56 protein-coding genes (2 of these 56 cut by a window edge) are annotated in these 57,671 nt (G+C 50.7%); 26 read left to right on the top strand and 30 right to left on the bottom strand.

All coding sequences use genetic code 11. The features are described from left to right. The 3 genes in view from SFW65_00440 to SFW65_00450 are tightly spaced (at most 29 nt apart) and all read right to left on the bottom strand, a layout consistent with a single transcriptional unit that may run on beyond the window. Window positions 1-167, bottom strand: the beginning of a protein-coding gene (locus tag SFW65_00440; protein ID MDX1921581.1) for an RnfABCDGE type electron transport complex subunit D. Its footprint begins 649 nt before the window's first position; the window shows 167 of its 816 coding nt (coding positions 1-167); its start codon is at window positions 165-167; its stop codon lies off the left edge, out of view. Between the two features lie 28 nt (window positions 168-195). Next, complete coding sequence (leuS, locus tag SFW65_00445; GenBank protein MDX1921582.1) at window positions 196-2,787, bottom strand: leucine--tRNA ligase; 2,592 nt, start codon at window positions 2,785-2,787, stop codon at window positions 196-198. A 29-nt stretch (window positions 2,788-2,816) separates the two neighbouring features. Beyond that, complete coding sequence (locus tag SFW65_00450) at window positions 2,817-3,323, bottom strand: DUF3576 domain-containing protein (protein ID MDX1921583.1); 507 nt, start codon at window positions 3,321-3,323, stop codon at window positions 2,817-2,819. Between the two features lie 383 nt (window positions 3,324-3,706). On the opposite strand from SFW65_00450, the gene SFW65_00455 reads away from it, so the two are divergent. Together SFW65_00455 and SFW65_00460 are read left to right on the top strand one after the other, a co-directional pair. Then, entirely contained in the window at window positions 3,707-4,897 is a 1,191-nt protein-coding gene (locus SFW65_00455) for a porin (GenBank protein MDX1921584.1), read from the top strand. A 177-nt stretch (window positions 4,898-5,074) separates the two neighbouring features. Beyond that, window positions 5,075-5,758 (top strand): YggS family pyridoxal phosphate-dependent enzyme, encoded by a 684-nt coding sequence (locus SFW65_00460; GenBank protein MDX1921585.1) that lies wholly within the window; start codon window positions 5,075-5,077, stop codon window positions 5,756-5,758. Here the strand turns inward: SFW65_00460 and SFW65_00465 are convergent. Then, a complete protein-coding gene (locus tag SFW65_00465) occupies window positions 5,714-7,222 on the bottom strand; it encodes a hypothetical protein (protein ID MDX1921586.1) in 1,509 nt (502 codons plus the stop codon). The genes SFW65_00460 and SFW65_00465 overlap by 45 nt on opposite strands. An 83-nt stretch (window positions 7,223-7,305) precedes the next feature. Between SFW65_00465 and SFW65_00470 the strand changes: the two genes are divergently transcribed. After that, window positions 7,306-8,142 (top strand): polysaccharide deacetylase family protein, encoded by an 837-nt coding sequence (locus SFW65_00470; GenBank protein ID MDX1921587.1) that lies wholly within the window; start codon window positions 7,306-7,308, stop codon window positions 8,140-8,142. On the opposite strand, the gene SFW65_00475 is transcribed toward SFW65_00470, so the two are convergent. Continuing rightward, window positions 8,137-8,592: a hypothetical protein gene (locus SFW65_00475; GenBank protein MDX1921588.1), complete on the bottom strand. Its 456-nt coding sequence runs from the start codon at window positions 8,590-8,592 to the stop codon at window positions 8,137-8,139. The two genes, SFW65_00470 and SFW65_00475, sit on opposite strands and share 6 nt — an antisense overlap. 231 nt (window positions 8,593-8,823) lie before the next feature. Between SFW65_00475 and SFW65_00480 the strand changes: the two genes are divergently transcribed. After that, window positions 8,824-9,351 (top strand): peptidoglycan-binding domain-containing protein, encoded by a 528-nt coding sequence (locus SFW65_00480; protein MDX1921589.1) that lies wholly within the window; start codon window positions 8,824-8,826, stop codon window positions 9,349-9,351. 71 nt (window positions 9,352-9,422) lie between these two features. Here the strand turns inward: SFW65_00480 and SFW65_00485 are convergent, their stop codons facing one another. Next, complete coding sequence (locus tag SFW65_00485; protein ID MDX1921590.1) at window positions 9,423-9,965, bottom strand: N-acetyltransferase; 543 nt, start codon at window positions 9,963-9,965, stop codon at window positions 9,423-9,425. Between the two features lie 113 nt (window positions 9,966-10,078). On the opposite strand from SFW65_00485, the gene apaG reads away from it, so the two are divergent. After that, window positions 10,079-10,474: a Co2+/Mg2+ efflux protein ApaG gene (gene apaG / locus SFW65_00490; GenBank protein MDX1921591.1), complete on the top strand. Its 396-nt coding sequence runs from the start codon at window positions 10,079-10,081 to the stop codon at window positions 10,472-10,474. 206 nt (window positions 10,475-10,680) lie between these two features. Further along, window positions 10,681-10,980 (top strand): hypothetical protein, encoded by a 300-nt coding sequence (locus SFW65_00495; GenBank protein MDX1921592.1) that lies wholly within the window; start codon window positions 10,681-10,683, stop codon window positions 10,978-10,980. On the opposite strand, the gene SFW65_00500 is transcribed toward SFW65_00495, so the two are convergent. Next, window positions 10,981-12,420, bottom strand: coding sequence for a hypothetical protein (locus SFW65_00500; protein ID MDX1921593.1), 1,440 nt, complete (start codon window positions 12,418-12,420; stop codon window positions 10,981-10,983). A gap of 159 nt (window positions 12,421-12,579) precedes the next feature. Between SFW65_00500 and SFW65_00505 the strand changes: the two genes are divergently transcribed. From SFW65_00505 to SFW65_00515, 3 genes are all read left to right on the top strand, one after another. Continuing rightward, window positions 12,580-13,215: a winged helix-turn-helix domain-containing protein gene (locus SFW65_00505; GenBank protein ID MDX1921594.1), complete on the top strand. Its 636-nt coding sequence runs from the start codon at window positions 12,580-12,582 to the stop codon at window positions 13,213-13,215. A gap of 107 nt (window positions 13,216-13,322) precedes the next feature. Beyond that, window positions 13,323-14,327, top strand: a complete 1,005-nt coding sequence (locus SFW65_00510) for a DUF882 domain-containing protein (protein MDX1921595.1) — start codon at window positions 13,323-13,325, stop codon at window positions 14,325-14,327. A gap of 117 nt (window positions 14,328-14,444) precedes the next feature. Beyond that, a complete protein-coding gene (locus tag SFW65_00515) occupies window positions 14,445-15,026 on the top strand; it encodes a type 4 pilus major pilin (GenBank protein ID MDX1921596.1) in 582 nt (193 codons plus the stop codon). 24 nt (window positions 15,027-15,050) lie between these two features. Here the strand turns inward: SFW65_00515 and tgt are convergent, their stop codons facing one another. Both tgt and rpmB read right to left on the bottom strand, forming a co-directional pair. Beyond that, window positions 15,051-16,259 carry a tRNA guanosine(34) transglycosylase Tgt gene (gene tgt, locus SFW65_00520; protein MDX1921597.1) on the bottom strand — a complete coding sequence of 403 codons (1,209 nt, stop codon included), beginning with the start codon at window positions 16,257-16,259 and terminating at the stop codon, window positions 15,051-15,053. Between the two features lie 32 nt (window positions 16,260-16,291). After that, the gene (rpmB, locus tag SFW65_00525; GenBank protein ID MDX1921598.1) at window positions 16,292-16,594 is read right to left on the bottom strand and encodes a 50S ribosomal protein L28; all 303 of its coding nucleotides are present in this window, start codon (window positions 16,592-16,594) and stop codon (window positions 16,292-16,294) included. Window positions 16,595-16,734: 140 nt separating this feature from the next. On the opposite strand from rpmB, the gene SFW65_00530 reads away from it, so the two are divergent. Further along, complete coding sequence (locus SFW65_00530) at window positions 16,735-17,580, top strand: FkbM family methyltransferase (protein ID MDX1921599.1); 846 nt, start codon at window positions 16,735-16,737, stop codon at window positions 17,578-17,580. A gap of 13 nt (window positions 17,581-17,593) precedes the next feature. Next, window positions 17,594-18,823, top strand: a complete 1,230-nt coding sequence (locus SFW65_00535) for an MFS transporter (GenBank protein ID MDX1921600.1) — start codon at window positions 17,594-17,596, stop codon at window positions 18,821-18,823. Here SFW65_00535 and SFW65_00540 read toward each other — a convergent pair whose 3' ends face one another. From SFW65_00540 to groES, 6 genes are all read right to left on the bottom strand, one after another. Further along, window positions 18,824-19,492: a hypothetical protein gene (locus tag SFW65_00540; GenBank protein MDX1921601.1), complete on the bottom strand. Its 669-nt coding sequence runs from the start codon at window positions 19,490-19,492 to the stop codon at window positions 18,824-18,826. Window positions 19,493-19,504: 12 nt separating this feature from the next. Continuing rightward, complete coding sequence (locus SFW65_00545; protein MDX1921602.1) at window positions 19,505-19,870, bottom strand: hypothetical protein; 366 nt, start codon at window positions 19,868-19,870, stop codon at window positions 19,505-19,507. Between the two features lie 204 nt (window positions 19,871-20,074). Next, window positions 20,075-21,322: a hypothetical protein gene (locus SFW65_00550; protein MDX1921603.1), complete on the bottom strand. Its 1,248-nt coding sequence runs from the start codon at window positions 21,320-21,322 to the stop codon at window positions 20,075-20,077. 41 nt (window positions 21,323-21,363) lie between these two features. Next, window positions 21,364-21,582 (bottom strand): hypothetical protein, encoded by a 219-nt coding sequence (locus SFW65_00555; GenBank protein ID MDX1921604.1) that lies wholly within the window; start codon window positions 21,580-21,582, stop codon window positions 21,364-21,366. Window positions 21,583-22,077: 495 nt separating this feature from the next. Continuing rightward, window positions 22,078-23,715 (bottom strand): chaperonin GroEL, encoded by a 1,638-nt coding sequence (gene groL / locus SFW65_00560; protein MDX1921605.1) that lies wholly within the window; start codon window positions 23,713-23,715, stop codon window positions 22,078-22,080. 29 nt (window positions 23,716-23,744) lie between these two features. Beyond that, window positions 23,745-24,059, bottom strand: a complete 315-nt coding sequence (gene groES / locus SFW65_00565) for a co-chaperone GroES (GenBank protein MDX1921606.1) — start codon at window positions 24,057-24,059, stop codon at window positions 23,745-23,747. A 464-nt stretch (window positions 24,060-24,523) separates the two neighbouring features. Between groES and SFW65_00570 the strand changes: the two genes are divergently transcribed. Next, entirely contained in the window at window positions 24,524-25,069 is a 546-nt protein-coding gene (locus SFW65_00570) for a hypothetical protein (GenBank protein MDX1921607.1), read from the top strand. A gap of 18 nt (window positions 25,070-25,087) precedes the next feature. Here SFW65_00570 and SFW65_00575 read toward each other — a convergent pair whose 3' ends face one another. Together SFW65_00575 and SFW65_00580 are read right to left on the bottom strand one after the other, a co-directional pair. Then, window positions 25,088-26,746, bottom strand: a complete 1,659-nt coding sequence (locus SFW65_00575; GenBank protein ID MDX1921608.1) for a tetratricopeptide repeat protein — start codon at window positions 26,744-26,746, stop codon at window positions 25,088-25,090. Window positions 26,747-26,988: 242 nt separating this feature from the next. Then, complete coding sequence (locus SFW65_00580) at window positions 26,989-29,337, bottom strand: S8 family peptidase (protein ID MDX1921609.1); 2,349 nt, start codon at window positions 29,335-29,337, stop codon at window positions 26,989-26,991. A 506-nt stretch (window positions 29,338-29,843) separates the two neighbouring features. Here SFW65_00580 and SFW65_00585 point away from each other — a divergent pair. The 4 genes from SFW65_00585 to SFW65_00600 all read left to right on the top strand — a co-directional run bounded on the left by SFW65_00585 (window position 29,844) and on the right by SFW65_00600 (window position 32,240). After that, window positions 29,844-30,428 (top strand): hypothetical protein, encoded by a 585-nt coding sequence (locus SFW65_00585; GenBank protein MDX1921610.1) that lies wholly within the window; start codon window positions 29,844-29,846, stop codon window positions 30,426-30,428. Between the two features lie 30 nt (window positions 30,429-30,458). After that, entirely contained in the window at window positions 30,459-31,166 is a 708-nt protein-coding gene (locus SFW65_00590) for a hypothetical protein (protein MDX1921611.1), read from the top strand. A 94-nt stretch (window positions 31,167-31,260) separates the two neighbouring features. Beyond that, the gene (locus SFW65_00595) at window positions 31,261-31,767 is read left to right on the top strand and encodes a DUF1993 domain-containing protein (protein MDX1921612.1); all 507 of its coding nucleotides are present in this window, start codon (window positions 31,261-31,263) and stop codon (window positions 31,765-31,767) included. A gap of 179 nt (window positions 31,768-31,946) precedes the next feature. Continuing rightward, window positions 31,947-32,240, top strand: coding sequence for a Usg family protein (locus SFW65_00600; protein MDX1921613.1), 294 nt, complete (start codon window positions 31,947-31,949; stop codon window positions 32,238-32,240). 11 nt (window positions 32,241-32,251) lie between these two features. Here SFW65_00600 and SFW65_00605 read toward each other — a convergent pair whose 3' ends face one another. The 5 genes from SFW65_00605 to ftsE form a co-directional block, all read right to left on the bottom strand. After that, a complete protein-coding gene (locus tag SFW65_00605; GenBank protein ID MDX1921614.1) occupies window positions 32,252-32,977 on the bottom strand; it encodes a lysophospholipid acyltransferase family protein in 726 nt (241 codons plus the stop codon). 2 nt (window positions 32,978-32,979) lie between these two features. Then, window positions 32,980-33,594 carry a YdcF family protein gene (locus SFW65_00610; protein MDX1921615.1) on the bottom strand — a complete coding sequence of 205 codons (615 nt, stop codon included), beginning with the start codon at window positions 33,592-33,594 and terminating at the stop codon, window positions 32,980-32,982. Window positions 33,595-33,603: 9 nt separating this feature from the next. After that, window positions 33,604-34,638 (bottom strand): hypothetical protein, encoded by a 1,035-nt coding sequence (locus SFW65_00615; protein ID MDX1921616.1) that lies wholly within the window; start codon window positions 34,636-34,638, stop codon window positions 33,604-33,606. Between the two features lie 60 nt (window positions 34,639-34,698). After that, window positions 34,699-36,075, bottom strand: coding sequence for a hypothetical protein (locus tag SFW65_00620; GenBank protein ID MDX1921617.1), 1,377 nt, complete (start codon window positions 36,073-36,075; stop codon window positions 34,699-34,701). A 149-nt stretch (window positions 36,076-36,224) separates the two neighbouring features. Then, window positions 36,225-36,899 (bottom strand): cell division ATP-binding protein FtsE, encoded by a 675-nt coding sequence (gene ftsE, locus SFW65_00625; GenBank protein ID MDX1921618.1) that lies wholly within the window; start codon window positions 36,897-36,899, stop codon window positions 36,225-36,227. A 149-nt stretch (window positions 36,900-37,048) separates the two neighbouring features. Here ftsE and SFW65_00630 point away from each other — a divergent pair, with 149 nt between their 5' ends. The 3 genes from SFW65_00630 to galU all read left to right on the top strand — a co-directional run bounded on the left by SFW65_00630 (window position 37,049) and on the right by galU (window position 39,218). After that, entirely contained in the window at window positions 37,049-37,810 is a 762-nt protein-coding gene (locus SFW65_00630) for a zinc-ribbon domain-containing protein (protein ID MDX1921619.1), read from the top strand. Between the two features lie 149 nt (window positions 37,811-37,959). Further along, window positions 37,960-38,340, top strand: a complete 381-nt coding sequence (locus SFW65_00635; protein ID MDX1921620.1) for a response regulator — start codon at window positions 37,960-37,962, stop codon at window positions 38,338-38,340. Continuing rightward, window positions 38,340-39,218 (top strand): UTP--glucose-1-phosphate uridylyltransferase GalU, encoded by an 879-nt coding sequence (galU, locus tag SFW65_00640; protein ID MDX1921621.1) that lies wholly within the window; start codon window positions 38,340-38,342, stop codon window positions 39,216-39,218. The genes SFW65_00635 and galU overlap by 1 nt, the downstream gene beginning before the upstream one ends. Here galU and SFW65_00645 read toward each other — a convergent pair whose 3' ends face one another. The 3 genes from SFW65_00645 to SFW65_00655 all read right to left on the bottom strand — a co-directional run bounded on the left by SFW65_00645 (window position 39,219) and on the right by SFW65_00655 (window position 41,770). Continuing rightward, the gene (locus SFW65_00645) at window positions 39,219-40,805 is read right to left on the bottom strand and encodes a hypothetical protein (protein MDX1921622.1); all 1,587 of its coding nucleotides are present in this window, start codon (window positions 40,803-40,805) and stop codon (window positions 39,219-39,221) included. A gap of 93 nt (window positions 40,806-40,898) precedes the next feature. Beyond that, window positions 40,899-41,294 carry a hypothetical protein gene (locus SFW65_00650; GenBank protein ID MDX1921623.1) on the bottom strand — a complete coding sequence of 132 codons (396 nt, stop codon included), beginning with the start codon at window positions 41,292-41,294 and terminating at the stop codon, window positions 40,899-40,901. After that, window positions 41,294-41,770, bottom strand: a complete 477-nt coding sequence (locus SFW65_00655; GenBank protein MDX1921624.1) for a hypothetical protein — start codon at window positions 41,768-41,770, stop codon at window positions 41,294-41,296. Before SFW65_00655 ends, SFW65_00650 begins: the two co-directional genes overlap by 1 nt. A gap of 179 nt (window positions 41,771-41,949) precedes the next feature. On the opposite strand from SFW65_00655, the gene SFW65_00660 reads away from it, so the two are divergent. After that, window positions 41,950-43,368: a UDP-glucose/GDP-mannose dehydrogenase family protein gene (locus SFW65_00660; protein MDX1921625.1), complete on the top strand. Its 1,419-nt coding sequence runs from the start codon at window positions 41,950-41,952 to the stop codon at window positions 43,366-43,368. A gap of 73 nt (window positions 43,369-43,441) precedes the next feature. Further along, the gene (locus SFW65_00665) at window positions 43,442-43,750 is read left to right on the top strand and encodes a hypothetical protein (protein MDX1921626.1); all 309 of its coding nucleotides are present in this window, start codon (window positions 43,442-43,444) and stop codon (window positions 43,748-43,750) included. Here SFW65_00665 and SFW65_00670 read toward each other — a convergent pair. After that, complete coding sequence (locus SFW65_00670) at window positions 43,734-44,906, bottom strand: glycosyltransferase family 4 protein (protein ID MDX1921627.1); 1,173 nt, start codon at window positions 44,904-44,906, stop codon at window positions 43,734-43,736. The genes SFW65_00665 and SFW65_00670 overlap by 17 nt on opposite strands. Before the next feature lie 156 nt (window positions 44,907-45,062). Here SFW65_00670 and atpH point away from each other — a divergent pair, with 156 nt between their 5' ends. Together atpH and atpA are read left to right on the top strand one after the other, a co-directional pair. Beyond that, entirely contained in the window at window positions 45,063-45,662 is a 600-nt protein-coding gene (gene atpH, locus SFW65_00675) for an ATP synthase F1 subunit delta (protein ID MDX1921628.1), read from the top strand. Between the two features lie 29 nt (window positions 45,663-45,691). After that, window positions 45,692-47,230 (top strand): F0F1 ATP synthase subunit alpha, encoded by a 1,539-nt coding sequence (atpA, locus tag SFW65_00680; GenBank protein ID MDX1921629.1) that lies wholly within the window; start codon window positions 45,692-45,694, stop codon window positions 47,228-47,230. Window positions 47,231-47,380: 150 nt separating this feature from the next. Here atpA and SFW65_00685 read toward each other — a convergent pair whose 3' ends face one another. Together SFW65_00685 and SFW65_00690 are read right to left on the bottom strand one after the other, a co-directional pair. After that, window positions 47,381-48,124 (bottom strand): N-formylglutamate amidohydrolase, encoded by a 744-nt coding sequence (locus SFW65_00685; protein ID MDX1921630.1) that lies wholly within the window; start codon window positions 48,122-48,124, stop codon window positions 47,381-47,383. A 115-nt stretch (window positions 48,125-48,239) separates the two neighbouring features. Next, window positions 48,240-49,031, bottom strand: coding sequence for a hypothetical protein (locus tag SFW65_00690; protein ID MDX1921631.1), 792 nt, complete (start codon window positions 49,029-49,031; stop codon window positions 48,240-48,242). A gap of 146 nt (window positions 49,032-49,177) precedes the next feature. Between SFW65_00690 and SFW65_00695 the strand changes: the two genes are divergently transcribed. Further along, a complete protein-coding gene (locus SFW65_00695) occupies window positions 49,178-50,698 on the top strand; it encodes an aldehyde dehydrogenase family protein (GenBank protein MDX1921632.1) in 1,521 nt (506 codons plus the stop codon). On the opposite strand, the gene SFW65_00700 is transcribed toward SFW65_00695, so the two are convergent. Further along, window positions 50,695-51,207, bottom strand: a complete 513-nt coding sequence (locus SFW65_00700) for a DUF1178 family protein (GenBank protein MDX1921633.1) — start codon at window positions 51,205-51,207, stop codon at window positions 50,695-50,697. The two genes, SFW65_00695 and SFW65_00700, sit on opposite strands and share 4 nt — an antisense overlap. A gap of 126 nt (window positions 51,208-51,333) precedes the next feature. On the opposite strand from SFW65_00700, the gene SFW65_00705 reads away from it, so the two are divergent. Further along, the gene (locus SFW65_00705; GenBank protein MDX1921634.1) at window positions 51,334-53,685 is read left to right on the top strand and encodes a penicillin acylase family protein; all 2,352 of its coding nucleotides are present in this window, start codon (window positions 51,334-51,336) and stop codon (window positions 53,683-53,685) included. Here SFW65_00705 and SFW65_00710 read toward each other — a convergent pair. Next, entirely contained in the window at window positions 53,675-54,175 is a 501-nt protein-coding gene (locus SFW65_00710; GenBank protein ID MDX1921635.1) for a flavin reductase family protein, read from the bottom strand. The two genes, SFW65_00705 and SFW65_00710, sit on opposite strands and share 11 nt — an antisense overlap. 213 nt (window positions 54,176-54,388) lie before the next feature. On the opposite strand from SFW65_00710, the gene SFW65_00715 reads away from it, so the two are divergent. After that, window positions 54,389-57,671 carry the 5' portion of a hypothetical protein gene (locus SFW65_00715; protein MDX1921636.1) on the top strand. It continues 827 nt past the right edge of the window, so 3,283 of the gene's 4,110 nt are visible here — the first part of the coding sequence; the start codon lies at window positions 54,389-54,391; its stop codon lies beyond the right edge, outside the window.

The raw sequence follows: 57,671 nt of genomic DNA on the forward strand, positions 1-57,671 counted from the left end.
ATTCTGAAACACGCATATTGCGTGAGCAAGGTTGCGGATAGCGCAATGAAGAGCTGATAAGGCTCTGGCCCGAAATCGAGCCAAGCCGCGCCCAGCACCATAAGCAGTGACAGGGTTACGATTTGCGCATGGCGCGGGTCTTTGGAAAAGGTCGCGGCAAGGGTCATGCCGCATATTTAAATGCAGTTTCAAACTTTACGCCACAACATTCACGATTTTATTGGGCACAATAATCACTTTTTTCGGCGCATTGCCATTGAGTGCCCGTTTGACCGCATCTTGCGAAAGGGCGATTTCCTCGGCCTTATCCTTGGCGCAATCGCGCGGCAGGGTGATGGTGGCACGAAGTTTCCCGTTCACCTGTACGGCAATCGTCACTTCGTTATCAATCAATAATGCAGGGTCGGGGGTGGGCCATGCTTCATCCACCAATGCAGTTGTGTGACCCAGTTTTTCCCACATCTCCGAAGCAATATGCGGCAGCATGGGGGACAATAACCGCGTGAGGGCCTCCACGGCCTCGCGATAGACGGTGCCATTGGCATCTGCGCTGCTGGCATATTCTTCCATCGCGTTGGTCAGCTTGCGGCACGCGGCAACGGCGGAATTGAAGGCAAAGCGTTGCAGATGGTCAGTGACTTCCGCGATGGTTTTATGAATGGATTTGCGTAGCAACGTATCTGACGCAGTCACGGTTGCGCCACTTGGCGCAGAGTAGTCGCGTGATAATAAAGGTTCTTCATCCACCAAACGCCACAGACGGTTGATATAACGCCATGCGCCATCAATGCCGCTTTCGGTCCATTCCAGATCCCGTTCTGGCGGGCTGTCGGACAACATGAACAACCGCGCGGTATCTGCGCCATAGGCATCGATGATGCGGCCGGGATCGACCACGTTCTTTTTCGATTTGCTCATGACTTCGACGCGGCCCACCGTGACCGGACGCCCCGTTTTTACATGCACGGCAGTGCCATCGGGGCGTTTTTCCATTTCTTCCGGATAGAGCCATTTGCCGTTTTCGTCTTTGTAGGACTCATGGCAAATCATCCCTTGGGTGAACAAACCCGCAAACGGTTCTTTCAAACCCACATGTCCTGTTTCTTGCATCGCTCTTGTGAAGAAACGCGAATAGAGCAAATGCAAAATGGCATGTTCCACACCGCCCACATATTGATCCACCGGCAACCAGTAATCGGTTGCGGATTTGGTGATCGGCGCTGCATCATTTTTGGGTGAGCAGAACCGCGCGTAATACCAGCTGCTATCGACAAAGGTATCGCAGGTATCGGTCTCGCGTTGCGCATCAGCGTTACAGCTTGGGCATTTCACATGCTTCCATGTGGGGTGGTTATCGAGTGGATTGCCGCCTTTTTTAAAATCGGCATCTGCTGGCAATTCGACCGGCAATTGGTTTTCCGGCACGGGCACCACGCCGCAGGTTTTGCAATGAATGATGGGTATCGGGCAGCCCCAATAGCGTTGGCGCGAAACACCCCAATCACGCAGACGGAATTGCGTCACGCCTTCGCCGATGCCCATGGACTTCAATTTCTCAATGGCGGTCTTCTTGGCGGTTGCGACATCCAGCCCGTTTAAAAATTCGGAATTCTTCAAAACGCCATCGCCGGTATAGGGCAGAGGCTCCGCGCCATCTTTCTGCGCGATCACTTCAATGATGCTCAATTTATATTTGGTGGCGAAATCGAAATCGCGTTGGTCATGCGCAGGGCAACCGAAGATCGCGCCTGTGCCGTAATCCATCAACACGAAATTGGCGACATAGATAGGCAATGTTTTACCCGCAATGAACGGATGCGCGACGGTAAGCCCTGTATCGAAGCCCATTTTTTCTGCAGTTTCGATAGCGGCAGCAGTGGTGCCGATGCGATTGCATTCGGTGACAAAATTCGCAAGTTTTTGGTTGGTCTTTGCCAATTCGGCAGTGATGGGATGACCAGGGGACAATGCAATAAAGGACGCACCGAATAATGTGTCAGGCCGCGTGGTAAATACCTCGATGGTTTGAGGGAGATTATGTGTCGTTTTGAAGAAAACCCTCGCTCCCTCACTCTTACCGATCCAGTTCTCCTGCATCAGGCGAACCTTGTCTGGCCACCGATCTAAGGTGGATAGCGACTGGAGCAGGTCTTCTGCGTAAGCGGTGATCTTGAAGAACCATTGGTTCAGTTCGCGCTTTTCAACGAGCGCGCCGGAGCGCCAACCGCGGCCATCGATCACCTGTTCATTCGCCAATACCGTTTCATCAACAGGATCCCAGTTCACAAAAGATTTGCGGCGGTAAGCGAGACCTTTTTTATAAAAATCAAGAAACAGTTTTTGCTGTTGCTTGTAATAGCTGACGTCGCATGTTGCGAATTGGCGTGACCAGTCGATGGAAAGACCGATGCGTTTCAATTCGCCGCGCATGGTCGCGATATTATCGTACGTCCAATCCTTTGGGGAAATGCCGCGTTCACGCGCCGCATTCTCTGCGGGTAATCCGAACGCATCCCAGCCCATAGGATGCAGCACATTAAAGCCCTGTGCGCGTTTTAAACGCGCAACCACATCGCCCAAGGTATAATTGCGCACATGGCCCATATGGATGCGCCCCGATGGATAAGGGAACATGGAAAGGACGTAATATTTAGGACGCGACTGCTCTGCGCCCAAAGAAGAATTGGGCGCAACCGCGACTGCGTCAGGCTCTTTCGCTTCGAAACTTTTTTTATTGTTCCAAAATTCCTGCCATTTTTTTTCAGTTGCGCCGTGATTGTAATTCATAATCAAAAACCATTTTATTTTTAAAAAAATTATTCCCGCTTACCATCATCACCCAATTGTTTGACACGCATTTGCCGTGCGCGCGTCAAGATGCTGTCTTCCATCGTGCCTGCGGTTGCGACATTCGTATTCACATCAACCCAAGCCCCGGTTGTATCGCGTTGCTGGCGGAATACGGAAACGCGCACCGCATCGGCGCGAAGTTCGCGCGATAAAATAAATACATTCAACTTGATGCGTTCATAAGGAGAAGATGGCGGCGAATACCAATCGGTAATAATCGTGCCGCCAAACGGATCAGCCGATGCAAGCGGCATGAATGAAAGTGTATCGAGCGCAGCACGCCATAAATACGCATTTACGCCAACGCCGCCAGCACCTGACGCTTTTTTATCTTCACGGCCACCCAACAAAGATATGCCGCCCTTTTCCGAAGCAACACTGCCATTGGCGTAGCGGGCGTTGCGGTCTTTGTCTGTATTATAGGTGTCCTCGCGTTCAACCCCGCCGCAACCCGCCAAAAGTACAGAAAACATAATCAAAACAAATAGATAATTCATGGGTGTTTTGTTTTTATAAGGGGTTATGGGCAATAAAACGGGGTCGTGGGCGACAGAGACGCTATTAAATAGGTTGAAGCGATAAAAGCAAGAAATTATGGACGGGATAAGGCCAAAACTGCCTTATTCTTCCCCTTACCTGCATGCATGAACGCTAACGGTTTAGTGCATAATCGCTAAGAATGTTGCCCTAAACGTTAATTTTCGTGTTGTTTGTGCCACACTCACCTAGCAAGGTTCAAAATCAGCCATTTTAAACTTGCTTGGGCAGCCTCTTTGAACAACATTGTCGGCATCGGACGGGTTTCAATCTCGTCTTTTTCTCTATCAATATCTACCACCTTTTGGGGGAACAAAACATGCGTAAACTTTTACTCGCGACCACCGCTCTTGCTGGTGCTGCTCTTTGCGGCGCAGCTGAAGCGAACATGGAAGTGACGGTTGGCGGTTACAACGATTTCCGTGCCGGCTTCACTGGACAAGATCTATCTGCAGGCCCAGGTACTGGCCGTCGCAGCAACGATTTCCAAAACGAATTCCAATTGGAAGTTGAAGCCAAGAACAAGACCAGCAATGGCTTGGAATATGGCGCAGTTGCTACTCTTTGGAACGGCTCTCAGCTTAATAAAAGGCCGATACAACAAGCTAACAACGTGAGCTTTCACCAGACCTATGGTTACGTGAACGGTTCATGGGGTCAAGTACGTGCCGGTGACGAACATGGCGCTTCTGATTTCGAAGTACACGCTCCAATGACCTATGATTTCGGCGCCCAAGTTGATGGCAACTACACCGAATTCCTTCGTCCACAAGACGTGTTCGCGATCACTCCTAGCTTCATCGATGATGATGAAAACTCAACCAAGATCAGCTACCTGACACCAAAACTCGGTATGGGTGCTCATAAGGTTCAGTTGGGCGTAAGCTATGCTCCAAACTTTTATGATCAAGGTGTAAACACAACTTTCGTAACAACTGGTACAGGTCCTGTTTATAAGAACCTTGTAAAAGTAGGCGGCCAATATAACGGCAGCTTCATGGACAAGGTGAACGCAAGCTTGGGCTTCGTAGTTCAAACGGCTGAATCAACCGGTCGCGGCGTTGGCGTAACCACGGGTTCCGCTCGTGACTTCACGTCATGGAATGTAGGCGCTCAGTTGGGTTATGCTGGCTTCACCGTTGGCGGTAACTACACCGACGCAGGTCGCTTCAACACCACCACCGCACAAAATGCTGATCAACATGTTTGGTCAGTTGGTGCGACCTACAAGTTCGACCGCGCATCTGTTGGCGGTAGCTACTTGCAAGGTAAAGGCTACAACAACGCTGGCGTAGTTGCTGGTTCAACCGGTTTCGCGACCGTTGCTCCTGCAGTTGCAACAGACAACTATGTTGACAGCTACTCTGTATGGGGTATCGGCGCAGGTTATTCCTTGTTTGAAGGCATGACCACCAGCGTTGACACCGCGTTCTTCAAGCAAGAACGTCCAGCAGGTGTTGGCAACAGCGAAGGTCACGTTGTTATCCTCTCCAACCGCGTTGCTTTCTAAGTTAAAGCAACTCTGTTAAAGAGTTAAAAAATTGGAAGGGGCGGTTCGAAAGAGCCGCCCTTTCTTTTTGTGTTTATGCGGTATGCCCCATCGCAAGATGGGGCCTAGTTTGATAATACTGGACACCAGCTTTCGCTGGTGCATGCACAGTATCAACAACCATAGCGTATGAGTTCAATGTCCATATCCGAAAACCTTCAAACCATCCGCGCCAAAATCCCTGCCTCCGTCACATTGGTGGCGGTCAGCAAAACGGTGGATGAACCGCGCTTGCGCGAAGCATTAGCGGCCGGGCATAGGGTGTATGGCGAGAATTATGTGCAGGAAGCCAAATCGAAATGGACGAATTTAAAAAGCGAATTTCCGGATACAAAACTCCATTTGATTGGCCATTTGCAAAGCAATAAGGCGGATGATGCGGTGGCGCTATTTGACCGCATCGACACGCTTGACCGTGTAAGCCTTGCCTCGGCACTTGCCAAATCCATGGCCAAGCAAGGGCGCAAGGTACCCTGTTTGATCGAGGTAAATATTGGCGATGAACCGCAAAAGAGCGGCTGCGCAGTGGCGGAACTGCCCGCGCTGATTGATGTTGCGCGCGGGCTTGGAATTGAGATTGAAGGGCTGATGTGCATCCCGCCCATTAATATGAATGCCATTCGCTCTGTTCCATCTGACGATGGAACAACCGCTCGGGCGGAAACGATAGACCCCGCGACCTATTTCGAAAAACTGGCGCAATTGGCAAAAGCCAATCAACTAAAAACCATCAGCATGGGTATGAGCGCGGATTACGAAACGGCGATTGAATGCGGTTCAACCGAAATTCGCGTGGGTACGGGGATCTTTGGCAGAAGGTAGAAGATCATTGCGCGCAAGGTCGCGCCGTGTGAATGCGGCTTCAATCTGCGGCAATGCTTCGGATTTATGGAAAAACCCAAGTACGGCGGGTTTATCAAACCCGTAATGTTCAAATACGCCAACATCATTGGTGTAGCTGTAAGCCATCATCGCAAAATAATAGGGCAGGGCCTGTTTGATAAAAAATTCGGGTGCGCCTTTTGGAAACGCCGCAACCAGCGCGCTGTTTACTTCGGCAAGCGCGATGCAATATTTGCCATTGATCTTGGAGCGTTCCCATACAACATAGTTGTCATCGCTGCGGTCGTTGGCGGCTTTATCTGGGTTTTTCAGATCATCGAGTCCGCCCAATGCGACCCCCAGCTTGTTCAGCGCAGGCAGAATTTCGGCGCTGCTTTGCGGGAATGACCCAAAACCCGCGCGCAAAAATACCTTATCCAGCTTGGCCATGAACTCGCGGTCATCCCACAAATAGACAAATTTTTTCCATGCGGCATCAAGCGGGCCAAACTTTCCGGCGTTTTGTTTATCCCGCAGATCGGCCAGCGATGTGCGCAGGATGCCGGCAAAGAATTTTCCAAATGGCAAGGGCGGCTTATTGAGTGCATCGGGCATGGATTTGCGTTCGCGCAAGACGCGCGCACGCTCGGCGCGCATGGCATGGCGCATGTAATCATGGGGAACGCCCAAAGCTTCTTGTACAGCGTGATAGGATTCTTCGCGCGTCGCATATTTTTTCTTGCGCACGACATCGGCGGGTTTGCGAATAAAATCGCGGTAGATGAACAAGGCGATGCGCTGATCGCGGCTGAGCACGATGCCGTTATGTTCAACTACTTCGCGCGCGGCGATCTTTTGCAGTGCGGCAATAGTGCGGATTTTTGGACCGATAAACGCAGTATATTTGGATTTAAGCCGTTTGGCCCGCAGCTCGCGCTTGATGCTGGCTGTTAATCCTTCCACCAATGGTTCTTCGGGCGGGGTGGGCAGCAACGGCGTTTCAATGGTTTGTTCTGTGGTTTGTTCTGTGATTTGTTCTGTGGTTGGTGCCGGTGTTGGTTTGTCGCGCATCATGCGCGCGATATTGAAATAGATGAACTGATGCTTACCTGAAGGCGCGCGCAATTTACGTCGTTCCAGATCGCTTTGCGACATGCGAATAGCGCGCGTTGTTGTATCATCCTTGCTATAGGCGCCCATGTAAACTTGGGTCTCTTTAAGCACCGAAAGATCGGACGCAGGCGTGACCATCAACGAACCACCCGTTGCCTGCCAAACCGACAACAAGTCGGATTGCACAAAGGTCACGCCTTCGGTAGCGGGTTTTTCGGGAAGATTAGGGTTGTGTTGCGTTAGGGTTTGCAAAAGCCATGTCGGAAATTTTTTCGCCGGCAAGGGCGGCGAAATGCTTTCCAGATCAATCGTCTTTGATGGCGTTGTGACCGTCATGAACCTATTTTTCATCAAAAATGCGAAAGTAATGAATCAAATAGGCTTTTCAACAAAATTAGTTGTTGCAGTGCAGCGGAAACCCTAAGCTTGGTGCTATGAACGATGCAGCAATCACCCACAGCCCCGTTACCTTTACCATCGACCTTGAAGACCATCTGGGCGTGTATGCGGGCGATGGGCGCTGGCTGCGCAATACACAAACAATTCTGGATTTTTGCGCACAAAAACACATCCGCGCCACGTTCTTCACGGTGGGCAAGGTGGCGGCGCATCCTGAATTATTGAAACGGATTGTAAATGATGGCCACGAGCTGGCGTTACATTCGTATGACCACATCGCGCTTACACAAGAAAACCCCGCAACCTATGCGGCGCATTTGCTCGATGCCAAAAAAGCATTTGAAGATATTGCGGGCAATGCGGTTGAAGGATTTCGCGCGCCGATTTTTTCACTCACGCCCAAATCAGTATGGGCGGTGGATGTATTAAAGGAATTGGGATTTATTTATTCATCCAGCGTGATTGCTGGTAAGGGCGCGGTGAACGGTTTTCCGGGCGTGCCCAATAAGCCGTTCAAATGGAAGAACGGTTTAATCGAATTGCCGGTGCCGATGGTGAATTTAGGTGTGCTGGCCCTGCCGTTTTTGGGCGGGGTGTATTTGCGCTATTTGCCGTTGCCGGTTGTGCAGATGTTGAAAAAAACGGTTTATGCTGATGCACTGCTATGGACCTATACGCATCCTTATGATGTTGATGCCAGCGAAGGCTATGTGCGCCTTGATGATGGCACGCCGCTATGGATGAATGTGCTGCTTATGAATAATCGCAAGCATTTCCTGAACAAGCTGGATGCAGTGCTGAATGGCGATGCGGGTGCGCCATTGATTGAGCGTGCGCGCAGCTTGAACCATTTGCCGCAATTCGATTTATAGGGATGGCGCGAATCCGCCTTTTTTAAAATCAGGCTTGGCGATTTCAATCGCTGCGGCGGCGCTTAAGGCACGCATTTCAGGGCGATGTGCTTGCGAACGCAGCATCACGCGCGAGCCTTGAATACGATCAATCAGCTCGTCATTCGCCTGTTCGGTATAAGCAACCGCTGCACGGTAAATCGTCGCGATATCCAGCATGTCGATATTAATTTGGCCCATGCTGGAGCCGGTATCATTTGAAATGCGTTCCCACGCGGCAATCATGGCGGGAGGTGAGCCGTAACGATCAATCACAGCTGCATAATCACCAAGCCGCCGGGCGATGGTTTGGATGAGCGCGGGGCTTGGCGCTAAAAACGATTCACGCCCTCGTTCGTTCATCAGGCAAATCGCACGCGCTTCCATGAATAAAAGGGTATCCGGTGAAATGGATGCAGGTTTGGACGGCATGAAAATTTCTTTAAAAAAGCATTAAAAATATGCCGCGAGATAATCATATCCGGCGGGTGGAAGCAAGCGAAACAATGCCGACGTTAAATAAAAAACCGCGCGTTATATTGGGAAAACGCACAAAAATTGTGCCCGCCATGCTGGTCATTAAACATGTTGTAAGTTTTGGATGATAGGGTTGCCCCTATTCAGAAGGTTTGATTTTTTATTCTATTTTTCAGGAGACACCCCGTGAAAGCATTTTCATGCAAGACATTATTGTCTGTTGCCGCGCTTGTTCTTTCGATTGCATCCGCCGCCCCAGCCCATGCTACTTATATCAGTTATCGCAGCCATGATGCCGGCGTTGAAGCAGCGCAAATGCGCTTGAAACAGCTTGGCTATTTCGTTGGCAAGGTGGACGGCATTAATGGCCCACGCACCAGCAATGCGCTTGCTGCATTCCAGCGCAATAATGGCTTGATGGTCACCGGCAATTACGATTACTACACCCAAGCCGCATTGTTCCCCGTGTATCAAACACCGTATTACACATCGAATGTCGTCGTGCCAACCATGGCGTATCCGGTTGCCTATACCGTTCCGTTGAATGAATACCGTGCTGGCGCTGTGTATGCACAACCCATCGCGTATGCTGCGCAATTACCAACCCAGCGCCCGATTGCGCAAACCTACGCTATCTCGGAAGCGGTGCGTTATGGTAATTGGTACACACCAGCAGGCAGCCAGATCACCACGGTGGTTCCACGCCCTTGGTAAGATAATTTCTGGTATATTGAACGATGGCCCGCGAGCAATTGCGGGCCATTTTTATTTCCGGAACAGGTGGTTTAAAAAACCTGCTGCGGCCATTTGCCGAGCATACCTTTTTGTTCCGATAAAACACCCGGAACAATTTCCAAACCCAGAAAACGGCTTTCATCCACCCAGCCGGGCAGGGTGATGCCCAGCATCACTTCGCGCACAAAGCCAAAACGGTTGTAATACGGCGCATCGCCCACAAGGATGATGGAGGCGTAATGCAGCCCGCGCGCTTTGGCCAAGGAATAATTCATCAGCTCAATGCCAATGCCATCGCTTTGCCGCGCGGGTTCAACCGCGATGGGGCCCAGCAATAAACTGGGCGTGCCATCGGGCAGCACCACCGGCCAATAGCGGATGGTGCCAACCAGCTGTTTGGTGTCTTTGTCTTCAACCACAAAACTAAGCGCTGCAATCGGCGCCACATCTTCACGAAAACGGTAGGCGGTTTTTTTATGGCGGTCGGGTCCAAAGCAGACATCGAGCAGCGCTTCGATGGATGCGGCGTCGCTTTCGCGTTCAGGGCGCACCAGCGTTTTATCGGTAAGGGGCTGCGGGGTTGAATGAGGCATATCAGCTTTTTAAAAATTGTGACCGTTTCATGTAGTAGTAATGGCTTTTTTGTTGGAACAAAATAAATAAATTTGCCCTTTATTTTCAAAACCAGATTGCTTAAATGATGGGTATGTACACAGCCATTACCCGCGATATAAAAGTCTCTGTTAATCCCGTTTATCTGGAAGGGCAATCCACGCCCGATGATCGTCATTTTGTGTGGGCGTATCAGGTCAAGATTGAAAACCAGAGCAAGGCAACGGTGCAGCTGATTAACCGTTATTGGCGCATCACCGATGCGCTTGGCCGCGTGCAGGAAGTGCGCGGCGAAGGCGTGGTGGGCGAACAGCCGATTTTAAAACCCGGGCAATCGTTTGAATATACCAGCGGCACACCCTTGCCCACACCATCCGGCATTATGCTGGGCCGCTATGAAATGGTGGGCGAGGGCGGCGAACGCTTCGAGATTGATGTTCCGGCCTTCTCGCTCGATGTGCCCAGCGCCGGAAAGCCATTACTCAATTAGCGATATGCATCCGTTGCGCAAGCGGGGCCCCGTTTTATTCTAAACCGGATGTCGACTTTTGCCGAGATATGCGGTCATCAACCTTGATAATTCCGCCCAACTTAGTTAATAACGCCCGCATTAACTAGGTAACCAATGAAGAAAGTAATTTCACATCCTGAATTCGTTTTTCCAAATGGTAGTCTTGGATTAAGGGGAAAACAGCTATGAGCGATAAAATTAAAAATCCTGAAGATAAAAAATATCCAACTGCCAGCCATATGGAAGAGTTGGGTTCATCCACCGCCGAAGCCATTTGTGCAGGCATGAAGGCTGCGAATGATGATGCGCCTTCCTTTGGCCCATCGCGCCTTGGCACATCAATCACCGGACTTTCAGGACTTGATGCCGATACGCTGGCCAGCGCATTGAACCAGTTGAAAGCGCACGTCAACCCGAAGCCATTTTACAAAGCCAAGTTCATGCAAAAATTCAAATTGATTTTGGGCAAGGACGATAAGAAGTAATTAGCCGTTGATATCAAGGCTGGCACCACGTGATGTGCCGCCCTTCATATCCTGATATTTCTGCATATTCATCAGCATCATATCCTGAATAAGCTGCGCCGGAATGGGGTTGCCGCCGGTTGTCACATTGCTGTTGGCTGCTGGCATTTGCAGTGGCGCGGTAAAGCCGGGATCTGGAAGGCGCGTTGCAGGAATATCAAATTCATTGGCTGGCGCAGCGGCAATCGCTGCGGAAGGTTGCGTAAGGCCAAGTAATCCGGCGCCATCTTTCATACTGCCCATTTGTGGAGCAGCCGATGCCGATTTTGCAATTTCCTTACCATAGGTTTTTAAGCGTACATCCGGCACATCGCGTGCGGGCATGTGGGTGGCAATGCTGGGGTGGCGGGCAACACCGGCCAGCGAATACATTTTATGACCATCGGCTTCAACCGGGCCGTGGGGTAGGGGTGATTTAACCTGCTGCGCGCCTGCAATCTTGCGTGCGGTTGCTTCATCGACAGCGCCCATATCCGCATCATCATGTGCTGTATTATTGGCAACATCAACCGGTGTTTCATTGCCCATCACGCCGCCAAAGGGCTGTTTAGCCGGCGCAGCCTTGGCAGCAACCCGGTGTGTATTGGCAGCCTTAATCGCAATGTTTTCTTCCGGCGCTGCGCTGGCCAGCATGGTTTCTTGCGCTTTGATTTGGTTGCTTGGAAGTTTATGCGCATTGGGGGTATCCACACCCAGCAAGCCTGCGATAACCGTTTGGCCAACATCGCCGCCTTTTTCCTGTTCGAACATCGCGTCAATCGCGCCAGTAACCACGCCCATAGGGCCCCAATACAGAGCGCTGCCCATTACTTTGGCATGGCCGCTAATCTCATCGCCCGAAACATGACGGTAAATCATATTGACGACGGGGATTTGTTGCAGCGGGTTGATGGTATCGATGAAATCTTCAAAGGAGTAATCAACCGTATCAACATCGGGCCCGACGGTTTTTTTGTTGGCACCGCTATGGTTGAACGCATTCATCTTTACGCCGTCATTTTTATTGCGTTCAGGATAAAGCGAACCATCTTGCGAAATTTCGCTGGGCTGCGGCGCTGCATCCTCGTCGGATGTTTCCTGCGGTTTAACGTCGCTACGCGCGGATGGCTGGGATGATTTGTTTAATTGTTCGGTAATCGCTTCAGCCTTGGCATAGCGGCTGGCTTTTTTATGTGCGCCATGGGCATCTTTGGCGGCTTTGTAAGCGGCATCATGGGCATCCACAGCGGCTGCGAAGTCAGAGTTTGTTTGGCGCGCTGCCTCTGCGCCTTTATTCGCCATTCGCTCTGCGCTATCGCGCAACCGCTCGGGCGAAGTTGGCGCAACCGCGACTGCACTTGCCCAATCTGGCTTGTGTAATGCGAGCTGTCCGCGACCTTTTAAAACATAATCTGAATTCATAAATACTCTTTATTGTCTTGCCCTTTCATTAACCATTGCAAGCGCCATGCCAAGCCAAACAATAAAAAAATTGTTTACAAACAATGACTTAGTATAATAAAACACATTTGAAGGAAAATATGACCCCGCACCGGTGCCCTTGAGATAGCCTAGGCCTTAATGAGCGAAAAAATCCAGATCACCCTGATTGGCAAAGATGATGTGCTGGCCGCCGTGCTGGCCGAGCAAGCCAAGGGGCAAATGGGCGGTGTCCGCGATTTTGATTTTATGGTGGCAGTAAGCGTGAGTGAAGCTTCGCCCGCTAGCGATGTCTGGGTGTTGCCGCGCGCGATGCCGGTGCCGGCGCTGGAACAGATGCCATTGTGCATTCGTATTGCCAACGCAGATGAAGCGCCCCAGCCAAGCGATGACATTGTATTCATAAAACCATTCCGCCTTGCGCAGCTTCTGGACGTTATGTTAAGCGGCGCAAAGTTGCGGCGCAGAAAGCAGCCGCGTGCGCTTGGCGATGCACATGTGTTTCATCCTTTTGCGCGGTTGGTTGAAGCGACGGCTTCCGGTCAAAACGTATCCTTGACTGAAAAGGAAGCATCGTTTTTATGCGCTGTGCTGGATGCCGGGCAAAATGGCTTGTCGCGCAAGGATGCCATGACCGAATTATGGGGCTATCACCCCGATGCCGAAAGCCATGCGGTTGATACAACCTTGTACCGCCTTCGCCAGAAATTGCAGGAATTAGGCAGTTTTGATGCGCATCTGGTCAATGAAGGCGGCGTTTACAAATGGTGTGACTAGATACGCGTGATGCGCAAATGAACTGCAAATCAGGGCAGATAAAGGGTTGACGAAACACCCGACTTCTACAAAGCTTTTGCGATCCATAACGAAAAGCAAATTACCTGATGAACAAACCATTTTTGAATTGCGCGCTGATTGCGCTGCTTGCCCTTGTTGTTTCCTGCGCACCTACCCGCGATTTATCGGTTGCGCCCAAAGGCGATCAAAGCATTGTGATATGGCACCGCCTAAGCGGCGAGCGTATTGATGTAACCACGCGTCGCAACGGCCAGTACAACAAAGAAGCCTTCGACCAGATTGATCATATTTTCCGTGACCGTCATACGGGCGAAGAATATCCCATCGACCCAAAGCTGATTGATGTGATTACCGATTTGCGTGACAAGCTGTTGATGTCGCCGAGCGATCCGATTGAATTATTGTCCGGTTTCCGCTCGCCCGAGAGCAACCGGAATTTGGCAAAGACCAATAAATATGTGGCCAAAAACAGCTATCACATGAAGGGACAGGCGGCCGATATCCGCATTCCGGAAATGAACAGCAGCGCGCTGGAAGCGGTTGCCAAAACCATGCAAAGGGGCGGTGTTGCACTTTATCCCGATAGCGGCCATGTGCATGTGGATACAGGACCTGTGCGCGGCTGGTCGGTCATTCGCGGTAAGGAAGCAGGGCTGAATGACCGCATCAGAAAGCCTGGCGAGTCTGCACCGATGCCAACGGTGCGCGGACGTGTACCGGTACAACCCCGTGCCACGAATTTGAAAGTGAAGCCGATAACATCACCCATCAATTCATATGATGATCTGCCGGAGCCCGCAGCGCCTGATCACGCAAAAATTCTGCCAGCGGTTACGCCAAAGCATGCGCCCAAAATCATTGGCGGCGCGACCGTAACCACCAAGCAAGGTGTGCCCGTGCGCACGGCGCCAAAAGCCATTGGGTCAAAAGCAGCTGCCAAACCAGCCGCGCCACAAAAGAAAACCGTTGAAGACGCCAAGAAGCAGTGGGTTAAAACGCCTTATCATGGTGGTGTTCAGGGGGGCGTGAAAACCCCTGCAAAAGCGCCAGCCAAGAAGCCAGTGGCCAAAAAACCCGCCAAAAAAGAATGAGTAATGCAAGCCCTTTAAAATAAGACTTTCTCAAATGTTCACGCATCAGTAATACTTATCGGATAGACCATACTAACGCCCTTTTCCAAGACCCCATTTTTGAATACGAGGTTGAATATGATCAAGCAGCGCTTTACGCAAAATGCCGGTATGACCTTGGTGGAAGCAACGATTGTGTTAGCGGTTGCCTCGGTGATTATCGCTGCCGTGTGGATGGTATCAGCGGTTGTATATGAAAATGCGCGCCAATATCAGGCGAACCGCCAATTGCAAACGATTGTACAAAATGTCCGCCAGCTTTATGCGCGTGTGAATGCGTTGACCAATATTGCCGATGTGACCTGTACGCTGGATGCGCAAGCTGCATTTCCGGTTGAAATGCGCGTCGCGCAGGGAACGCCGTGTTCTACAACGCCAGCGCTTAATCATCCATGGTCATCAGCAACGGCGGGTACGGTGCGCGTTTTCAATAGAACGTCAACCACATTTGGCATTGTGTTTTCAGGATTGCCCAAGAAAGCCTGCGTGGGTCTTGCGACAAAGCTGACCGGCGGCGATATCACAAACCTTACAGCCGTTATCATTAACAGCGGCACGCCGATTACAGGAACAAGCTTGCCCATCACGATTGTGACGTCAAACGCAGCCTGCAATGTTACTTCGAATACGCTTGAATGGCAGTTTGATATTCGGGCTTAATCTACCCAACCGCCGTTTTTATAGTTAGGTTCCGTACATTTTTTGCGTATCACTAGCGCAGCTATGGGCGAGCCATTTGGCTTCGACCGCTTCCAGCGTATCAGTGCGGATACCGTTGCGGATTTCGCGCATCAACCGGTTCATCACCGCCACATTATGCTCGGTCAGAATTTGCATGCCGAGCATTTCCTCGGCCTTCACCAGATGATGCAGATAGGCGCGCGTGTAGTGCGAGGTATGTTCGTGATGATGCTCGGGATCGAGCGGTGTTTTATCATCGCGAAAACGCGCATTGCGCAAATTGAGCCGCGCGCCGGGTTCCGATGGCATTAGTGCAACCCCGTGGCGGCCAAGGCGCGTGGGTTGCACGCAGTCAAAGGTATCAATGCCATGTTTGATGCCGACAAAAATATCGGCAATATCACCCACACCCAATAAATGCACAGGCCGTTCGGGTTTATGCAATGGCGCGGTCCAACGAAGTATAGAATACAAATCGTCTTTGCTCTTGCCAAAGGAACCGCCAACCGCCGTGCCAAAATAGGGAAGCTGTGTGACGTCGTTCATGGCGCTGATCCGCAAATCCTGATAATGCGCGCCTTGCACTATGCCGTACAAGGCTTGCTTGCCGTCACTATTTTGTTTGGTGAAGGCTTCGAGTGAACGCACCCCCCAGCGGTTGGAGCGTGCCAAAGCCTGAATTTGATATTCTTTTGAATGATGGAATGCCGTGCATTCATCAAACGCCATGATGAGATCGGCGCCCAGCTGGCGCTGCATCTGCATCGACGTTTCAGCGGTGAGCAGAATTTTTTTGCCATCCAGATAGGATTGAAACGTCACGCCTTCTTCGGTGATGTCGATGACGGTATTGGGACGCGCGGCCTTGTTGCGGCCTTTGACCTCATCCGATATGCCGCCGAATTGCATCGCAAAGACCTGATACCCGCCGCTATCGGTCAGCATTGGGCCTTGCCAGCGCATGAAATCATGCAGGCCGCCCTGACGTTCAATGACATCGGGCCCTGGTTGCAGCATCAGGTGATAGAGATTGGAAAGAATAATATCGCTGCCTGCGCGCTTCATCACATCGGGCGCAAGGCCCTTAATCGCAGCTTTGGTGCCGCAGAAAATGAAATTGGGTGTTTCCAAAACGCCATGCGGCGTGGTTAAGCAGCCAAGGCGTGCCTTGGTCGTGGGACAGATTTTTTCAACTGTAAAATTGTGCTTCATGCGACATCACATATCATGCCGCTTTTAAAAGCTTACGCAGCTTTCTTTTCTTTGCGGGCTTTTGCTGCAACAACGCGGCGTTGTTGAACGAGCAATTTTGCATCCAATTCGGACTTTTTAGCTTTGAGCAAATAGGCATCAATACCGCCACGCTTTTCAACGGTGCGGATGCCATTCGGGGTCAAGCGCAGGGTGATGGAACGGCCCAAGAGTTCGCTTGGGAATGAGCAAACCTGCACATTCGCTTCGAAACGGGTGCGGGTCTTGCGGTTGGAGTGGCTTACCATGTTGCCAAACAAAACCTTCTTACCTGTAACTGCGCATACTCTAGCCATAACCGTAATCCTTCGTAATTTAATTGAGGCCGTGTTTTAGGGGAAAACTATCCACAAGGTCAAGCAAAATGCTGCTTGTTTAACACTTTAAAAGGGCTGACACTGCAAGTGTTAAAGCTAAGGATTCCCAAGGAATATCAATGGATAGATGGCAAGACAGGCTGGACGCCATACGGCAAAGCGGCTGGCAGGCAGGGGATGATGATTATTTAAGGCTTATTGCGCCCTTGTTTAAGTTGCGCCGTGGGTGTTCGGGCGTGGATGTGGGGGCTTTGGTTGGGCTTTATGCCAGCAAAATGGCCGAGAATGCCGCCCATACGCTGTGCTTTGAACCGTTGCCGGATGCCCGTGCTGTTTTAACGCAAAACCTTGAAAGCTATAAGGGTAGGGTGACGATACGCGATTGCGCACTCGCTGATAAAGAAACGGTGGCCGACAAACGCGGCGAAGCGCAATTGTCATTTCCGATTTGCGGGCAGACTGCCGTGAAGCAATGGGCAAGCATTGAAAAAGATTTTGCAAAACTGGCCAGCGATTATCCCGGGAAAATTGACGGCATTGCCAGCATGACGGTGCCATTGCGCACGCTTGATGAAGAGCTGATTGAATTGCAATTGCCGCCGCCCGCATATGTTAAAATTGATGCCGAAGGCGCGGAAGAAGCGATATTACGCGGCGCGCAAAAAACATTGCACAAGCATCGGCCATTTGTCGTGTGCGAATTGGAAGAACGCCATGTACCCGGTTGCACGCTGCGCACGCCGCAATTTTTAGATACACTTAACTACGATATGTATTTTATTTTGGGTCATGCAATTTATCCGATTGCTGCATTTGATGCAGGCGTTTTGCAATTTGGCCCGCCGGTGCCGCAATTTGCAATGCCCGAGGCAAATTTTTCTAAACCCTACATCCAGATGTTTATGGGCTTGCCACGCGAAGACAAGGCTATGCTAGATTGCGTGAAGCATACATTGGCGCAATGAAGTGATTAAAAAAATGTTTGATAAACTGTTCAATAATCCCAATTCCCCGTTTCACTATCGTGATTTCTGTCTTTTAAGCTTGTCGCGTTTTATTGGCACGCTGGGCTGGCAAATGTTGGGTGTTGCGATTGGCTGGCAGATTTATGAAATCACCCATGATCCCTTTGCCATCGGCCTTGTGGGATTATCGCAATTTTTGCCCAGCATCATTTTGGTGCTGTTTGCCGGGCAGCTCGCTGACCAGATGGACCGCAAGCTGATTATGGCGGTTACGCATTTCATTGCGGCTTTTGCCGGTGCGATGCTCATGCTGGGCGTCAATTTTGATTTTATGTCGCCTGCGTTGATTTATATCTTGTCGGCATTGCTGGGCGCGGTGCGTATTTTCGGCGCGCCTGCGATGCAGGCGCTGCTCCCTAATTCTGTGCCGCCTGAACAGTTCAGCAAGGCGGTCGCACTCAATTCCAGCATGTTTCAGATTGGCACGATTATGGGCCCCGCGATTGGCGGCGCGCTGTTCTTCTTTGGGGTATCAACGGTCTATACGGTTGCGGGAATTCTGTTATTGCTGGCGGGTATTTTAAATATGCAAATGCGCGTCAAAACCGCGATTGTGAAACGCCCGCTCACGCTTGAGAATTTATTCGCCGGTATTTTATTCATCAAGGAACGCCCGATTTTATTGGGCGCCATTTCACTGGATTTGTTCGCGGTATTATTCGCAAGCGTGATTGCGCTGCTGCCGGTTTATGCCAAAGACATTCTGCATGTCGGCCCGCAAGGGTTAGGGTTATTGCGCTGTGCGCCCGCGATTGGCGCGGTTATCATGTCGCTATGGCTGGCCAAGCATGGCCTTAAAGCAAATGCCGGACGCAATCTGTTTTTAAGCATCGTCGTATTTGCAATAGTGACGATTATTTTCGGTCTTTCGACTAATGCGTATCTATCGTTTGTAATGCTGATGGTGTTGGGTTGTGCCGATATGGTCAGCGTTTATGTGCGCACGCATCTGATGCAAATGAACACCCCCGATGAAATGCGCGGCCGCGTTGCCAGCGTGAACATGCTGTTCATCACCACATCCAACGAGCTGGGCGATTTTGAATCCGGCGCCATGGCGGCGTGGCTGGGCACGGTGCCTGCGGTGGTGGTGGGCGGAATTTTATCACTGGCGGTTGCCGGCATCATCGCATGGCGCGTGCCGTCGCTGCGCAATCTGAAAACACTGGAAGAAGTGAAGTAGTTACAGTTTTAACGCCTGCTTGAATGTTCTGGGCAAATCAGGGCGTATGCTGCGCACCAGTTTGCTGTGGCGGCGCGCGGTGTAACGCCGCAGATGGGTTTTGCTGAATGGCATCGGCACATTGCCGGTCTTGCCGGGGCGCAAAATGGAGCGCAGATAGTTTTCTTTCCCGCCTGCTTTCATGCTGATGCTGTGGGTGATTTCATCAATTGCTTCCTGTAAGGCGATATGCGGCTGTTCGCCGTGGATGAATTTGGCGATTTCTGTTTTCCATACTACGCCTTGCAGTTTGCAGCGTGCCTGCAAGCGTTGCAGCAGCGCGGCGCGCAGGGTTTGGCTATGGGTAATTTTTGCATGACGCGCAAAATAACGGCGCAAATATTTCGCGATGGTTTTATGTGCAGGGTTGGTTTCATCTTGCATCGGCATTTGGCCGACGGGTAAGTCAACATGCAAATATCTGCCGCGCAAAATAGCCGCGATGATTTCGTGACCGCCGATCAGCGCTTCGTTTTTCATTCGCGAGGGCAGGATACGTAACTCTACCTCGCGCAGGATGCTGTTATTGGGTTCATCGGTATAGGGCAGTTTCGGATTGAAATCGGGATGCTCGCGGCGCAGAAATTCGTGCAAGGCTTCGTGCAGATTTTTAGGATTGTTTTTTGCCATGAGCTTTTCCTTTTAAAGATCTTTGCCGGTGCGCGGCGGGCGCGGTTTGCGGGTATGGCGGCGGGTGCGCACGGGTTCGGCGGCTGCCCGTTGCATCGGCGGCGCGGGAGGGATGATGTAAACGGGCAAGCCAAGGCGCGCGCGGTGGCTCATCAGATATTTCGCAAGTTCATTCATCGCGCCATCTGCGCGGCGGGAATAAAGCAGCGTGTCATTATAACCATTGCGGATGGTGTGCAGGGCATTCAACCCGCCTATATAGGGCGCATCGAGATCAGGGTTTAAGAACACGACCTGATTGATATGTTCGAGGGTTTCGCCCGATGCCTCTAAATGCTCGACCAACGCCTGACTTAATGTGAGTGCTTTTGCGTTCATAAAAACTCTAAAAAATATCTGTTTTTAATAGCGCGTGGCGAGGATTAACCACAAGCATGGTTTTACTTGCATTTAGCAATGTTAATAAAAAATCCCCCGCCATTACTGACGGGGGAAGCAGTTTTGAGGGTAAAAGATTAAAACGAATTTGCCATTTGCTCTGCGCCTGCCGTTGGCGCGGGTGACGCAACCGCTCGGGCAAACTTAAGTCATTACAAGATGCCGAGGCGTGCCGCCCATGCTGCGTTTGACGCGCTCGATCATGCGTATATCGCGGCGCTTAATCGCATCGGTAAATAGTGCGGAGGCATCTTCATTCATCTGTTCAAAGTTATCGTTGGTGAACAGGGTTTGCGTGATGCGTTTTACTTCCGCTTCGCCTTTGGTTTCCAAAACGCCCGCCAGATAAAATTCCTTCATCCGTTCCAGTACCGCCGATGTTTTGGCCAGCACACGTTTGGGATTTTCTTCCAGCGCATGCACCATTTCCTTGGAGGCTTTATATACCCGCGCTTCTTCGCGCGATTGCTTGAGCCAGCGCGGCCCTTTGGAAATGATATTCGCAACCTGCAATTGCGCAAGGGTAAGCCACGCACCGATATAGGCGGTGGCAACCCCAAGGCCGATTTTTTGCGATGGGCGCTCGCTGCCCAAGGCTTTTAAATCCGCCGCGGTGCGCGATGCTTCCAATACCGCGGCATCAAAGGCTTTTTGCGCGGTGGCCAAATCCTTGACCAGATAATCATTATGCGGATTGCCATCAACCATCACATGCTTGCCGCCCACGCCGCCATGATTGACCTGTTCGGTTAGCCGCGCGACTTGATCCTGCAAATTGGCTTTGGCATCGGCTGCGATTGCTGCTTTGGTCGCGGCGGCGTTATGCACACCATCCCATCCTGTAAAGGCATTCGCCCATGTGTTCACGTATTCAGGATTTGCGCTCGCCACCTGATACGCTGCAGCAAGTGCAAGCGCCGATGCTGCCGCCGTGTAACCTGCCCGCGCCGCATTGCTTTCCGAGGTGCCGATTAGTGATGCGGTGAGCAGAGATGCCGCCGCCATGCCATAGAACATCGGGCTTTTGGCGATCAGCATGGTTGCGCCGCCGCCAAACACCGCAATATCAACCGCAAAAGCTGAAAGCAGACCAATAGTAATCAATGATTTCGATGAAAGATTGTTGATGTTGTTAAACAAAAGCCCAATGGAGCTGCCGAATTTCAGCGTGGTTTCGGCCTTGGCCAGTTCATATTGCTGCAATAAGTATTCGGCGGCCAAATTTGCGAATTGCTTGGCGGTCATTTCTTCGCCATTGCGGCCTTTATTGACCAGCAATTCCTTGATGTTCATTTCAATGATGTTGGTTTTATCGGCTCCGCTATCACCCGATGGAATGATGGAAGGTGAGGCAACAACAGGCAAAGCAATGGTGTCATGGGACGAACGCATGGGAACCCCTCATTCAGATTTTATAATTTTTATGGTTTGGTTTAGTTAGCGGAGCGCTGCTCGCTCGCTTGCGGGGGCCCGCGGCCTGAATGCTGCAAAATAGCAGTGCGGTGGCATAATTCGCGTGATTGGGCACGTGACTGAGTGCAGGCGCGATGCGCGCGGTGCAGCAGTTGGGTGAGGAAGTCGAGATCATCCGCAACGCTGGTGCGGGTGCTGGATGGTGCTGGTGGTTGTTGAACTTTTGACAGTTCGGCCATGACCAACGCTTTCTTAAAAATTCTTAAACGCTTAAATCAATTAATTAAACAAAATCGGCTATGTGACTAATGTGCACCGTTTTCGATGAAGAATGTATTAAGTGAATTTTGTTTCATTTCAATTTGCGCAAAATAGTTTGCAAGTATTAGTGGGCAAGTAATTCATACGCACGTGCAAGTAAAAATGTATTTAAATATTTGATTTTGCCCGAACTGCAAGCAGAGCCGGTTGCGCGTATGCGCAGAGGCATCGCGTAAATAAAATGGCGCAACCGCTCGGGCGGTTTGGAAATACCGTCATTGCGAGCGCAGCGAAGCAATCCACACGAACATAAATTGGATTGCTTCGCCTCATAGAGATGAGGCTCGCAATGACGATTGGGAAATGCAGGTAATAAAAAACCCCGCCATTTCTGACGGGGTTCTCTATGTTTTTTTGGCGCGATGCCTCTGAGCTACGCTCAACCGGCCCTGCGCCTATGGACTTTTAATTTATTAAAAGTCCATATCACCCATGCCGCCGTGACCGCCGCCAGCCGGAGGAGCTTCCTTCTTCGGCTTGTCAGCAATCATCGCTTCGGTGGTGATGAGCAAACCAGCAACCGATGCAGCCGATTGCAGCGCGGTGCGCACAACCTTAGCAGGATCGATAATGCCGGCTTCGTACATGTCAACATATTCACCGTTTTGTGCATCGTAACCGAACGAGGTTTTCTTTTGTTCGGTCAATTTGCCAACTACCAACGCGCCGTCGATACCTGCGTTTTCAGCGATTTGACGGATAGGAGCTTGCACCGCGCGGCGGATGATGTCGATGCCGCGACGTTGATCGTCGTTAGCAAACTTCACCTTATCCAAAACGCTTGAAGCGTAGAGCAATGCGGTACCGCCGCCGGGGAGAATACCTTCTTCCACAGCTGCACGGGTTGCGTGCATTGCATCGTCAACGCGGTCTTTGCGTTCTTTCACTTCTACTTCGGTTGCGCCGCCAACACGGATAACGGCAACGCCGCCAGCGAGTTTAGCAAGACGTTCTTGAAGCTTTTCACGGTCGTAGTCAGATGTGGTGTCTTCCATTTGCTGACGGATTTGACCGCAACGTGCTTCGATATCCTTCTTCTTGCCTGCGCCATCAACGATGGTGGTGTTTTCCTTGTCGATGCGAACTTTTTTCGCACGGCCAAGCATAGCAAGGGTTACGGTTTCGAGTTTGATGCCGAGATCTTCGGAGATGAGCTGACCACCGGTTAAGGTTGCCATATCTTCCATCATCGACTTGCGGCGATCGCCAAAGCCAGGCGCCTTAACCGCAGCAACTTTCAAACCACCGCGCAGCTTGTTAACGACGAGGGTTGCCAATGCTTCGCCTTCGATTTCTTCAGCGATGATGAGCAATGGACGGCCCGATTGCACAACTGCTTCCAATACTGGAAGAAGTGGTTGCAGACCCGACAGCTTCTTTTCATGGAAAAGAATGTAGGGCTCTTCCAGTTCGCAGATCATCTTGTCCGCATTGGTCACGAAGTAAGGTGATGCAAAGCCGCGATCGAACTGCATGCCTTCAACAACATCCAATTCCGTTTCAAGGCTCTTTGCTTCTTCGACCGTAATCACGCCTTCATTGCCAACCTTCGCCATAGCTTGGGCCAAGAATTGACCGATTTCCTTATCGCCGTTCGCGGAGATGGTTCCAACTTGCTTGATTTCATCGTTGGACTTTACCTTGCGGGATTGCTTCTTCAATTCTTCAACAATCGCTTCAACGGCCATATCCACGCCGCGTTTCAGATCCATCGGGTTCATGCCTGCGGCTACCGCTTTGGTACCTTCTTGCGCAATTGCTTGGGCAAGTACGGTTGCGGTGGTGGTGCCATCGCCAGCAAAATCGTTGGTTTTGCTTGCAACTTCCTTCACCAATTGTGCGCCCATATTTTCGAGCTTGTCGGAAAGTTCGATTTCCTTGGCAACGGTTACGCCGTCCTTGGTGGTACGTGGCGCACCGAAGGATTTTTCAATCACGACGTTACGGCCTTTTGGACCCAGCGTTACCTTTACGGCATTCGCCAGAATGTTCACGCCGTTTAAAAGGCGGTCACGCGCATCGGCGTGAAATACAACTTGTTTAGCACCCATGTTTTTTACTCCTGTTAGATTTTAAATTCTTAAGCAGCTTTTTTCTTGGATGATGTGGTTTCCACAACGCCCATAATGTCGCTTTCCTTCATGATGAGGAGGTCTTCGCCATCAATCTTCACTTCGGTACCTGACCACTTGCCGAAAATCACGCGGTCGCCGGTCTTTACATCCAAAGGAACAATCTTGCCGCTTTCATCGCGTGCGCCTGCGCCCACGGCAATGATTTCGCCTTCTTGTGGTTTTTCTTTAGCGGTGTCTGGGATGATGATGCCGCCAGCGGTCTTTGCTTCGCCTTCCAGGCGACGCACCACAACGCGGTCATGTAATGGTCTGAATTTCATATATGTCTCCATTATAGTTTTGTTTATCCCGCTGATTATTTTGGTGCGACTGCTCTGCGCCAAATGGCGCAACCGCGACTGCACTTGATATTCCGCGCGAAAAACGGGTTGGTTTTAACGGGATCTAAGGGCTGTTAGCACTCTCGCCCCGCGAGTGCCAATGTATATAGCTTGTGTTCCCGCAATCCTCAAGCGGTGATATTGTTGAAAATAATGAAAGTAAATTTTATGGATGTAACTTTTGCTTAGGGTCGGGTTGTCAGCCATTTGGCGCTGATCGATGGTGGCAATTTTTTTTAAAAATGCGCTGTGCATACCCGGAGCCTCAAATCAATTCTTCAAAACTGTTCGGCGCGCAATTCCTTTCCTTCAAACCAACACGTTCCGGCTTCAATAAAAATCGTTTTACCAATTTGTAAGCAATTTATGGTTTTTTGGACATCGCGTCATCACAAGGGAACACTATGTCCAAAGACCAGCAATCCAAAAAGAACCTGCCCAAAAATTTTACACGTGGTGAAGACGGCACGCTGTTTGTAAAGCCCGATCTCAGCTTGAAGAAAAAACTCGGCATGGGGAAATCGATCAAAGCGATGCTGAATACATCAGCAATCGAAAAAGCCGAAGCAGCGATGCAAAGCACATTGCCCGAATTGATGAATGAAATTAAGGGCGCGCTGAAAACGCTGCAACGGATTGTCGGGGAATTAAAGCCCGGCGCGGTTGCATCCGATGAAATGCGCGCGATTATCGAAAAGAGCTTTGAAATTAAGGGCAAGGCGGGGTTCTGCAATTACCCGATGGCCTCGTCTTTCTCGCGCTTCCTTTATCTGTTCTGCGAAGGGCTGGTTGAACAGAAAATCACCGCGCAGGAAATCACCATGATTTCAACCTGCGTGAACATTCTTACCGTTATCTTCGAGCGCAATTTCGAAGGTGAAGGTGATAATGAAAGCATTGAAGATTTCATTGAAGATGGCGCGGATAAAAGCCCATTTGCCGATTTATAAACGCATGCAGCGTTAGCCCTAGCGATCATTCTTCTTGTCTTTGCCTTTTTTCTTTTTCTTGCCGGTCTGGCTGTTATCGGCCGGGCGTGTGGGCGTAGCGGCAAGTGTATCACCTGTTTGGCCAGCTTCGCGTGCTAGACGCGCAGCAGCTTTGGCCGCCCTTTCTGCGTCTCTTTTTATTTTCCATTCCGGTACTTCTTTTGGCCCTGCGAAAACAACCTGGTCAGGGTTTTTTCCGCCCATTTTATAAATCAAGGTGCGTTTGCCATCGGGTTGCGTGATGGTTTCATCGGCGCGGTCTTCAAGCGCGGTCATCAACGCTTTTATTTGCTTGATCTGTGCTTGGCTTGGCATGGCGTATTCGCCGCCTTCCTTGCGTGCCAGAATGTCGCGGTAAATGGAGTACGCTTCGTTATAGCTCAACGCATGGCCGTTGCCGGTTTCGTGGTCTTGCGCCTGTTGAATATCGGCGGCGACATTTTTTTCAGGACTATCAAAGCCGTTATTCGGGCCAAAGGTAATCGATGTGCCGTCATCAAAAGTGATACGACGATCGCCATTGGCATAGCGATACCACGTCTTGGTATCTTTTATCGCTTCTTCTTCCAAGGCACGGCGTGCGCGTTTCACATCCGCAATCTGGGTAGGCGTTAATGGCTGGGTTGATACGGTAATGGTATCGCCAGGGCGGCGCGGGCGGCCCAGCAAATGGTAATAGATATTGAGCGCGGTTGCCTTGTTGTGTTCAGGATGATTGCTGCCGGTATCCTTGAACCAGGTTTCATAGAGTTTTGCGAGTTCGATAAAGGAACGCGGATAGCCTTTATCCACCGCTTTCTTGTGCCATTCAACGGCCCGCACCACATCGCGCGGTACTGCGTTGTTGAATGCCGCTGCACCTGAGTAAGCGCGGCCCAGCGAATACATGGCAGAGATACGGCCTTGTGCTGCGGATTGATGCAGCATGTCCATGCCGAATTTTGCGTTTTGCAAATCTTCAAATTCGGCTGCGCGTTCAGGGTGCTTGAGCGCGATGTCGGCAATGCGCGCAGAAACACCTATATCCGTGCTCAAGGCATTGGTGATGACAATACCCAGCTCGCGCTGCGCATCGGAATGGCCCATCAATGCAGCTTTCTTGAAAACCCGAGCGGCCTCCAGATAATCGCGGTCGCTTTCCCGCGCTTCACCCATGTAAATAGTGCCCAAATCATAAAGCGCAAACGGATCATCTTTGTTAGCGGCCAATTTCAAAAGTTCAATGGCTTTATCAACGCTGCGTTCAACGCCCAACCCGCCACGGCCATGCATGAAGCTGAGAATGCGCAGCGCACCGGCATGGCCTTCATTCGCTTGCACGATAAGCCATTGGCGGTTTTTGAGCAGTTTTTCGCGGCCCTTAGCTTCTTCGCCAATCATGCCGATGCTGCCAGCCTGCATTAGGCCAAGCATTACGGTGCAAAGGCGTTCGCCATTATCAAGGGTTTCTTCAATCGCTGCGCCCTGTTCAAGCCAGGTGCGCGCAAGAACAGTATCCACTTCACGAAGCCCAAAACCTTGGAAAATAATATTCGCGCCAATCGCGATGGCTTCCAGATCGCCATCTTCCGCGCGTGAAAAAATATCCGCGAAATCCACGTTCTTGTAATTGAAATGCCCGCTTAACGGATGAACCATGAAGGCTCCATATGGTTTAAAAATAATACGCTACGTGCGTGTCACCGTTCTACTGCGAAAGCGTGAAAGTAACAAAGTCACATTGTTTAATTTGGATAATAATTTAGAAGCGTTAACCATACTTGGTGGTCAACATATAGCAGTATGATTACAACGCATTAGCTGCACTGTTAAAAATCCAGCACGCATAAAAAAAGCCCCGCATGTGCGGGGCTTTTAGGTTAGGCATTAAGAACCGTTGATTAGAAGCTCAGCTTGTAGCGTGCCATAGCAATCGCTTCGCTTTGGCCAGCCACATGGCCGGCATTTTCACGAAGGAGCAAACCGGCTGCGAATTTGCCTTTTTCGTTGACTTCTGTTGTGTAGAACGCCTGCAAGTCCAGTTCGTGGGCTTCAGCACTGATATCAGCAGTTGAAGAATGGAAGTTCACGCTGCCATCTGCATTTTGCGAGTCAGCCATATTAAGGTTCATGGTTGCATTGTTTACGCGCAGTGGCTCGCTGACCACGAAACCGAAGGTGTCGGATTTGCCAATCACGCCCGTCTTGGTCAAGCCAGCGCGGAAGGATTGGGAATTGATATCCGATACATTTTCAACCAGGGAGCTGCGTGCGCTTTGTACCTTCGACCAGCCCATTTCAAAGCCACCGAATGCATTCAAGCCGCCGCCCAAATCAACCTTCGCGCTTACACCGGCAAACATGGTGTTGGTGCTATCAGCCAGTTTGGTTACACCGCTGGAGATTGAACCGAGCATCGCGTTTTGTTCGTTCACAAAACCGCCGGTGAACGCAAAGCCGGAATGTTTGGTGCCAAACGTGGTGCCGATTTCAGCAACGCCGCCATATACCTTGCCAAGATTTTTGGAATAGTTTGGATCTTGAGAAAGGGTCACTGGCGCATTCAAATCGGTTGCTTGTTCACCAAAGAAGCTACCGCCTTTTACCCATACATCATCGCTAAGGTTTGCTTTTGCTGCGACCGTAATCGGGTTCTTGGCCAGTGACATATAAGGGTTTACCAGGGCTTCGCCATCGACCAGCTTGCCGGCAAAGGCAACATCGCGTGGCGCCAGGCCAAAGACCAGGCTTGGGTTGATGTTGAATGCCGCTGTAGTAGTGGTGCCAGCAACTGGGGTTTCAATAAACATCCGCACACCATCAAATTGTGCGCCGCCAATCGTTGTTTTGGTGTCTGCATTGGCAAAGCCATAAGTGGTTTGGCCGATGGTGGTCGTTTCCATGCCATTATTGAAATCACGCAGTGCGCTTACGCTATCAAAGCTTGGCATCGCATTGCTAAAGAACGCAGCGCTATCCATGTAGAAATCGCGGCCGAATTCATCAAAGGTGATGATGCGAAGTTGTTCAGCACTTTTGGCGCTGCGACCATAAGTACCAAAGCCGCGTCCGAACTTGCTGCCCGAACCGGTCGTTGGGCTGGTTGGGGTAACGGGTTTTGGTGTGGTCGGGGTTGTGGGTGTGGTTGGTTTTGGTGTCGTTGGCGTTGGGGTTGGCGTGGTGGTTGTGCCAACGGGACGTGTAGCTGCTTCAAGATTTAACAAGCCCTGACCGTACACGGCGCTATTGGCATAGATGCCGGTCTTGGTTGCAGTTTTGAACAAAATTGCCTTGATTTGCGCATTGGTCAGCTTTGGCCATTGTTGTTTAAGTACAGCCGCAGCGCCCGAGATAACCGGCGCAGCGAACGATGTGCCGCTACCCGTACCATAGGAATTGTTGGCATTGCGCATGGTTGAAACCACCGCGCTGCCCGGAGCAGCAAGACACCATGCCGCTGTATCACCGCAGCGGTTTGAATAGCTGGCGATTGCGCCGGTACCATCAATCGCCACCGCTGAAATCCAGCCGGCGGTCAATTCGGAATAAAGTTTTGGCAAGGCCGCATAGAAACCGGGTTGGGATTTACCTTCATTACCGGCTGCGAACACGATGATGCGGTTTGCCTTTACCGCTTCGCGGTATGCTTGCAAGGTTTGACCCATAAAACCATCAAGGCCAGCTTTGGTTACTGCGCTGATTTGGGTGGACGTGTTCCATGAATTATTCATCACGCCAGCGCCGTGGCTGGTTGCATAACGGATAGCGGTTGCAAGCTTGTTATCCGAAAGGCTAACCGAACCATCGGCGTTTACAATGCGGATGGTCAGGATTTTGCTGTTATACGCGATACCTTGGGCACCAAGTCCGTTGCGTTCACCAGCGATGATGCCCGATACGAATGTACCATGGCCGTTTACGTCGGATGCAACACCTTCAAGACCGGTTACCGCATCAAAGCCCACGCCTGAAATGTTAGCATTCAGATCTTCATGGGTTTTGTTCATGCCGCTATCGAATACGGCAACGATTTGGCCTGCGCCGGTAAATCCGCGTGCATAGGCATCGGCCGCGCCAATCGCGCTCAGCTGCCAGCCGCGGTTATATTCTGCTGTCTTGAAGTCGGATGCTGATGCTGCCATCGCATCGGTTGCGGCAAAGGATGCAAGGGTGAAAAGGCCTGAAAGAACGGTATGGCGTAAAGAATTCTTAGCAATTATCTGAAAGCTTTTTTTGCTCTTCTCGGTCATGTTGCTAACCTAAAAATTATTCGTTTCGGGTAGCACCAGAATAAGGTTAAAATCGTCACCGAAACATTAATGTCGCTGTGGATAACCTTTTGTTTTATAATGAAAATTTACCAAGAAAATGATTAAAATTTTTGAGAAAATGTATTTCAAATTTGATGCATTTTGAATCTATTAACCATGCTCAAAAACTTTATTCAGGAAGATTAACAGCGCGCAAAAAAGTACGGCGCGCCATTTTAAGAATTGGGGCGCCTAAAAAACCGCAGATTCAAAAATTTGCGCGTTAATTGAATGGTATTTGAAGCGCTTTGTTCAAAGAATTTTTAGCTGTGCGAACCTTTGCTTAAGGTTACTCATCGATTTCGGAAAAAAAATGCCGCGTTTTAACCACGCTTTGCCGCATTGTGCGAATTAGTTTCTGATCCATGCTGTAAATTAGAATGCATATTCAAGATGTTGGGCCGCGACTCAAGGCTTTTTAAGCCGCTTTTTTTAAAGGGTTTACAGTGTCGGATTACATAAATGCCAAACGTGAAATTGCCAATCAACAAGCGGCAGCAGCTGCACGCATTGAAGTAGCAGCGATGGTGGAACGCGAAAGACAACGCGCAGAAGCCGCAGCCAATCCTGCACAAGCGCCATTGAACCACGATGATATTGATGCAAAACGCATCGCATTCATTGCTGCGCGTGAAATAAATGATGGATACAAGACAGATGTGTATCTGCTTCCTGATGTTGCAGGTGGCCCTTTGATCGCTGTTCCCTATCCACACAATACCGCTGATGCAGTCACGCATTTCAACGAGATGGGTGAGGGTGATATCGCGCTGATAAAAGCCCAAGGCTGCGGGCTTGCCGTAAATGCCAAAACCGTTTCCGAATTGCGCCGCACGCCTGACGCCATCACCAGCGCATTGGTATTTTGGAATAGCAGTGACGGGCCCCAAGGATTGCCAGCGCGTTTGAGAATTGAGGAGATTGAGCAGATCGAAGCCGAGATCAATCTTGCCAAATTGCAGGCAATAGCTAAACATAATCTGGTGCAGCATGGCGCGCCAGCCAAAGAGGTGCAGTTAAATTGTGCGTGATAAACTATATCCGGCGGGTTGAGTGGCAGCATGAGTGAGATCGCATCAGCATTACCCCAACATCCAAACGCTGCTGCGCTTACGTTGACGCCGGCTGAACACCGCCTCCTTGATCAATTGAAGATAGATAAAACCCTTGCCCTTGACCATTTCGGGCTTGCTCCAAATGATGAGGAAACCGCCCGTTTTATCCGTCTGCTTGGTAATGACCATTCGGTATCGGTTGGCGTGGCCGCGCTTGTCGAACGGCTTTATGCGCAAGTAACCGAGGCGTTTGGTGCGCAGTCAGCGTGGGTTACGCTGCGCGCTTCACTTCCCAATCACAAATTTGATGTGCCGCGTTGGCACATCGATGGATATTTTTATGAACCATTCCAAGGTGCCCAGTACAAGGCAGCCATCGCGTTAAAAGGGCCCGGAACATTGTTCGCCTCCCTTAATGATGAATGGCGCAGCGCATTTCTTGAATGCATGATGCAGCACAATCCAAGCAATCCATTGGATGACCGTATTAAGCTAGCGAAAATGATTGCCGAGCAAGGACAAGTAACGATGACCGGAGAACGCCAAGGGGCGGTATTTGCAGTGGGTGATAGAAAAGCCAGTACCATTCATTCGGAACCGCCCGTGAACGCGCCACGATTATTTCTTTCAATCGTGCCCGGGACCCGTGACCAGATTGCGGCATTAAAAAAGCGTTGGTCGAATAATAATAAGCCTGCTGCGAACGCAACATAAATCAGCTTTGGTTTGGTAACTTATCTAGACCCCTTGCCTTTATTTGGTCGCGGGCTAGATAGGTTGCACCCCTTTATCCAAACGGAGCTTCCTTATGACCCTATCTATGTATCAGGCCTCTATTCCCGTTATTACCCGTGAATTGGGTATTCTTTCCGAGATTTTAAAAAAGGGTGAAGCCTTGGCGGCGGCTAAAAAAATTGATCCCAGCGTGCTGATTAATGCACGCCTTGCACCCGATATGTTGCCGCTTGCCAAACAAATCCAGATTGCCAGTGATGTCACCAAGGGCGGCATTGCCCGTTTGGCCGGCGCAGAAATTCCAAGCTATGCAGATACCGAAACCACCTTTGCCGAATTGCAGGAACGCATCGCCAAGACCATTAAATTCGTAAGCGGTTTTACGGCTGCGCAGATCGATGGCAGCGAAGAAAAAACCATTTCATTGAAAGTGGGCGGACAGGATATGCAGATGAAGGGTCAGCAATATTTGCTGGGGTTTGTGCTGCCGAACCTCTTTTTCCATATCACGATTGCCTACGCAATTTTGCGTCACAATGGCGCCGAACTTGGCAAGCGCGACTTTTTGGGCAGTCTATAATCTCTAACTGGCACGTTGGCTTTTTGTCGTTTTTTTCCGCTCCGGTACTCACGTACTTAAACGTACGCTGCGCTCCGGTGCTCAAAAAACAGCAAAAATCCTTAGCGCCAGCGAGATTCTAAAGCTTTGGGAATCTTGCTTTTAACTAAAAATTATCTGTATTTTCGTAACCTAAAGGAATGGCAGATGGTGGTGGCATCATTGTTCCAAGTAATGATTTTAAGCGGCAGCTTGAAAACTACAGGCTGACCACCGCGGAAATTCTCTACCGCATGCCGGACCACCCCAAATTATTGCAAAGTTTCATCTGGCAGGATTTAGACCTGTTGCCGAAGTTTCCTGTCTTGCGCAAATTTCTGAATTTCTGGGAAAGCAAGCTGGATGGCAAATTGTATCAGGTGCGCATCGCGGTGGTTGACCATATCAGCAGCCGCGATTATCAGGTCATCGAAAAAGAACTGACGATTAATTAGAAATATTTTGCTCAAACGCTCTCAATCGCGGCTTGCAACTTCTGCATCATTTCATCGCGTGGCAGTCCTGCGGGGATGGGCTTATGAATGGTGACGCGCACGGTTCCCGGAAAATGGATATCCAAAAAGCCGAAGAGTTTGAGGCGTGACCAGTATTCACCCGAATTAAGTGAAATAGGCACCACCGGCACGTTCAAATGTTCATACAAAACGCCAACACCGCGTTGATAGGGCCGTGTTTCGCCGAGTTTCACGCGTGTGCCTTGCGGGAAAATAATGATGGCGCGCTTTTGACGGATAAAGGCTTCGCCCGCACCGAGCATCCGGCGGATATCGCTGCCCTTTTTGGCGCGCTGCACCGGAATGGCACCATATTTATCCATACAGGGGCCCCATAAGGGCACTTTGAGCAATTCTTCCTTGAGCACAATTGCGGCATCAGGGAACCAGATGGGTACCTGCATCGCTTCCCATGCAGCTTGGTGTTGCAGGGCGGCGATGAACGGCTTTTCCGGCAGGTTTTCAAGGCCGATTTTCTCGTGGTGCAAATTCAGGATAACGCGTTCGCCCCAATCAATCACCTTAACCCATGCGGCGATGAATTTTAAAAACAAGGCGCGGTCATTGGAAACCGTGCCGGCAATGAGTGCCGCCAGACTGCCCAAGGGCGCCCATGTGAAAAAGAAAATAGTGAACGCAATGTTGCGTAGCACGATAAGGGGGGTAACTTTCGGCATGCTTATTCAAGTACCATGATGCTGTGCACGGCAGCCTTTAAGGTGGCGAAGATGTATTTGGCATATTCTTCCATCAGCATTCCCGCCGTGCCGGGGTGTAACCACCATTCATGAATATGGGCAATGCTGGGGTTCACCGCGACATGATAGACAGGATTGTTCGGCAAGGACTGATGGAATTCCAGTAATGCACGACGCATATGGTAATTGGCCGTAACCATGATGATGCTTTTCATATTGTATTTTTGCATCCAGCCTGCGGCTTCCTTGGCATTGCCATGGGTATCTTCGGCAAAGACGCCAAGGGTGATGCAACATTCCATTTTATTGCGCACGGGATGGTTTTGAATGAACTGGGTCGGATTGGCGCGCGGATCAACGCCGGAGATAAGCAAACGCGGTGCATACCCGCCTTGCAATAATTCAAGACCCATGGGCACGCGTTCTGTGCCACCGGTTAGCACCACAATGCCATCGGCTTTGAGCGCCGGATCGATGATGTTGGTGGGCATGGTTACCACATCATTGGTGAATAACAAAAACCCGCCCAGCCAAAACACCAGGATTAAGAAGAAGCCGTTGAACAGTGGCGGCAGGAATGAATTGCGCAAACTCATAAGAAGATACTACAGCAGACGACGCAGGGCCTGCAAGACGGTGAAGCGCGCCGCCAGTAAACAAAAGAGAATGGAGGCGCAAAACAGAATGCCCCATTCAAGGATTAGCGCGACCCAGTCAAAGAAACCGATATCGAAATTAGGGAACATTGAAAAATCAAGACCCGCTGCGCTTTTGACAATCAGGATGAGCGTGATGAAGAGGAAGGCGAGCGCAACCGAACAGGACACCAGCATCAGGCGTAAAATGCTCATACCGGTGTGCTGGGCAATTGCGTTATCTTCCGCGCCGATGAGATGCAAAATTTCAATCATGTCGCGGTTCATGTAAAATGTTGCTTGCGCGGCAAAATATGCGGAGAGGATTAACGCGCCAACACTCAGCACAATAATGGTAAGCGAGATGTTGCGCATGCTCTGGCCAAAGGCGACAAGCTGCCCCATAAATCTTCCATGATCATCCAGCGTGGTGCCGGGTACATCGGCAATGATTTTGGCGATGGCGTTTTTATCAATCGTGGCCTTTGGATCAAGCTGCACATCCAGCAGTAACGGCAGCGGCAAGCCATCCAGCGTGATTTTTTCGCCCAGCCACGGCTTTAATAAATCGCGCATATGGTTGAGGGGCACGGGTTCAGCCTTTGTCACGCCGGGGAGTTTGCGCAGCGCCGTTTGTACCTGCTTTAAACGGTCTTCGGCGGATTTCCAATCCTTCTGCTCCGATGTTGCGCTTAAGATTTCAACGGTCATGGAAGAACGAATACCGGTATCCATGCCATCAGCCGCGTGACCCAATACAAAGTGAATAAGTAGCGCGAGCGCGGAAACAAACAGAAGCGTTGCAAGAAGAATGGCGAGCGCGACCGACATTTTGCGGTCATTAGTCGGCAGTTGTACTGCCATGGGTTTGCGCATCATGCCTTTCAGGCTTTGCTGCATATCGGCAATTTTATGTTGCCAGCCCATGAACCAGTGCGCCCACGGCGTTTGCGGGTTGCTATCGGTGATTTCAACAACAGAGGTAACGGGTTCGCGGGTCAGCATGCGCGGATTCTCATGCGCGATGCCTGCAAAGGTCAAGTATAAAGATGAAGCGCAGCGCTGTTACGGATTAGGGCGTGTATCGTTGCTTGCGCCAGTCATCCACGCAAAAGCACCGCGTGCTGCGGCAACCACCGGCGCGATATAGGCATAAGCGCCAGTTGGACGCGTGCCTCTGCTACTACGTGCTTCGGGAACTGCGGAGCCAAGTTTTTTTACGATGCCATCCACAACCGCAGATTTATATTCATTCCACGTGCCGCCGGGTAATGAAAGTTCAAAATCGCGCGCGCGAAGCTTTTCCAATTGGCTGGCCTGGCTGGCATCGATGATGCCGGCCTGAATGGCTTGCTCTAATTTCTGGCTGAACCCTTTGGCATCATCGAATTGATAACCTTCTGCCGGATTCATCAAGGACATCACGCGGTAATCACGGTAGCTGGTACGGGAAAAAAGTTCTCCATCCATCAATTGGCGGTCAATTTTTATACCTTGCTGCCTTGCAGCACTTATCACGCGGTTGCGCAGCAAGGCTGTAAACACATGATATCCGGTATCGCGTTTTGATTCAGGGTAGGTGTGATGGGTTAATGCCAAATCAGGGTGGCTGGCATGCGCGAATTGATCAAGCGCCTGCGTGACTACGCCAGATTTGATATCTTCCCAAGCTTTACTAAACGTCAAATCCTGCAGGGTCGGGCGTTTGTAATTCTCCAAGAACGATTTATAGAATTGCGGCGTGAGCAAGTGGTTTAAAAGGCCTTGTTCATCGAGATGCAAATGGTGTGCTTTGGCCTGCTTTTCAGTTTCGTTGATGATGCGGTTAAGTTCACGATTAAAATACGTATCCCATTCTGCCAAACGGTATTCGGCGCGAAGCTCAACTAATGCCGGATAATCTGCGGCATTTTTTGCCTGAACGTCAGCAATTTCTGAAACATTATAGGCTGCGGTTCTATCCACAATCAGGTTCTGTGCAGCCGATATCAACCCGTCCGCAGCTTTGGATGTTTCGCCATGAAACCACGCCACATATTTTTTGTAATCCAAAGGAATGGCATCGGGAACTGTTTGACGCGCAAGTTTGATGATGTCGCCAATCGGCATGTCTATAAACCCTTTGGCGGATTCCGAGGATTCAAATGCCAAGGCCTGAGGAATGAACCCTTCTTGCTGCAAATGGGCATGAATGAGTTTTGCGCCTTGATACTTTGCTTCTGATATGTCGAGTATCAAGGATGAACGAATAAACCGTGAACTGTCGCTTACATCCATGGAAACGTCGTAACGGCCCTTGGGCTCCGGCGGTAAGCCCAAATCCGCTTTGGCTTTTTGGTGGGCAAGATCAATCAATGGACGTTCTGCCAAATAGGTACTATGAATGAAGTCACCTATCGTCCACTGCAAAAGAATTTCGTTACTGAAAACTGGCGCTGTCATGGTTGTTCGCTCTTAAAAAAAAATCGTTATCAAAAATGTCGTTCTTTTAAAAATATCAGATATTAATGAAACTAATGAATTTTAATGCTCCGGTAACACGCAAAATGCGCCAACAGATGCACCATCAATAACATCTATGGTTAACTTAACTAATGCACCATCAATTGGCCGTGCTGCAAATGCAGGCAGGGCTTTTCCATTTTTTCAATTAACTGGCGGTTATGCGTTGCTATCACCACGGTGGTACCGAGTTTATTAAGCTCCATGAACAAATGCATCAGCCGGTAGCCCGTTTCATCATCGACATTGCCGGTGGGTTCATCTGCCAGCAGCAAGCGCGGGCGGTTAATCACCGCGCGCGCAATCGCAATGCGTTGCTGTTGCCCGCCGGATAATTCGGAAGGCTTTGCCATGATATGATCGCCAAGCCCAACCCAGCGCAGCAATTCGCCGACATAGCTGCGGATTTCGCTTTCGCCGATGTTGTTTTCACCAGCCCCGCTTGCAATGCGCAAGGGCAGTGCGACGTTATCCAGCGCGGAAAGATGGTCAAGCAAATGGAAATCCTGAAACACAACACCGATACGGCGGCGAAGCGATGGCAATTCATCCCGCGCCAATTCATCCACTTTTTTGTCAAACAGTACGACATGGCCGGATGTCGGCTTGGCGCCAAGATACATCAGGCGCAAGAGACTGGATTTGCCCGCGCCCGATGCCCCCGTTAAAAAATAGAACGATCCGGCATCAAGCGAGAAGGAAATATCCTTCAGGACTTCGGGGCCGGAATCATAATGCAGACTGACATTTTCAAAGCGAATCACTGCGTGTGCCTTAAAGAGTGGCGGTAATTGGTGGATGGGCAAGATAGGGACAAATCAGGCCCAACTCTATCCAATTCTTGTCTTTATATGAATAGAAATTTAATATCGGTAGCTATCTGCCTCATTTAGACTCTATTTTGTGAATCCCTTTGATACTGACCTGCCCATCTTGTGCTGCCCAATTTAATGTTGACCCGAATGCACTCGGCGAAACAGGGCGCACTGTGCGTTGTGGAAAATGCAAAAACCAGTGGCATGCATCGCGCCCGCTGATCACGCTTCCGGCCGATGATCTGAAATTTTCGCGCCCTGATGCGACATCGGCCGTTTCATCGGATGATGTGTCGCAAGAACCACCGCCCATTTCCCGTGTGACACAAAACACCATTTCGCAGAAAAATTTTTACACCGGCCGCACCAGCATAGAGGGGGATAACGAACCCATCCTCCCGGATTTCAGCAGCGATGTGGAACCCGTGGCCAAGCGTAATGCAGTGATTGCTGCCGTGATACTGGCGGGATTGCTCAGCATCCCGGTATTCATGATGCATGGTAATGAGGCGCAGGACGGCCCCGTGAAAGCGCCGCTTGAAAAGGTCACGCAAGTAAAACCACCAGAAAAGAAAGAGGATAGGGAAATCGTGCTGGATGGCACGCCGACCACCCTTTTAAAAGAAGATCAGGGCCGCACGATTTTAAGCATTGAAGGCGCCTTAATTAACAAAACCAACAAAACACTGACGGTGCCAATTTTGCAGGCCCAAGCGCTGAATGCCAAAGGCAAAGTCGTTAAAGAATGGATTATACCGATTGTAACCAAGGAAATGGACCCGGGAATGCGGCAAAATTTTTCCTTTTCCATGCCATTTAACGAACAGGGCGTGGTTGATATAGCGTTTCATTTCCTCTAAGAATTCCAATTAGGCTAGCCTGCAAATCGCGTCTTTCTGCGCTTCCGTTGCTCACGTACTTTATGTACGCTGCGCTCCGGTTCTCGAAATCCACAATTTTCGGCACAGCCTAATGAAATTCTGTTCCGTTTCTTTTCTTTTTAAAATTCATGACTGATGCACCTCCAAGCAAAGGCTATCGCATTTTAGTTGCCGAAGATAATCCGGCGGTGCGGGAATTTATCCAGCGTGCCTTGGGCGGCGCTGGCCATGACGTGACCGTGACGGCAGACGGCCAGCAGGCGCTCGACCAGCTTTCCAAAGAAAGCTACGACGTATTGGTGACAGACATTGTGATGCCGAATGTCGACGGGATTGCGCTGGCGCTTAAAGCCACATCGCTGCATCCCGATTTGCGTATTGTGATGATTTCAGGCTATGCGCAAGAGCGCATGCGCGCCCATAATATTGATGCTTTGGTACACCGGATTATCGCCAAGCCCTTTTCAATTATCGAGATATGTGACGCGGTTAAGGACGCGATGAACTAATGCAAAAAGTACGCAAGGCCGTTTTTCCGGTTGCTGGTCTTGGCACCCGTTTCCTTCCCGCTACCAAGGCGATGCCCAAAGAAATGCTTACCCTGGTCGATAAACCGCTCATCCAATATGCGGTTGAAGAAGCGCGCGCGGCGGGGATTGAAGAATTTATTTTTGTAACATCAAAGGGCAAAGACCCTTTGGAAGACCATTTTGATATGCACAGCGATTTATATCGCACGCTGGAAGCGCGCGGCAAAACCGCAGAGCTGGAAGCCTTGAAAAAAACCGAAATTCCATCGGGCCAGTTATTCTTTACGCGTCAACGCGAGCCGTTGGGGTTAGGCCATGCCGTGTGGTGCGCAAGAGCCGCGCTGGGCAATGAACCTTTTGCAGTATTATTGCCGGACGTCGTGGTGTTATCGAACACGCCATGTCTTGAACAGATGGTGGGTGCGTATAAATCCGTAGGCGGCAATATGCTCGCGGTGGAAGATGTGCCACGCGAAGATACCAATAAATACGGTATTCTTGATGTGGCCAGTGAGAATGGAAAGCTTGCGGTTGTAAAAGGGTTGGTTGAAAAACCAAAACCCGAAGCCGCGCCATCCACGTTGTCCATCATTGGCCGATATATCTTGCAACCTGAAATCCTCACGCTCCTTGATAATAACGTGCAGAAAAATGCGCGCGGCGCAGGCGGTGAAATTCAACTGACCGATGCGCTGGTAGGGTTATTGGGCAAACAACCTTTCCATGGGTTCCGTTTTGAAGGAAAGACTTATGATTGCGGCGACAAGGTTGGCTTTATCGAAGCCAATGTCGCTTTCGCACTTTCGCGCCCTGATTTAAAGGCGGATGTTGCCAAGAAATTAAAGACGCTGGTTTAATTAAGCGTGGCGGTAATGCTTTGCGCCGGAGGCCTTTGCGTCAACCGTGCGCACAGGGCGTTGCACACGCATCAGCCGTTTCATCGCAATACGCAAGGACCCATGATCGTGTAGTGCGGCGCAGTCGCTGCCGGTTACGGGTGCTTTGGCAATTCTGGCCAGCAATCTGGTCTTCACTGCATTGGGCACCGCCGCAAAACGCTGGCGGATGGCGCTGTGTGAAACGGGTGGCAAGCTGGTTGCAAACATATCGCGGAATGTGCGCGGCGGCCTACGATCTGCTGTTTCAGTATTGGCTGTATGCCGTTCTAAAAATTCGCGTTTGGCTTGATTGATGCGCCGATATTCATCGTGAATTTTACGATAACCACCAAACATAGCTAAGCCACCAGATACTGCTTCGGCCCCTGCAAGGGCTGTGGTGGCATGAATGGCGTGCTCCGCAAAATGTTGACCACCTGCTGCTACTGTCCCAATTAATAGGCCTTCGTGCATGGCTTGCGCGGTAGCTATATCACCATTTCTGCTTACTTCGCACACGCCTTGCGCGGCTTTGGTGAACAAGCGCCGCGACATATTCGCAACTCCATAGACACCACCTAATAATACCGCAGCACCTACAGGAATAGCAGCGGCTACCCCTACGGCGCTGAAACCCATGATAGCGAACGCGCCGATAGCCAGAGAGCTGGCAGCGCCGTAAGCCGATGTGGTGGCCATCACTGTTGCGGCCGGAATAGCGGTTGCGCCGCCATATACCAGCAGGGTGTGCATGACGGCTTTTGCTTTTATTTTTGAATCGGATTCAACAGTGATGTCTTCAGGATTAATAGGCTTGGGTTCTTTTTGTTCTGGCGTGACGTAAGACATCATGCTTCGGACTGCTGAAGATACAGATCCGACCGTGCGGCCAATCGATGACTCCCTGATCCTGGTTTTTAGATTGGCAATAGATGCCCGAAATCCAACCGTGTGATCTTTGATAAACTCATTAGATTTTGTTCCAATCCATTTAAGCCCATCAAGCACTGGAACAGTAAGTTTTTGGTGGATCCAAGAATCTTTGAATTGTGGGCAGCAGGTGGCGATGATAATCGCCGGCACTTTGGCAATCTTGCCTATGACTGCAAGACCCACCGTCGCTTTGGCAATTCCGCCAAGTGTGCCGATGTAAGCTCCAACCAGCGGAATTTTTGCCATTGCCGCCGCTGCTCCTGGAACTGCGTGCAATAGCAAGGCTACTTTGAGGCCTAATCCTACCACCGTGAATCCTGCCACTAGGCCAGCAAATAGCAATGCGGGAACCCAAGGCCATATGCGTCCAGTGATGTTTTTTACCAGCCGACTTTCTTTTAACAGTTCCTCCGAATGATGAAGGTCATCCATTAATTGTTTTAAACTAATGTTTTTCCCAATCGCTGCCCTGATGGCCATTTTGGCAGGCGAAAAAGCAAGATTGAAAAGCTCATTGAATGCGACAACCGCAAGCGCACCAACAAAGATAGGTGCTTCAGCAATCCTGCGTAGCTTAGATTTGCGCATTGGCGCGGTGGATGGTGTTGTTGGTAGTTCTGAATGATCGGCCATATCTATCCTTAAAATATAGGGCAAAGTTTAAGGCTTCGTTTTACTTTCGACCACCGAAAAACTTTCAATAACCCAGATGGTGGATAAAGGCGATTAGCCCAGAAAGCGGCTTTTGAATGCGGAGAGGAAAAGGGGCGGTTTCACTTCATCCTTTTCACCGTTCAGACTGTCGGCAATGCTGTTCAAAAATGAAATGGCGGTCGCAAAATTGCTGCCATCATCATAATCTTCTTCATCGGTGAGCGGAATAAGATGATCGTCATACGCATCGGTTTCATCACCGAGCATTTCGTTGCGCGTTGAAATGAGGCTCAGCGCGGAATTCAAAAGCCCGCCCAACGAATTCAAAGTAAGCGGATGCGCAATTTTTTCATCGGCTACGGTTTCAACCGGCGCGGTGGGATATTGTTCGGCTTCATTCGCGCAGCCATAGGTTTTTTCATCATCAAAAACCAAAATTGTTTTCGCGCTGTTTTGCAGATGTTTCATTATGCCACCTTCGACGATGTGGCGGGCGCATTCGCCGGCAACGCACGACCATGGCTGCGGTGCCATTCATGCGCAAAGGCAAATGCTTTTAATTCGGCGGGCATCACAAACATCATGCTGCTAAAGGTGGTGATGTATACGCCGCCTTCATTGGTTGTGCCACCAAAGGACATGATGTCGGATGGATTAAGCAGCACCATTTCGCCTTGGTGCACATTATCCATGCTTTGAAATTCCAGAAACAACGGACGATCAGCCATGATAAAGCTGCGCGCGATATATTGCTCCGGCGATAGCACCGTGCAATCACGTACAAACACCTGGCGAATTTCATCAAAGGATTGCGGGGCAGTGTGACGTTCCGGTTTTTTTGATGCGCCGGTTTTCTTATGAATGATTTCGGTGCCCGTATCCGATGAACGCACCGCGCTTACAAGCTCATACATAAAAAAGAGGGACTGTGTTGCAGGGCGCATAATTTAAATATCCTAAAAGCAAAACTTCTTTTTATTTCTTATAGTTCGAGTGTATCTGAAAAACGCGAAACTAAATAAAGCTAGTATTAAAACTGCGCAAATGACGTTATAGTGCTGCGCATCATGGTAAAATTAACCATGACACTAAAAAAATCTATAGGAAATTTTTTAAGGTCGTCATGCGCATTGTTATGCTTGGCACAGGATATGTGGGGCTGGTTTCCGGCGCCTGCTTTGCCGAATTCGGTATGGAAGTGGTCTGCGTTGATAAGGATGCAGGTAAAATCGCGCGTTTGCAAAATGGCGAAATTCCAATTTACGAACCCGGCCTTGATGAATTGGTGCGCAAGAATTCACAGCGCCAAACATTGTCCTTCACCACTGATCTAGCCGCAGCGATGCAGGGCGCGGAAGCAGTGTTCATTGCCGTTGGAACACCCAGCCGGCGCGGGGATGGCCATGCGGATTTGACGTATGTGTACGAAGCAGCCAAAGACATTGCGGCGCATATCAACGAATACACTGTGGTTGTGACGAAGTCGACGGTGCCGGTTGGCACGGGCCGCGAGGTTGAACGCATCATCAGCAACCTGGTGCCGCGCGATTTATTTGATGTGGCATCAAATCCGGAATTCTTGCGCGAAGGTTCAGCGATCGGTGATTTCATGCGCCCCGACCGCGTGGTGATCGGCGCGCACAGCCAGCGTGCGGAAGCCATTTTGAAAAGCATTTACCGCCCGCTGTATTTAATTGAAACGCCCGTTGTCATGTGCGATTTGGAAACAGCGGAACTGGCGAAATATGCAGCTAACGCCTTTCTTGCTACCAAAATTACCTTCATCAACGAGATTGCGGATTTATGCGAAAAAACCGGCGCCGATGTGCAGGGCGTGGCGCGCGCCATCGGGTTGGATGGACGTATTGGCCGAAAGTTTTTACATGCGGGCCCCGGCTTTGGCGGTTCATGCTTTCCAAAAGACACGCTTGCATTGATGCGCACGGGTCAGGAAAAACATTCGCCGTTGCGCATTGTTGAAACCGTGGTGGATGTGAATGCCAAACGCAAAAAGCAAATGGCGGCACGCGTGATTGCCGCATGTGGCGGCGATGTGAAGGGCACCACGATTGCTGTGCTCGGCGTGACATTCAAACCCAACACCGATGATATGCGCGATGCACCAAGCCTTGATATTCTTCCCTTGCTGCAACAGGCGGGCGCGCAGCTTCGCGCCTATGATCCTGCTGGCATGAAGGAGGCTGCGGCGATGCTGCCGGATATTGAATGGTGCAAAGATGCTTATGACGCGTTGCAGGGTTCGGATGCGGCGGTGCTGATTACTGAATGGAATGAGTTCCGCGGGCTTGAACCGGAAAAAATTGCATCGCTGCTGCGCCGGAAAATCCTTGTTGATTTGCGCAATGTCTATAAGCCCGAAGATATGCGCGATGCCGGTTTGCACTATACCCGCATTGGCGAAAGCATGTTCAAAAGCGCCCCGCAAAATAATGCAGGAAACGCGCTGGCAGCCATCCGCCATTTGGATCTGCTTGAAGATGATGCGGATGCCTTTGAACCCGCAACATCCAAGACAGCGTAAAGACCCTTGTCACCGCCGATATGACGGGATATACATTCTTGTATAGTATATACAATATTTAAGGTGTTCGATTATGGATAGACAAGAAGCCATTGGGCTGGGCATGGCTGTGCTGGCCGCAGCATCCGCCATGACTGCGAAGCCAGCAAGCGGACAACCCGTGCGCACTGATCCGGTACCTGCTGCTGAAGACACCCTTCAAGGATTGAGAAGATGTCTTGCCCCATTCACCGTTCATCATGATTATTGCGCAGCGAAATATCCGCTGACCGTTGCTGCCCAGCATTGCACGTTAGTCAGACGGTGGATGTTGGTGGGCACTAAAACATGGGGCTATGCAAACCGTTTGGAAGGCTGCGATTACTTTAAAAGCCCGAGGTAATAAACGCCAGCCACGCATCAGCGTGGTTGTCCCAGTTATAATGTGAATTCACAAAATCAACTTGCGCGCGAAGCTGTGCCTCCGTGCGCGGTTTGCGGATGGTTTGCGCAGCTAGTTCGATAAACGCATTCACATCCACGCACCCGCTTTCCATATTTACACTGTTTGCATGAGAGACCGGTAATTGCGCGCCAAAGCCATGCGCGGTTTCAGGCAATGCTGCACGCGCAGTGATGATGGGAACGCAGCCTGCCGCCATCGCTTCCGCCAGGCAAATGCAGAAAGTTTCAGGGTATGGATTAGGCGATAAGAACCAAGAGGCGCGTTTGAATTTTGCGGGCAAATCTTTTTGCGGCACGGCATCGACATGCGTTACGCCTGAAAGTCCCAACAATTCAAAGCGCATTTGCAATTGCGCGGTCGGGTCGTTATCGACATTACAATCGGAATAAACCTCGAAGGTCAGTTCGGGAATTTGCTTTTTAAGCGCGGGAATAATCTGCGGCAAAAGCTGTAACCCGCGCTTGGTGCTGCCAGCATACATCGCGATTGGCGCTTTATCGTGCAGAATATTACCGCTGAATAGCGAATGAAATGCAGGTTCAACCCCATTGGGGATAACCGCAACTTTTGCGTTTGCCGGAATAAGCGGTGCATTGGTTTGTTTTTGCCAGTTACTTACGAATACAAAGCCATCAAAATCGGGCAGCGGTAAAATCCACGGGTCGTTAAACGCAGCCTCGTGCATCCAAGCAATTATTTTTGGTTTCGCCGTTCGCTCTGCGTTTTGTTGTTGCGAAGCCTCTGTGCCCAAAAATGAATTGGGCACAACCGGCCCTGCAAGCGGAGTAACCGTTCCCGCGTTAGTTTTTTTTCTGAGCGTTTGAACCAATTTTTGTGTCCAGCGCCCATTGATAATCAGCGCATCGAATTGGGTTAGGGTTGCGCTATCGTCCAGTTTTTCGGGCGGCACAGAGATGAGGCCGGAAAAAACCCCCGCGTTACGATTCTGGTTGATAAGGGTGACGGATGCGCCTTTTTTGACCAGCGCCGCGCCCAGATGACACACGGCAGCCTGCGTGCCGCCCAACGCATCCGTTAACGGACTGGAACCGGTATAATTCGCGGCAATGTCGATAAAGGCAAAATGGGGCATTAATAGCATGTTATACGCATGTTAAAACGATTTGCGAGGGTCTTTTTTAACCCCTGCTTTGCCTCGTACTTTGCATGTTGCATGCAGGGGTTCCTCATGCTAAATCCACCCCCGTCTTTATCCCACCTTTTGCCTGTTTCTAAGGGTTCTGTGTCTGTGACTGATAATATTTCCGGTGCGACTTTTTCAGGAAAACCACTTCCCGTGGTGGCCACCCGTTATGCCAACGCGTTGTACCTGCTCGCGAGCGAGCGCAGCCAATTGCAAATGGTCGAAAAAGAATTGCGCGCATTCCAAGGCTTGTTGAACTCCAGCGCAGAACTGATGCGCTTTATCACCAGCCCATTGTTGCGCCGTGATGTGATTGTAAAAGGGCTTGATGCACTTTTTGTGAAAGCGAATATTTCCGGGCTTGCCCAGCAATTTTTCCATGTGGTTGTTAAAAACGGCCGCGCGGCTGCCATTCCAACGGTTATTCAGGCGTTCCTGAATATTGTTGCACAAGCGCGCGGCGAAGTGGTTGCCGAAGTGACCGCAGCGCATCCGCTGACCGACGCGCAAAAGGAAATGATTGCCAGCGCGCTGCAAAACAGCTTATCCGCCAAAGGCGTGAAGAAGATTGTGATTGCTGACAGGGTCGATAGCTCGGTATTGGGCGGCATGATGGTGCAAATTGGTTCATCCCTTTATGACGGCACCATCAAGGGTAAGCTGCAAAAATTATCACAAGTATTAAAGGCCAGCAGGGCTGCTTAATTATTTTATAACAGAGGAAAAAAACGACTATGGAACTTAACGCTGCTGAAATTTCAAATGTTCTGAAAAACCAGATTGCCGCTGAAGCGCAAAACGCCGACTGGACCGAAGTGGGTCAGGTGTTATCGGTGGGTGACGGTGTTGCCCGCGTATATGGTCTTGCTAATGTGCGCGCTGGTGAAATGGTGGAATTCATCACCGCTTCCGGTGGCATTAAAGGCATGGCGCTGAACCTTGAAGCCGACAATGTTGGTGTTGTTATCTTTGGTTCGGACAGAGACATTAAAGAAGGCGATAAAGTAAAACGTACAGGTGCGATCGTGGAAGTGCCCGTGGGCAAGGGTTTGCTGGGCCGCGTGGTTGACGCGCTGGGTAACCCGATTGATGGCAAAGGCCCATTAAAAGATGTGAAGATGACCCGCGTGGAAGTAAAAGCGCCGGGCATTATGCCCCGTAAATCGGTGCACGAACCCATGCAAACGGGATTGAAGGCGATTGATACCTTGGTTCCCGTTGGTCGTGGTCAACGCGAATTGATCATCGGTGACCGCCAAACCGGTAAGACCGCCGTTGCGATTGATACTATTTTGAACCAAAAGACCGTCAACGCTGGAACAGATGAATCCAAGAAACTGTACTGCGTTTATGTGGCGATCGGCCAGAAGCGTTCCACCATCGCGCAGATCGTAAAGACATTGGAAGATGCAGGCGCATTGCAATACACCATTATTGTTGCAGCTTCCGCTTCCGACCCAGCGCCGATGCAGTTCCTCGCGCCTTATACCGGTTGCGCAGCGGGTGAATTCTTCCGCGACAATGGCATGCACGGGCTGATGATTTATGACGATTTGTCGAAACAAGCTGTGGCGTATCGCCAAATGTCCTTGCTGCTTCGCCGCCCGCCCGGCCGTGAAGCATATCCGGGCGACGTGTTCTACTTACACTCCCGTTTGCTGGAACGTGCTGCGAAATTGAATGAAAAGAACGGCGCAGGGTCATTGACCGCCTTGCCGATTATTGAAACCCAAGCCGGCGACGTTTCCGCCTATATTCCAACCAACGTGATTTCGATTACCGACGGCCAGATTTTCTTGGAAACCGGTTTGTTCTATAAGGGTATCCGTCCCGCGATTAACGTGGGTATCTCGGTATCCCGCGTGGGCTCGGCCGCACAAACCAAGGCGATGAAGAAAGTTGCGGGTTCGATTAAACTGGAACTTGCGCAATACCGCGAAATGGCAGCCTTCGCCCAGTTCTCATCCGATTTGGATGCGACCACCCAGCGGTTGCTCAACCGCGGCGCACGCTTGACCGAATTGCTGAAGCAACCACAATACTCCCCATTGCCATTCGAAGAACAGGTTGTGGTGATTTATGCAGGCGTAAAAGGCTATACCGATAAAATTGCGGTTGGCGATATCGTCCGCTATGAAGGCGCGTTGCTGCGTGAACTGCGTGGCCGTGGCGCCGATGTGCTGACCGCCATTCGCACCGATGCAGATATTAAACCAGAAACCGAAACCAAGTTGAAAGCGTTCCTGGAAGATTTCAATAAGTCGTTTGCTTAAGCAATTAAGCAAAAACGTTATTGCAGAAAAGGCCACCGCGGCTGCGGTGGCCTTTTTTTATATTGCGAGGAGCTTTTGTGCAACGAAGCAATTCAGAAAATGGATTGCCGCGCTCCCTATCGGTCGCTCGCAATGACGAAATAGAAGGCGTTATTGTTGCAACTGAACAGCTTTAAAGGCTTCCGCAAGTACCTTCGCCATTTTTTCCTGACCATCCGTATTGCTGATCAGATCCTGACGGATTTCGATGGCAATGTGCGGAATGCCATGTGCGCCAAAATGCTTGCGCATCGTGTAACTGGCATCGGAAAACGCGGTATAGGGTTCGTTATCACCCACTACATAATCGGTATGGTGTTCAAACCACAATTTCAAACGCTGCGCAGTACGTTCATCATCACGCCACAACAGGCCAATATGCCACGGGCGTGGATGTTCAATGCAGGTGAGGCATGGCGTGAAGCTGTGCACCAGAATGCCTAAGGATTTTTCGGCGTGTTTGTCATGATGCGCCTTGGCAATCGAAGCCAGCGCAAGATGATAGGGCAAATGATAGCGCATTAAACGAATACTGCGCTCTGCTTCCGACAGGTTTTTATTGAAGGGCAGATCGGTGCCATCGGAAATTTCCGGTATGACATCGGCGCAATCGCCGGCGCGGTTCAAATCAACCACCAGACGGGAAATTTCTGCGGTAAAGGTATGCGCGGGTAAATGCGCGCCCAAAAGCTTTGTGACTTCAGCGGCGCCAATATCATGGCTGATATGGCGTGCGGCATCTTGCGCGCTGATGGCATTGGGTCCGAATTCGTCGGGTAATACCGCGCTGGCGTGATCGCAAACGATCAGGAATGGCGTGGATTGACGGGCTTCACGGTAGGTATGGGTAAGCATCAGAGACGATAAAAAAGAAGTACAAAAAAGGTATTATCGCATTTTATAAGGCGAAACCATGGCGCTCAAGCAATGCATTCATGGCAAATCATATCAACACCGTATAACCGAATGCCTATAAACTGCCACCTGGTGGTGCGCTGTGGGTGGGGACCGCTTTGCGGATCTTGTCCTTTGGATCTTTAGGTCCATGAAATGCGCCAAGCCCACGGCGAATTTCACCATGCGGTGTTTCGCGCAAGGGTTCAACGCCGACATAACCGAACACCAGCTGCGTTGCTTTTACCTTCGGGTCGTACACCAGCTTTTGCAAATGGCGGGCATCTTCGTATGAAAAGAACAAACCGCTTGGATGCGCGGTCGAGGGAATGTTGACCGTTTCTTTGCGTGTTTCGCCCCATTCCACCTGCACCGTTTTAATTGCTGGAAATGCAACCGTGACCATCGCCCAATCATTGGGCAGGGGTTGTGGTTTATAGCCGTGATGCGCAGGATCTGCAATCAGTGGATGATGGGTATAGTAATTGACAGGATCAATCGTGACATCATTGGCCGCCGCATCACGTTGTTCAAACACCTCGTTTTGAATGGCGGCTAGTTTCACTTCATCGGCATTCAATCCCGGTTTGGAGAGATTGAAAACCTGCAACCCGATTTCATCAATTACTTCGACCAGCTGGCGCGCTTTATTGAATAGATCCTGACGGGTGGTTTCATCGGCGGTGATGCCTGCTGCTTTGAAATGTTCTGCGCGGATATCGTATTCGCCAATCTCGCCGTTTAAATCGAGGCGGCGCGGATCATTGGCGATGCTTTCAATTAGTTTGGCGACCTGTTTGGCAGGAATGCTTTTGTAGCTTTGGATGATCAGTGGCGCATGCGCCATTTCGCGGTTACCAATCAGCATAATATGCTCCTTAAAAAATCACGCCTTTTAGCAAACAAGATGCCGCAGCATCTGTCAATTCGCTATACTTTCACCCATAGTTTCGAATGGATTTAATAGGGCAGTCCATTTATGGTCATATGACCCATTATATAGAGGAGCATTTCATGTCGGTTTCCCCAGCACCCCGTTCCGAACCACGGTTAAGCGTTAATCTGGATGCGCAGGCGCTAGCGCAAAGTCTATCGGGTAAGAATTATATTAATGGGCAATTGGTCGGCAGTGTTTCAGGAAAAACATTCGATGTTGTTTCCCCCGCCACGCGCCAAGTAGTTGGCAAAGCCGCATACGGCGAAAAGGCCGATGTGGATGCTGCGGTGAAATCGGCAAAGTCCGCACAAAAGGAATGGGCCAAGCTCACGCCGCGTGAACGCGGACGCATGGTTGCAGAATGCGGCAGATTATTGGAAGTGCACGCCGAAGAATTGGCGCGGCTGGTGTGTTTGGAAACCGGCAAGGCGCTGCGCACCGAATGCCGACCTGAAAGCAAGGTATTGACCGATGCATTTGAAATGTTCGGCGGCTTGGGCAGCGAGATAAAAGGCGAAACCGTACCGCATAAAACCGATATGCTCGTGATGACCATGCGTGAACCCGTAGGCATTATCGGCGCGATCATTCCGTGGAATGTGCCGATGATGCTGTTATCGCTAAAAGTATGCCCGGCATTGGTTGCGGGGAATGCGGTGGTTGTCAAATCCGCCGAGGAAGCGCCATTAGCAGTGTTGCGTATTGCCCAATTATGCGGACAAATTTTGCCGCCGGGTATTTTCAACATGCTGTCTGGCATGGGGCCGGAATGCGGTGCGCCATTGGCCCAACATAAGGATGTGGGCAAGGTGAGCTTTACGGGGTCGGTTGAAACCGGAAAGATCGTTTACAAATATGCAGCCGAACGCATGGCAACCGCCACGATGGAACTTGGCGGTAAAAGCCCGATGATCATCATGCAGGATGCGGATTTGGACCGCGCGGTGGAAGGGGCAGCAAATGGCATGCGTTTCACGCGTTGCGGTCAAAGCTGCACCGCGGCATCACGCATTTTCGTGCATGAGACCTTGCACGATGCCTTCGTTGAAAAATTGAAGGCCAAGGTGGACGCCATGAAAATGGGCGACCCGTTCGATGAAACGACCGATATCGGTACCATCATTTCACCGGGCCAGTTCGAAAAAGTGAAAAATTATATCAGCGTTGGCGAAGCAACGGCAGGCGGCAAAGCCATTCGCTGCTCTGCATTGCCCAGCGATGCCAAATTGAAAGACGGGTTCTATGTGCAGCCGGTATTGTTTGTGGGGCTGGATAACAATAGCAAGCTGGCGCGCGAAGAAATTTTTGGCCCCGTAACCTGCATCATTAAATTCAAAACCTATGCGGAAGTATTGGCAGCGGCAAATGACAGTGAATATGGTTTAGCCGCAACCATTTGGACCAAGGATTTGAAAACCGCGATGGATGCCGCGCATAAACTGGAAGCCGGATTTGTGCAGGTGAACCAGAATGTGGTGGTGCAGCCCGGCCTTTCCTATGGCGGGTTCAAGCAATCGGGTATCGGCAAGGAAGCCACGCTGGAAGCGATGCTGGAGCATTTCACCAAGAAGAAAACGGTACTCATCAATTTGAATTAGTTCACATCACGGCGAACTGTTTTCTTCGGCTTCTTTTTTGCGTCTGATTTTGTTGACGCCGATGGTCGGCGGGCTTTGCTTACGCGCTTACGTTCCTTGGGTTCATGTTCGATAACTTTATCATCATCGGCATGTGGGCCGGTGATGAAGGTGCCACGCTCTTTAAGCAGAGGTAAGTCTTCGTCAGAATAATGTCCCGTGACCGGACCGCTCAGCAATTTTCGCGCAACCGGGTCACCATCATCAGCAGCTTCTATGCATTCGGCGATGTTACCAACATCGGGAACGAGTAAAACATCTTGCGCTTCAATTGCATCAAGTTCGGCGAGTTGATCTGATTTACTGCCTGTACGGATGGCGGGCGCCATGATGCCTTTCTCGATACGCTTATCACCGCATACTTCGCAGACCAGTTTCTTGGCCCTTTGTAGTTTATCGAATGCATCGCCGCTGTTGAACATGCTGTCATATTCATGGCCGTTGCCGCAGCGTAATCTAAATTTAATCATGGGTTTGCCTTTAAAAAATACATACTGAAATCGGTTCAATCGAATACTGCTTTTTTTGCTTAGGAAAAAGCGGTTGTAAAGGCTAAAAATACTAGCAGCAGTAACGATTGTATTAAGGGCTGTTTGATGATGAAGAAAACCACGGCGGTATTAACCGGTTTTGCGTTATTAATAGCACTGCCTATTATTGCGCTTGCCTGCTGGTTTATTTATTTAACCTGCCCATCCATCGGCACGCAAACCACGGATGCAGTCATTGCTGAAACGCGCATTTACCGGTATGCGCATGGCGTGCCGCATATTTTTGCGAATAATTTAAATGATGGCTATGCGGCGTTGGGATATTTGCATGCCAGTGATCGTTTATTCCAGATGGAAATGATGCGCAGGGCAGGCACCGGACGCCTTGCTGAAATTCTTGGCGCTGACTTAATCAACTACGACAAGAAAATGCGTGCGCTGGGATTTTATGCATTAGTGAAGCCGTATTACGATGGTTTATCGAATGATACGAAGGCGGCATTGGATGCCTATGCGCGGGGCGTAAATGCATATATGCGCAAAGGAAAATTCCCCGCCGAATTCGCATTACTGAATTTCAAACCCGCGCCATGGAATCCATGGGATGGGTTGGTTTGGGCCAAGATGATGGCCTGGCAGCTCAGCGGTAATGTTGAAGATGAAATTTTGCGCGAGCAGTTAGTGCAAAAAGGCTGGAGCCGCGAACAAATCAACGCGCTGTATCCCGCGATGGATAAAAACGTGCCCACAACAATAAAGCCGTTCGAATGGGCGCGCAGTGTAAAAATAAAAGCAGAAGCATCTGTGCCGAAAATTCCAGTGGAAGTGCCGCAACAAGCCGCGTTGCCCAGCATGTTGCCGACCATGGCGGATGCGTTTGAACGTCTGCCGCATACGGCATCAAATGCTTATGTGATTTCCGGCGCGCATACCAAAACCAACACACCGATTTTGGCGAATGACCCGCATCTGCAATTGCAGTCGCCCATTCTTTGGTATCTTGCGCGTATCATCACGCCCGAATTGGAATTGAAAGGCGCGACCGCGCCCGGCATTCCATTTTTCCCGCTGGGGCAAAATGGTCATGTGGCGTGGGGCTTTACCACATCGAATATCGATGTGCAGGATATTACGTATATCGATGATGCGGCAAAGAACCTGCAGCTGCGCCCAGAAACCATTCATGTGAAAGGCGCGCCAGATGTAAAAATGCTGGTGGAAGAAAATGATGCGGGCGTTGTGCTCAGCGGTATTGTGCCCGCGATAACCGCAATTACGCCGCCCCATAAAAAAGCCCTGCTGCAATTCACCGCATTTAACAAAAGCGATCGCACCGCGCAGGCGCTGTATCAGATAAACACTGCGACGAGCGCTGCGGGAATTGAAGCAGCGCTGAAGGACTATTCCGTGCCGCCGCAAAATCTGGTCTATGCCGATAGGGATGGACGCATCGGGTATGCCGCGGTGGGCACTGTGCCGCGCCGAAGCGGGGATGGATTTCTCGCCAGCCAAAACAAATTCTGGCAGGGCGTGTATGCGCAAACCCCGCGCTTGAAAGACCCGCAGCAAGGCGTGATGATGACTGCCAATCAAGCCATCGTGAGCGATAAGGCCTGCGCGCAATTCAGCTGTGCTTTTTCGCGGGATTGGGCCGAACCCTACCGCGCCATGCGATTGGAAAAATGGTTTGATGAAAGATTAACTGCGCAGACAAAGTTTGATGTGCGTGAGGCCAGCGGCGCGATGCTGGATACTGTATCTGAGGCAACCTTGCGGTTTCTTCCGGTATTGCTGCGCAATATGGAAGCGCGCAACGAACCCGAAAAGCAAATCATCGCCGCGCTTGCCAAATGGGATGGCCGGATGGAGCGGGATAGCCCTTTGCCGTTGATTTATCATGCTTGGCTTGATGCGCTGATGACGAATATATTCGGCGCGAATTATACCGATGACACGATGTGGCCGCGTATGTGGGCGCTGGAAGCACAGCTGCTGCCTGATGTCACTATTCGCAGCGCCTTTGATACGGCATTAAACGATTTAACAAAACGTCATGGCGCGGCATGGCGCACATGGCGCTGGGGCGATGATCATAAAGCACCGCTTAAACATCTGTTGTGGTCACATGTGCCATTAATTGGCGACATCACGTCACTGGCAACAGAAACCGATGGCGATGGTTGGACATTGCGCCGCGCGGCGCCGGGGGATTACACACGCCCGTTTACGGTGGAGCATGGCGCGGGCTATCGCGGTGTGTATGATGTGGCGCAGCCAGCGCAATCCCTGTTTATCATTGCGGGCGGCGAAAGCGGACAGATTTTTGCAAAGCATTATGGTGATTTGCGAACGCCATGGAATAAGGGGGAGTTCATCACGCTGACCGGCGATGAACACGCGCTACAAAAGCTTGGCGCAGTGCTGCTGACCTTACAACCGCAGACAATTAATCCGTAATATTACCAAGCGCATGATAATGCCTGCGCCAATACAGCAAGGGACGTGCCTGCTTATCTACCGCAGAACACGCATCGACTTTGCCAATAATAATCACATGGTCACCGCTTTTTATATTTTTGGTAACGGTACAGGAAAGCGAGGCGATGGAATTTTTTAGAAGGCGCACACTGTTTTTTGTACCGGGTTTGGTTTCTTCGTATGGCGCCGCATCCCATGATTTTTTTCCAGTCGCAGCAAAATGTTGCGCAAGGTGTTTTTGCGCATCGCTTAATATATTCACGGCAAATTTTTTGCGTGGTTTAAATGCATCACGGCTTTTGGATTTCAGATCGAGACAAAATAAAATCAGCGGTGGATGCAGCGAGAGCGAAGTGAAGGAACTGACTGTAATCCCAATCGCATCACCTTTGTGATGCGCAGTGATCACCGACACGCCAGCGGGGAGGGAGCCTAAAGCTTCACGGAAAAGTGTAGAATCGATACTCATATAGATATGAGCTTAAGGGAGGGGCAAACCATCCATGAACAGGTAATCGCGAATCAATAGACTGGTTGGTTATGCCAATATCGGCGAGGGCTTTAATAATTGTTACGGTATAACAATAAAAAGCACTTGCCATTATAACGCCATAAAAATAGTTTGTGCCCACTCCTTAATCATTCATTAATTTTAGCACCGATTTTTCAGAAGGCATTGAAGATGCGTAAATCTGCCCTAGCACTGCTTGTCGCGTTCCTTTTTCTGCTTATGCCGCATATGTCCTATGCCGCAACGTGTACGCTTGATGAAGCGACGGTCGGCGGAACCGATGCAACCTGTCCTGTGGGCGGCGGAAATAATTTCCTTCCTCAATCCGGATTTAATTCTGCGCGTTTGCAACCGACCAATATCCTAAGCGGCACACCTATCAACATTAATAATACATGCCGTTATGTCGATGCGCGCGGCATCACTGCATCTATTTTCGTTCCATTTAATTCATCGACCGAATGGAACGCATTCATCGCCAATCACCCTGCGCAAACCAATGTTACGCAATGTTGTATTCCGCGCGTGATGCGCGTTTCGGATGTTCCGCGTCCAACCGAAAGCTGTAATCATGGCCGCTGGAATTTGCAGGGAATTGTTGCATCAACTGCTTCCACAACCTATATCGCGCGTCCTGTTTCACAAGCCCCAACCTCTGCCATCGTGCTGCAAACAGGCAATTCCGAAGACCCTGATTTTCCAATTTCCTTATTCCCGATTGAACGCGATGATATCGGTTCGGTATTCCCGGCCGGCGCACGGGTAAGCGAAACCTATCTTGCACGCTGGCAGTGCTTTGGCGTTGTGCCGCGCGGTACAGGCGCAGATACAACCGCGCACACAACCGATATTACTGGCGGTACCGTTGGTGCGATCGCCGGCGAAATTGGCGATATCACATTTACCAGTTTCAGAATGCAATGCCGCAACAGCAACTGGACATCCATTGATCCGGACACCTGTGTTGAGACGATTACCGCTTCGACGCGCAGCTGCTCGCAGAATGACCATCCATCCAATTGGGTTGGAACGGTTGGTGTGCTCAATACCAAGTATTGCCCTGCTGGCAATATCACATCACAAGTTGTGATTGATACCTGCCGCGCACCAACAACGTGCACCCCATCATCGAGCACAACTACGGTTCCGTGCGCGAGCGGCTATACCGGCAACATCACCCGCACCACCGCGCATGTCTGTGATGGCAGCAACAATGGCGCAGGCCGTGATACCGTTACCGATGACACCAGCCAGTGCGTTGCGATTACCTGCACGCCGGGCCAAGTCGGTAACAATTTTACCGAAAGCTGCGGCGAAAATTTCACCGGCACAGCGGTTTACAAAAACATGCGCACCTGCCCAACCGGTAGCGGCACAGATGGTGTGATTACCAAGACGCTGGTTTCAAATACCTGCGTTTGCCCTCCAACCACCGATTTGGGTAATGTCAACAAAACCTGCCCAACAGGCCAGACTGGAACATGGACTGTTCGCCAGACCAAGACCTGCGTTCAGGCACAGCCAACAGGCAATGTCATCCAGCCATGGGGCATTTGTTCATGCAGCACATCTGAAACCGATGTGACGAATACCTGTGCGCCAACCACCTGTGTGCCTGGCCCTTATGGTGATAACTTCACCGAGGCTTGCCCATCCGGCCAAATCGGCATCATCACCAAGCGCCATGTTCGTGCATGCCCTGCGGGTACCACCACCGATGAAGTGGTAAGCAACACCTGCACCACATGCGTTGCCGGTCCTTACGGTGACACCTTCACTGAAGAATGCCCTGTCGGTAAAACAGGCATCATCACCAAGCGCCATGTGCGCCAGTGCCCATCCGGCGCTACGGTTGATGAAGTGGTAAGCAATACCTGCGTTCCGGGTTGCCGTGCTGGCCAAGTGGGTCAGACCTTTGCGGTCGCTTGCCCGAACGGACAAAGCGGTCTTATCACCAAGAAGCGTGTTCGTGCTTGCCCATCGGGGATTATCACCGAAGAAGAAGTTTCCAACACCTGCAGCGCAACCTGTGTTCCGGGTCAGGTGGGTGATACCTACGCACTGGAGTGCCCATCGGGTCAAACCGGCTTGATTACCAAGAAGCATGTTCGTGCATGCCCATCGGGGATTATCACCGACGTTGAAGTTTCCAACACCTGCACGGCGCAAGCATGTGTGCCGGGCCAAGTTGGCCAGACCTTCACTGCCGCTTGCCCATCGGGTCAGATTGGTACAATCACCAAGCGCAATGTCCGCGCTTGCCCATCGGGTGTCATTTCCGAGGAAGTTATCAGCAATAGCTGCGTGACGACTACGGGTTGCATCCCTGGCGAGGTGAGTCGTTCGGCCGTTGATTGCGGAATTGGCAGAACAGGCCAGATCACAACCATCAACACCCGCGTATGCGATGGCAGCAATAACGGCGCAGGCCGCATTGTGACCACAACCCAAAACACATGCAGCGGCGGTTCAACTTGCGTTCCTTCGCGCACGGAAACACGGGAAGTTTGTCCGGTTGGCCAGCAAGGTTATATAAAAGTCATCACCATGCATGTGTGCCACAGCCGCATGGGATTACGCGGTTGGGAAGGCTGCGATGATGAATACAACGCCAATAGCGGTAACAACGGCTGGCTGCGTTGGTTCGATGGCGGTGAACGCGATATCATTATCCGCGAAAACCATTGCCGCCCGATGACCAGCTGCACCCCGTCAGATACATCGACGAGTTCGGCATGTCCATCAGGGCAGAGTGGACAAATCATCACCCGCCGCCAGCATATCTGTGATGGTAGCAATGATGGCGCAGGCCGCGATGTGGTAACAACCACGAACCAATGCACCACATCTTGTACACCTGGCGCTGTATGCAACCCTTACACATCACCCTGCCCAACAGGCCAAGTTGGTGTGATTACACGCCAGAATTTCCGTGTATGCCCATCGGGTGACATTGAAATCCGTGAGCTTTCCAACACCTGCCATACGGCGTGTGTGGGTGGCAGCAGCACGGTGGATACGCCGTGCCCATCAGGACAAACAGGCGTTATTCGCACCACCACAACCCATATCTGTGATGGCAGCAACAATGGCGCTGGCCGTGATGAAGTAACGACCGATAACCAATGCCGTTCCGCATGTACGCCGGGCGTTACAAGAACAACGCGCGCTTGCCCAACAGGCCAGACTGGTGAAATCGTTGTAAGAACCCGCCACATCTGTGATGGTTCGAACAATGGCGCTGGCCGTGATGAAGTGACGGAGCGTAACCGTTGCCGCACGGCTTGTGTTCCAAACATCTCGATGATGGTTGAAGATTGCGCGCCAGGTTATACCGGTGGCCGCACCATTAAAACCGAACATGTCTGCGATGGCAGTAACGACGGCGCTGGCCGCGATGTTGTGACCACAACTGGTGAAGCTTGCCGTGTGCTCTGCACCCCAAGCGCAACCG

The organism is Alphaproteobacteria bacterium (genome assembly GCA_033762625.1).
Lineage (GTDB): Bacteria > Pseudomonadota > Alphaproteobacteria > UBA9219 > RGZA01 > RGZA01.

Excerpts from the sequence above, each read along its gene's own strand:
- SFW65_00495 (MDX1921592.1), top strand. The coding sequence starts at position 10,681 with ATGAGCGATAAAATTAAAAATCCTGAAGATAAAAAATATCCAACTGCC.
- rpmB (MDX1921598.1), bottom strand. The coding sequence starts at position 16,594 with ATGGCTAGAGTATGCGCAGTTACAGGTAAGAAGGTTTTGTTTGGCAAC.
- SFW65_00545 (MDX1921602.1), bottom strand. The coding sequence starts at position 19,870 with ATGAACGCAAAAGCACTCACATTAAGTCAGGCGTTGGTCGAGCATTTA.
- apaG (MDX1921591.1), top strand. The coding sequence starts at position 10,079 with ATGTACACAGCCATTACCCGCGATATAAAAGTCTCTGTTAATCCCGTT.
- SFW65_00660 (MDX1921625.1), top strand. The coding sequence starts at position 41,950 with ATGCGCATTGTTATGCTTGGCACAGGATATGTGGGGCTGGTTTCCGGC.
- SFW65_00510 (MDX1921595.1), top strand. The coding sequence starts at position 13,323 with ATGAACAAACCATTTTTGAATTGCGCGCTGATTGCGCTGCTTGCCCTT.
- SFW65_00655 (MDX1921624.1), bottom strand. The coding sequence starts at position 41,770 with ATGCGCCCTGCAACACAGTCCCTCTTTTTTATGTATGAGCTTGTAAGC.
- SFW65_00475 (MDX1921588.1), bottom strand. The coding sequence starts at position 8,592 with ATGCCGTCCAAACCTGCATCCATTTCACCGGATACCCTTTTATTCATG.
- SFW65_00470 (MDX1921587.1), top strand. The coding sequence starts at position 7,306 with ATGAACGATGCAGCAATCACCCACAGCCCCGTTACCTTTACCATCGAC.
- SFW65_00705 (MDX1921634.1), top strand. The coding sequence starts at position 51,334 with ATGATGAAGAAAACCACGGCGGTATTAACCGGTTTTGCGTTATTAATA.
- SFW65_00615 (MDX1921616.1), bottom strand. The coding sequence starts at position 34,638 with ATGCTGACCCGCGAACCCGTTACCTCTGTTGTTGAAATCACCGATAGC.
- SFW65_00700 (MDX1921633.1), bottom strand. The coding sequence starts at position 51,207 with ATGATTAAATTTAGATTACGCTGCGGCAACGGCCATGAATATGACAGC.
- SFW65_00650 (MDX1921623.1), bottom strand. The coding sequence starts at position 41,294 with ATGAAACATCTGCAAAACAGCGCGAAAACAATTTTGGTTTTTGATGAT.
- SFW65_00450 (MDX1921583.1), bottom strand. The coding sequence starts at position 3,323 with ATGTTTTCTGTACTTTTGGCGGGTTGCGGCGGGGTTGAACGCGAGGAC.
- groES (MDX1921606.1), bottom strand. The coding sequence starts at position 24,059 with ATGAAATTCAGACCATTACATGACCGCGTTGTGGTGCGTCGCCTGGAA.
- tgt (MDX1921597.1), bottom strand. The coding sequence starts at position 16,259 with ATGAAGCACAATTTTACAGTTGAAAAAATCTGTCCCACGACCAAGGCA.
- SFW65_00535 (MDX1921600.1), top strand. The coding sequence starts at position 17,594 with ATGTTTGATAAACTGTTCAATAATCCCAATTCCCCGTTTCACTATCGT.
- SFW65_00485 (MDX1921590.1), bottom strand. The coding sequence starts at position 9,965 with ATGCCTCATTCAACCCCGCAGCCCCTTACCGATAAAACGCTGGTGCGC.
- galU (MDX1921621.1), top strand. The coding sequence starts at position 38,340 with ATGCAAAAAGTACGCAAGGCCGTTTTTCCGGTTGCTGGTCTTGGCACC.
- SFW65_00575 (MDX1921608.1), bottom strand. The coding sequence starts at position 26,746 with ATGGTTCATCCGTTAAGCGGGCATTTCAATTACAAGAACGTGGATTTC.
- SFW65_00530 (MDX1921599.1), top strand. The coding sequence starts at position 16,735 with ATGGATAGATGGCAAGACAGGCTGGACGCCATACGGCAAAGCGGCTGG.
- leuS (MDX1921582.1), bottom strand. The coding sequence starts at position 2,787 with ATGAATTACAATCACGGCGCAACTGAAAAAAAATGGCAGGAATTTTGG.
- SFW65_00455 (MDX1921584.1), top strand. The coding sequence starts at position 3,707 with ATGCGTAAACTTTTACTCGCGACCACCGCTCTTGCTGGTGCTGCTCTT.
- SFW65_00555 (MDX1921604.1), bottom strand. The coding sequence starts at position 21,582 with ATGGCCGAACTGTCAAAAGTTCAACAACCACCAGCACCATCCAGCACC.
- SFW65_00605 (MDX1921614.1), bottom strand. The coding sequence starts at position 32,977 with ATGCCGAAAGTTACCCCCCTTATCGTGCTACGCAACATTGCGTTCACT.
- SFW65_00595 (MDX1921612.1), top strand. The coding sequence starts at position 31,261 with ATGACCCTATCTATGTATCAGGCCTCTATTCCCGTTATTACCCGTGAA.
- SFW65_00665 (MDX1921626.1), top strand. The coding sequence starts at position 43,442 with ATGGATAGACAAGAAGCCATTGGGCTGGGCATGGCTGTGCTGGCCGCA.
- SFW65_00570 (MDX1921607.1), top strand. The coding sequence starts at position 24,524 with ATGTCCAAAGACCAGCAATCCAAAAAGAACCTGCCCAAAAATTTTACA.
- SFW65_00500 (MDX1921593.1), bottom strand. The coding sequence starts at position 12,420 with ATGAATTCAGATTATGTTTTAAAAGGTCGCGGACAGCTCGCATTACAC.
- SFW65_00695 (MDX1921632.1), top strand. The coding sequence starts at position 49,178 with ATGTCGGTTTCCCCAGCACCCCGTTCCGAACCACGGTTAAGCGTTAAT.
- SFW65_00550 (MDX1921603.1), bottom strand. The coding sequence starts at position 21,322 with ATGCGTTCGTCCCATGACACCATTGCTTTGCCTGTTGTTGCCTCACCT.
- SFW65_00590 (MDX1921611.1), top strand. The coding sequence starts at position 30,459 with ATGAGTGAGATCGCATCAGCATTACCCCAACATCCAAACGCTGCTGCG.
- SFW65_00645 (MDX1921622.1), bottom strand. The coding sequence starts at position 40,805 with ATGGCCGATCATTCAGAACTACCAACAACACCATCCACCGCGCCAATG.
- SFW65_00710 (MDX1921635.1), bottom strand. The coding sequence starts at position 54,175 with ATGAGTATCGATTCTACACTTTTCCGTGAAGCTTTAGGCTCCCTCCCC.
- SFW65_00465 (MDX1921586.1), bottom strand. The coding sequence starts at position 7,222 with ATGAAAAATAGGTTCATGACGGTCACAACGCCATCAAAGACGATTGAT.
- SFW65_00515 (MDX1921596.1), top strand. The coding sequence starts at position 14,445 with ATGATCAAGCAGCGCTTTACGCAAAATGCCGGTATGACCTTGGTGGAA.
- SFW65_00580 (MDX1921609.1), bottom strand. The coding sequence starts at position 29,337 with ATGACCGAGAAGAGCAAAAAAAGCTTTCAGATAATTGCTAAGAATTCT.
- groL (MDX1921605.1), bottom strand. The coding sequence starts at position 23,715 with ATGGGTGCTAAACAAGTTGTATTTCACGCCGATGCGCGTGACCGCCTT.
- SFW65_00610 (MDX1921615.1), bottom strand. The coding sequence starts at position 33,594 with ATGAGTTTGCGCAATTCATTCCTGCCGCCACTGTTCAACGGCTTCTTC.
- SFW65_00460 (MDX1921585.1), top strand. The coding sequence starts at position 5,075 with ATGTCCATATCCGAAAACCTTCAAACCATCCGCGCCAAAATCCCTGCC.
- SFW65_00600 (MDX1921613.1), top strand. The coding sequence starts at position 31,947 with ATGGCAGATGGTGGTGGCATCATTGTTCCAAGTAATGATTTTAAGCGG.
- SFW65_00670 (MDX1921627.1), bottom strand. The coding sequence starts at position 44,906 with ATGCCCCATTTTGCCTTTATCGACATTGCCGCGAATTATACCGGTTCC.
- SFW65_00690 (MDX1921631.1), bottom strand. The coding sequence starts at position 49,031 with ATGCTGATTGGTAACCGCGAAATGGCGCATGCGCCACTGATCATCCAA.
- SFW65_00620 (MDX1921617.1), bottom strand. The coding sequence starts at position 36,075 with ATGACAGCGCCAGTTTTCAGTAACGAAATTCTTTTGCAGTGGACGATA.
- SFW65_00505 (MDX1921594.1), top strand. The coding sequence starts at position 12,580 with ATGAGCGAAAAAATCCAGATCACCCTGATTGGCAAAGATGATGTGCTG.
- atpA (MDX1921629.1), top strand. The coding sequence starts at position 45,692 with ATGGAACTTAACGCTGCTGAAATTTCAAATGTTCTGAAAAACCAGATT.
- SFW65_00685 (MDX1921630.1), bottom strand. The coding sequence starts at position 48,124 with ATGCTTACCCATACCTACCGTGAAGCCCGTCAATCCACGCCATTCCTG.
- SFW65_00635 (MDX1921620.1), top strand. The coding sequence starts at position 37,960 with ATGACTGATGCACCTCCAAGCAAAGGCTATCGCATTTTAGTTGCCGAA.
- SFW65_00540 (MDX1921601.1), bottom strand. The coding sequence starts at position 19,492 with ATGGCAAAAAACAATCCTAAAAATCTGCACGAAGCCTTGCACGAATTT.